The 57671-nt window shown below is 59.2% G+C and carries 30 protein-coding genes and 14 pseudogenes (2 of these 44 cut by a window edge); 24 read left to right on the forward strand and 20 right to left on the reverse strand.

The genetic code is table 11. The features are described from left to right. The 3 genes from WDM24_RS06350 to WDM24_RS06360 all read right to left on the reverse strand — a co-directional run. Positions 1-901, reverse strand: the 5' portion of a protein-coding gene (locus tag WDM24_RS06350; protein WP_173643930.1) for a type II and III secretion system protein family protein. It extends 554 nt beyond the left edge of the window; only the first 901 of its 1455 coding nucleotides appear in the window; its start codon is at positions 899-901; the stop codon falls past the left edge of the window. Between the two features lie 26 nt (positions 902-927). Continuing rightward, a complete protein-coding gene (locus WDM24_RS06355; protein ID WP_029083933.1) occupies positions 928-1617 on the reverse strand; it encodes a response regulator in 690 nt (229 codons plus the stop codon). 1926 nt (positions 1618-3543) lie between these two features. Then, positions 3544-4206, reverse strand: coding sequence for a hypothetical protein (locus WDM24_RS06360; RefSeq protein WP_338696048.1), 663 nt, complete (start codon positions 4204-4206; stop codon positions 3544-3546). Positions 4207-5385: 1179 nt separating this feature from the next. Here WDM24_RS06360 and WDM24_RS06365 point away from each other — a divergent pair. Next, positions 5386-5709, forward strand: a complete 324-nt coding sequence (locus tag WDM24_RS06365; protein ID WP_338696050.1) for a VirK family protein — start codon at positions 5386-5388, stop codon at positions 5707-5709. Between the two features lie 288 nt (positions 5710-5997). Here WDM24_RS06365 and WDM24_RS06370 read toward each other — a convergent pair whose 3' ends face one another. From WDM24_RS06370 to WDM24_RS06385, 4 genes and pseudogenes are all read right to left on the reverse strand, one after another. Further along, positions 5998-6786, reverse strand: coding sequence for an SPASM domain-containing protein (locus WDM24_RS06370; protein ID WP_338830718.1), 789 nt, complete (start codon positions 6784-6786; stop codon positions 5998-6000). 376 nt (positions 6787-7162) lie between these two features. Then, on the reverse strand, positions 7163-8026 hold the full coding sequence (gene istB, locus WDM24_RS06375; protein WP_338696054.1) for an IS21-like element helper ATPase IstB: 864 nt from the start codon (positions 8024-8026) through the stop codon (positions 7163-7165). After that, positions 8023-9540: pseudogene (istA, locus tag WDM24_RS06380) on the reverse strand (IS21 family transposase). The gene istB and the pseudogene istA overlap by 4 nt, the downstream one beginning before the upstream one ends. Positions 9541-9748: 208 nt before the next feature. Then, a pseudogene (locus WDM24_RS06385) lies at positions 9749-10776 on the reverse strand (IS5 family transposase). 347 nt (positions 10777-11123) lie between these two features. On the opposite strand from WDM24_RS06385, the gene WDM24_RS06390 reads away from it, so the two are divergent. Then, a complete protein-coding gene (locus WDM24_RS06390) occupies positions 11124-11282 on the forward strand; it encodes a hypothetical protein (RefSeq protein ID WP_173643937.1) in 159 nt (52 codons plus the stop codon). Between the two features lie 182 nt (positions 11283-11464). Here the strand turns inward: WDM24_RS06390 and WDM24_RS06395 are convergent. Then, positions 11465-12632, reverse strand: a pseudogene (locus WDM24_RS06395) (IS3 family transposase). A 966-nt stretch (positions 12633-13598) separates the two neighbouring features. Between WDM24_RS06395 and WDM24_RS06400 the strand changes: the two are divergent. After that, positions 13599-14930, forward strand: a complete 1332-nt coding sequence (locus tag WDM24_RS06400; RefSeq protein WP_338696060.1) for an MFS transporter — start codon at positions 13599-13601, stop codon at positions 14928-14930. A gap of 767 nt (positions 14931-15697) precedes the next feature. On the opposite strand, the gene WDM24_RS06405 is transcribed toward WDM24_RS06400, so the two are convergent. Further along, on the reverse strand, positions 15698-18799 hold the full coding sequence (locus WDM24_RS06405; protein WP_338696058.1) for an efflux RND transporter permease subunit: 3102 nt from the start codon (positions 18797-18799) through the stop codon (positions 15698-15700). A 1052-nt stretch (positions 18800-19851) separates the two neighbouring features. Here WDM24_RS06405 and WDM24_RS44380 point away from each other — a divergent pair. From WDM24_RS44380 to WDM24_RS06425, 7 genes and pseudogenes are all read left to right on the forward strand, one after another. Further along, positions 19852-20022, forward strand: coding sequence for a hypothetical protein (locus tag WDM24_RS44380; protein ID WP_338824913.1), 171 nt, complete (start codon positions 19852-19854; stop codon positions 20020-20022). Beyond that, positions 19994-20134, forward strand: a pseudogene (locus WDM24_RS44385) (hypothetical protein); the annotation flags it as partial. The gene WDM24_RS44380 and the pseudogene WDM24_RS44385, both read left to right, overlap by 29 nt. Before the next feature lie 291 nt (positions 20135-20425). After that, positions 20426-21190: an anthranilate synthase component I family protein gene (locus WDM24_RS44390; protein ID WP_338696056.1), complete on the forward strand. Its 765-nt coding sequence runs from the start codon at positions 20426-20428 to the stop codon at positions 21188-21190. Beyond that, positions 21187-21772, forward strand: a pseudogene (locus tag WDM24_RS06415) (anthranilate synthase component II). Before WDM24_RS44390 ends, WDM24_RS06415 begins: the two are co-directional and overlap by 4 nt. A gap of 567 nt (positions 21773-22339) precedes the next feature. Then, the gene (locus tag WDM24_RS44395) at positions 22340-22630 is read left to right on the forward strand and encodes a transposase (RefSeq protein ID WP_414645694.1); all 291 of its coding nucleotides are present in this window, start codon (positions 22340-22342) and stop codon (positions 22628-22630) included. Positions 22631-22758: 128 nt separating this feature from the next. After that, positions 22759-22836, forward strand: a pseudogene (locus WDM24_RS44400) (hypothetical protein); the annotation flags it as partial. Positions 22837-23292: 456 nt separating this feature from the next. Beyond that, positions 23293-24455 (forward strand): annotated as a pseudogene (locus tag WDM24_RS06425) (IS701 family transposase); the annotation flags it as partial. A 137-nt stretch (positions 24456-24592) separates the two neighbouring features. Here the strand turns inward: WDM24_RS06425 and WDM24_RS06430 are convergent. Beyond that, the gene (locus WDM24_RS06430; protein WP_338696062.1) at positions 24593-25558 is read right to left on the reverse strand and encodes an IS481 family transposase; all 966 of its coding nucleotides are present in this window, start codon (positions 25556-25558) and stop codon (positions 24593-24595) included. Positions 25559-25979: 421 nt separating this feature from the next. On the opposite strand from WDM24_RS06430, the gene WDM24_RS06435 reads away from it, so the two are divergent. Next, a complete protein-coding gene (locus WDM24_RS06435) occupies positions 25980-26570 on the forward strand; it encodes a hypothetical protein (protein WP_338696064.1) in 591 nt (196 codons plus the stop codon). Between the two features lie 1165 nt (positions 26571-27735). On the opposite strand, the pseudogene WDM24_RS06440 reads toward WDM24_RS06435, so the two are convergent. Beyond that, positions 27736-28703, reverse strand: a pseudogene (locus tag WDM24_RS06440) (IS481 family transposase). Positions 28704-29149: 446 nt separating this feature from the next. Next, the gene (locus tag WDM24_RS06445) at positions 29150-30391 is read right to left on the reverse strand and encodes a cytochrome P450 (RefSeq protein ID WP_338696068.1); all 1242 of its coding nucleotides are present in this window, start codon (positions 30389-30391) and stop codon (positions 29150-29152) included. Between the two features lie 503 nt (positions 30392-30894). Here WDM24_RS06445 and WDM24_RS06450 point away from each other — a divergent pair. The 5 genes and pseudogenes from WDM24_RS06450 (at position 30895) to WDM24_RS06470 (ending at position 36394) form a co-directional block, all read left to right on the forward strand. Beyond that, a pseudogene (locus tag WDM24_RS06450) lies at positions 30895-32022 on the forward strand (IS3 family transposase). A gap of 149 nt (positions 32023-32171) precedes the next feature. Continuing rightward, positions 32172-33152 (forward strand): annotated as a pseudogene (locus WDM24_RS06455) (IS3 family transposase). Between the two features lie 257 nt (positions 33153-33409). Beyond that, entirely contained in the window at positions 33410-33943 is a 534-nt protein-coding gene (locus WDM24_RS06460; protein WP_338696070.1) for a hypothetical protein, read from the forward strand. A gap of 152 nt (positions 33944-34095) precedes the next feature. After that, complete coding sequence (locus WDM24_RS06465; RefSeq protein WP_338830719.1) at positions 34096-35232, forward strand: hypothetical protein; 1137 nt, start codon at positions 34096-34098, stop codon at positions 35230-35232. Positions 35233-36190: 958 nt separating this feature from the next. Further along, positions 36191-36394 carry a TIR domain-containing protein gene (locus WDM24_RS06470; protein ID WP_338823098.1) on the forward strand — a complete coding sequence of 68 codons (204 nt, stop codon included), beginning with the start codon at positions 36191-36193 and terminating at the stop codon, positions 36392-36394. On the opposite strand, the gene WDM24_RS06475 is transcribed toward WDM24_RS06470, so the two are convergent. Both WDM24_RS06475 and WDM24_RS06480 read right to left on the reverse strand, forming a co-directional pair. After that, positions 36384-36512, reverse strand: a complete 129-nt coding sequence (locus tag WDM24_RS06475; RefSeq protein ID WP_338696076.1) for a hypothetical protein — start codon at positions 36510-36512, stop codon at positions 36384-36386. The genes WDM24_RS06470 and WDM24_RS06475 overlap by 11 nt on opposite strands. A 165-nt stretch (positions 36513-36677) precedes the next feature. Beyond that, positions 36678-37202: a Fic family protein gene (locus WDM24_RS06480; protein WP_338696078.1), complete on the reverse strand. Its 525-nt coding sequence runs from the start codon at positions 37200-37202 to the stop codon at positions 36678-36680. A gap of 377 nt (positions 37203-37579) precedes the next feature. On the opposite strand from WDM24_RS06480, the gene WDM24_RS06485 reads away from it, so the two are divergent. From WDM24_RS06485 to WDM24_RS06495, 3 genes and pseudogenes are all read left to right on the forward strand, one after another. Further along, entirely contained in the window at positions 37580-37804 is a 225-nt protein-coding gene (locus tag WDM24_RS06485; protein WP_166071942.1) for a hypothetical protein, read from the forward strand. 1206 nt (positions 37805-39010) lie between these two features. Further along, the gene (locus WDM24_RS06490) at positions 39011-39769 is read left to right on the forward strand and encodes a glucose 1-dehydrogenase (protein WP_166071941.1); all 759 of its coding nucleotides are present in this window, start codon (positions 39011-39013) and stop codon (positions 39767-39769) included. A gap of 43 nt (positions 39770-39812) precedes the next feature. Further along, a pseudogene (locus tag WDM24_RS06495) lies at positions 39813-41557 on the forward strand (oleate hydratase). 376 nt (positions 41558-41933) lie between these two features. Here the strand turns inward: WDM24_RS06495 and WDM24_RS06500 are convergent. Then, on the reverse strand, positions 41934-42335 hold the full coding sequence (locus WDM24_RS06500; RefSeq protein WP_338696081.1) for a hypothetical protein: 402 nt from the start codon (positions 42333-42335) through the stop codon (positions 41934-41936). A gap of 449 nt (positions 42336-42784) precedes the next feature. Here WDM24_RS06500 and WDM24_RS06505 point away from each other — a divergent pair, with 449 nt between their 5' ends. The 4 genes from WDM24_RS06505 (at position 42785) to WDM24_RS06520 (ending at position 47371) form a co-directional block, all read left to right on the forward strand. Continuing rightward, positions 42785-42988: a hypothetical protein gene (locus WDM24_RS06505; RefSeq protein WP_173643994.1), complete on the forward strand. Its 204-nt coding sequence runs from the start codon at positions 42785-42787 to the stop codon at positions 42986-42988. 530 nt (positions 42989-43518) lie between these two features. Further along, positions 43519-43935 carry a hypothetical protein gene (locus tag WDM24_RS06510; RefSeq protein WP_338696085.1) on the forward strand — a complete coding sequence of 139 codons (417 nt, stop codon included), beginning with the start codon at positions 43519-43521 and terminating at the stop codon, positions 43933-43935. Between the two features lie 898 nt (positions 43936-44833). Beyond that, positions 44834-46123 (forward strand): glycoside hydrolase family 28 protein, encoded by a 1290-nt coding sequence (locus WDM24_RS06515; RefSeq protein WP_338696087.1) that lies wholly within the window; start codon positions 44834-44836, stop codon positions 46121-46123. Positions 46124-46384: 261 nt separating this feature from the next. Then, positions 46385-47371, forward strand: a complete 987-nt coding sequence (locus tag WDM24_RS06520; protein WP_338696089.1) for a pectinesterase family protein — start codon at positions 46385-46387, stop codon at positions 47369-47371. Positions 47372-48840: 1469 nt separating this feature from the next. Here WDM24_RS06520 and WDM24_RS06525 read toward each other — a convergent pair. Both WDM24_RS06525 and WDM24_RS06530 read right to left on the reverse strand, forming a co-directional pair. Next, positions 48841-50337 (reverse strand): annotated as a pseudogene (locus WDM24_RS06525) (S10 family peptidase). 783 nt (positions 50338-51120) lie between these two features. Then, positions 51121-52704: a carbohydrate porin gene (locus WDM24_RS06530; RefSeq protein ID WP_338823094.1), complete on the reverse strand. Its 1584-nt coding sequence runs from the start codon at positions 52702-52704 to the stop codon at positions 51121-51123. Positions 52705-53851: 1147 nt separating this feature from the next. Here WDM24_RS06530 and WDM24_RS06535 point away from each other — a divergent pair. Continuing rightward, a complete protein-coding gene (locus WDM24_RS06535) occupies positions 53852-54361 on the forward strand; it encodes a hypothetical protein (RefSeq protein WP_224496603.1) in 510 nt (169 codons plus the stop codon). A gap of 542 nt (positions 54362-54903) precedes the next feature. Here the strand turns inward: WDM24_RS06535 and WDM24_RS06540 are convergent. The 3 genes and pseudogenes from WDM24_RS06540 to hemN form a co-directional block, all read right to left on the reverse strand. Continuing rightward, positions 54904-55115 (reverse strand): annotated as a pseudogene (locus tag WDM24_RS06540) (sarcosine oxidase subunit beta); the annotation flags it as partial. A gap of 1128 nt (positions 55116-56243) precedes the next feature. Next, positions 56244-56426 (reverse strand): annotated as a pseudogene (locus tag WDM24_RS06545) (IS630 family transposase); the annotation flags it as partial. A gap of 166 nt (positions 56427-56592) precedes the next feature. Next, positions 56593-57671, reverse strand: partial view of an oxygen-independent coproporphyrinogen III oxidase gene (gene hemN / locus WDM24_RS06550; protein WP_338830720.1) — the 3' portion only. The gene runs 256 nt beyond the window's last position; 1079 of the gene's 1335 nt are visible here — the last part of the coding sequence; its start codon lies off the right edge, out of view — the gene reads right to left on this strand; the stop codon is at positions 56593-56595.

Consider the following 57671-nt stretch of genomic DNA (forward strand, 5'->3'; position numbering starts at 1 on the left):
TGGGAAATTCGCCGCCGGCCAGGAAGCTCGCAGCTTCCCCGGACATCGCCGTCAAGTTGGGCTCAGCCAGGATTGAAGCGAGGTGCTCGCTGGCGAGCGCGTCGAGAACAGCGCTCAGGTTGATACTGCCGGCGCTAAATCCGATACCGACCGTGCCGCCGCCGCCCGCAGCGCCGGAACCTGCACTTTTTCCGGTGACAATGAAGGCGCCATTTTGGCCCGAGGCGGAGAGGTTAATATTGAGATCCTTGACGGCGCTGCGGGAGACTTCCGCCACGCGGACGCTGAGATTCACCTGCAAAGAGCCGGCGACCTGGATCTTGTTAACGACCAGCGCACCCGCACCGAGAAACTGCTCGGTCACCTTCTTGGCGGTCTCGACGACGTCTGCATTGGGCGCGGTCCCGCCAAGGATCGCTCCGCGCGGGGTATAGCTGACCTGAATCGGATAGTCGCCGACCTCGGCTCTCAGCGTGGCACGCAGATCCTCAATCGGCTGCGTGACCACAACACGCATCTCGGCGAGGGCCTCGCCGGCGTCGTTCAAGGCAAACAGGCTGGTCCGCCCAGGCTTTTTACCAAACACGAAGATCGTCGTGTTTGAGGGGGCCTGGTAATCGGCGATCGCCGGATCTGCAACAAAGATGCTGGCCGCAGGAGCGGTCAGATGAACTGTCTTGCCCTGTGAGGAGGACAGGTTGAGGGTGCCGGTCGCGCTGCCAGGCGCAGCTCGCGGCGGTTCTCCTTTGCCGTCCCGCTTTGTCTGAGCCGCGGCAGCAAATGGAAATAGCACTGCGAGCGCGCAGAGGGCGTAGCAGAGAAGCGGCAGACCGGCAAAGAGCGGCGCCGTGGAAACCATCGGCGACTTGTCAGCGCCGGCAGCATTGTTAATGACCTTCAAGGGATTGTGCTTTCAAGTTCGATCGATTAGGCGGCCGATGCCGCACTAACGAGCTCAAGGGTGTAACCAACGCCGCGCGCGGTCTTGATTCTTAAGGTTGCACCCGCCTGGCTCAAATGCGCGCGCAAGCGATAGATCCCAACTTCCAGCGCGTTGGTGGAGACCTCGTCGTCGAAGGCATACAGGCTATCTTCCAGTGACGACCGAGGCACGGTGCGGCCGGCGCGGCTCAGCAGATGCTCAAGAATGCACACTTCCCGGCGCGCAATCCTCAGTACTCGGCCGCTGACGGAGACTTGTCTTCCGATCGGGTCGAAATGCAGGTTGCCGAATGTCACGACCGGCGCCGTCATCTGCGTTGACCGTCGCAGTATAGCGCGCATGCGAGCGATGAGTTCGTCGATTGAGACGGGCTTGGCCAGGAAATCATCCGCACCCGCATTAAAGATCGCGATCCGCCGGGCGAGATCGTTCAAGTTGCTCATCATCATCGTAGGCATTGAACATCCGTCGCGCCGCAATTGCTTCAGCCAGTTCAAGCCGTCTCCATCCGGTAAAGCCGATTCGAGCAAGAGAATGTGGTAGCTGGCGCAATCCAGCGCTGCCGCCGCTTCATCCAGGGTGCGTGTCACGTCAACCGCGAACCCGCAACCGAGGAGCGCTTCCTTCACAGCGCGGGCAAAGTCCGCGTGATGATCAACCAAGAGAATTCGCATGTCATCGCCTCTCAATCATCAACGCCGAGACCTGCGTACGTTACGGGTGACCAAGAGCGTCGGCCCAACTCACAGAGGCGCACTTTGAAAAAGCCCGAAAGCGACGAAGCAGATCGTGGTGGCGCGCGAGCAAGTCGAGCCATTCACTTGTCACCGAACACAAAAAAGCGGCGGTCTGCCGTGGACTGGGAAGATCTCCGAAATCATTCACGAGGCCCAAAATAGAAGCAGCAGGCGGATGCCTAGGTGCGCTGATCGCGGCCAGGCGTGCACGCGCTGGGCCGCCTCGTTCGATATCGTTAGCGCCAGACGGCGCGATCGATACGCAAGCGCAGGAGACAGCTGGATCTGAACCGTCTAGCAAAATCGACATTTGGAAACTCCGCAACCTTGCTCAAGTCCCGCGGTCGGCACTGCTATGCTTGCGCCTATGGCGTCGCCAGGTCATGACAAAGCACGCTTTTCCGCTTGAAGAAGTTTACGCCCCGCAACCGACCGATGCTTCAGAAGCCGCGGCGCGTAACGATGCGATCGATGCTCCTACCGGCTAGCGACAGAGCCGTTCGGTAGCCGGTGATAGACATGCAGGACGCCAGCGATCCCGACTTTGAATCGCGTCCGATGTCCCGGACGCGGCATCCCCTCGACAGCAGTGCACGAGGCCGAAAAGGCGCGGCACGCGCAACGAGGCATCATCGGATTGAAGTCGTTACGCCAGCTGTCTCTCATCGCTTGGGATGAACGACGGCTGAATGACCGATGCTCGACCTTAAAGTGCCTTTGTGTCGGCACGGAGCGAGATAAGCGGGGGCCGCATTCTACGCGCCTGCTACAGTCTGCTCCGGCTAAGGCTGTGCTGATTCGTCCGTCCTGCAGGTAGGCGGCGTTGAAAAGTCGCCTTCGAAAGGAGTGGTCGACCCGCGTGACGGGGCGGAGTGGGGCTGCATTAAGCTTTAAAGATGTTCGCAATTCTTGCTACCTGTCAGGAAGTGTTCGCCCGAGTGGGGTTCTTTGTGGTGAGGCTGTCGGAAATCCTACAATCTCACGTACGGTGCGATTCAAGTGTCTTTAACGTTTGGTTTAGCGGAGTCCCGTCAAATGTGCGGGCGCCCTGGAGCGGCGTCGACACAGACGCGGCCATCTACATGCGAATCATGGTCGCTCTCACCTTCTTCAAGGTCGTATGCATTACCTTATGATGTCCAGCGTGAGCCGTAGCCGATGGCAGTGTGTTATGAGGCAGTCGTTCTCACTACGCGTCACCGCTGTCCACAGCGTCTGACCGGGCGGCTGGCTGATCGCCTCAGATGTGGCAATCAGCCAGACAAACTATGGCTAGTCGTGGGATGCTTGGACCTGCCGCGTCATTTACATCCTGGATGCAAACGCGCGATTGCCCAAGTCGAGTTGACCGGCAGGGGACTGAGAGAAGGATTGTCACACTACATTGTAGAATGCGGCCTCCCAAGATTGCTCCGCCGACTATGGGGTCTTCGCGTAAGATCGGCAAAATCGATTGTTTCGATGGAACGCATTCAGGAGACGAATGGACTCTGTCGCGATGCACCGCATGCCGCGGTTGATGCCGCTTTACTGCGCTTGGTGGTGCGATCGGTCTGACCGTCCCTTGATCGAACGCGCGTCCAGAATCAGGCTGAGACGGCCGTGAACAGAAGCCGGGCTTTCAGCGCTTCACGTCACCGGGCTCGATGACGAATGTGACCGCTAGCCATCGGATCGATGCGGGGATGCCAGATGCGCTTGGGGCGCCGCGCCAAGAACGCGTTAAAGAGCCATTCGGGCGGCTCCAGATGCCTGACCCGTTCGCAGGGCCCGTTCGAAGGCCGCATGCGGAGGCTGCTCGATACGTTGTTTGTAAAGCCTGCGCTCATGGCACATCCTCCGTTTCTTCCCTGGGGGACATGCCTAGCGTTTCAGCATGAAGGCACTTACCGACAAAGAGCGCGCAGGAGGCCGTCTAATCATTGCCATCGCGCTTGTACGGATTTGGGTCGCCGGCGGTCCGGTAGTCGTCGAGATTGCCGCCCAGAAAAGGCGCTCGGTCTCTGGGGTTGGCGTTCTGCCCAGCGCGCACATGAGGTCCACATCCGCATCGATGTTGTGCTGATCCTCAACATTCATTCCGAGCCCAATGCTGCTCAGCACGTCGTCGGGCGTCCAGACCGCGGACCTCGGTACGGTGTAGGTGTGCAGCGCGTTCGTACTTTGGGCGATCGCTCGTGCCCAGTGATCGCGCGAATCGACCAGTTTGGATGGATCCTCAACCAGCGACACGAAGGGGAATGCTGTTCGACCGCGCATATGCCATCCGGCTTGGCGCGCCCGGTCCATGGGATATCGCTCCAGAGGATCTCCCATGGAAGAATGATCCCGCGCCGTGTTGCGCACATGCGATATTGCGCTCGTGTTATCTTCCACGCGCGGCCTGCAATCGCTGTCCTGGTGCTGGAAGCGCCGCAGCGTGACATATGACGATCCTACCACGTCATCGAAAACGCGCTCCCGATCGACACCGCCGTCGAAAGCGGCGGTCGATGGCGACCACCGTGCCAATTGCTGCACAGCCAATTCGATCTCATTTCTGAGCGCATCAAGGGGGGGGCGCCTGTCAGCGTTGCGGCAAGCTGAGCGCGCGCGCCCACAAATGATGCGGCTGGATAGCGAACGGTTTGCCGGGGCTCGTTCGGCCCAGTCGAGGACGTGGAAGTTGCGGAATTTGTTGCGGTAGGAACTGAATCCGACGTTGGGGGAGTCGGATGCAGGGCATCCAGCTGCTGCTCGAAGCTTGCTTGATCAGCGGACGGTTCTGCCCTTGAGCTGGTCTGTGCGTTCGACTCATCGAGCTGCCGGGGCACCCGGTGCGGCTGCGGGAGGACATCGTGAACGCCAACCGGAGTTTCTGCAGCATTCCGCGGATCCAATATTTATTGGATGCCTTTCAAGTGCTGCTCGTTCGTGTACATTTTCGTAGATGTAGCATTCAGGAAGCTGACGGACGGGGAAATAAGCGATATCCGCTGAGGGTTGCCGGATGGATGAATTCAGTCCAGTAAGGCGAGCGGCCAGCCGAACGGAAGCCGCGCAAAGCGGTAGAGCAAAGTCGGCGCTGTTTTTCGCCGTCTGGCATTCCTGTTTGTTAAGGCCGAGATCAGACGCCCTGACTGGGCAAGGCTTATTCACGCCGCTGCGTTGGGCGCTTGTCGTCGTCGTCATTGTGAACGTATTGTTTAGGTGGCAGAGAGCCATGCAGGTATCACCGTAAACAACCTGGCAAGATGCGCCCTGGTCGAACTGTTGACCGGAAACCGCGCGCTTACACACATGTAAAGCTCATCCGCTCAATCATGTCGACCTCCGTCGGAGGAGCTTTGCCGCTCGTGGTTTCCAAGTGGCCGCGTCTTTGATGAAGTCGGTCCGGCGATGTCGCCCGAGGAGAAGCGACTTCAGCAAACCTGACCTACGAGGTTGTGACGTCGGAATAGCCGCCACAACCACTTACGCCTGTTTACGACAGATTGTTTTTGTCGCAAAGCGCGACCGCGCGTGATGCTCGAACTCGCCAAACGGCCTTGCGAGCACGAGATCCTGCAACGTTGCGCTTCTGCGATCTGTGGTTCTCACCGAGGAAAAACCTATGAAGTTTATTGGCAAAGGCCTGTCGATCCTACTGTCCTTGCTTTCGATCGCCTGCGTGAGCGCGATGGCCCGGGCCGATGAGCCCTCGCCGAAATACGTCGAGGTGCTGCCTTGCAGACGGGCGAGAGTGTGAAGCTTATACTGGATATGAGCCGCTGTACCGGCGCCGAGGGTGGAAAGGCCGGGTCGGCGACGCAGGCCGGTTTGGTCATCAATGCCTTCAGGGTGACCACCCGGAACGGCATCAGCTTCGCCAATGCGGACCAAACCGTGGACAGCTCCGGGCATGCCGTGACCGAATACATTCGTCACAGCCTCAGCCGCGAAGGTAAACTCACGGTGCGGGCCTCCAAGCTTATCATCGGGACGACCGAACTCGTGAACCAGGGCGAGTTTGTCCGCGAACTGCCTGATGGCGCGAAGTTCATCTGGTGATCGAAGCGGCGACTGCGCCGCGGCGGGGAAGCGGCGTCGCTACCTTATTCTACGGAGGTTCTTCGTATCCTGACACGATAGCTCCGTGCCGACGGCCAGAATCAGTTCTGGCCGTCTTTTGCTCCCCTCTGGCCGAGTTGCACGAATTTGCGTCAGTTCGCCCAAGCCATCGTAACGGGGGGTGCCGGTGTTCAGCAGACCTCAATAATTCGGGCGCGAAAGGCGACGCTTCGCTCCTGTCATTTCGTCGCTTACAACTCATGGCGTTGGCATTTGCTGGCCTGCTCCTCAAAAGGCGTGCCCGGCACCGGTCATGCCTCCCGACGATTGCGGTTTGGCATATTCACATCTCCTGCAAAGCAGAAAGCCGTCCATTCCGTTCATGCGATCGATGATTTCGCGAAATATCGGTGTTTCGAAGAGATCCTCGGATTCGTCTCGCAGAAAATTGCCCAGGACATGATGCCGCTCAAAATCCATGCCGCACAGACTAATGTCGCCATTCGGGAGGAGGACATTTCGATTTTGCCGTTCGCCAATGCAAGTTAGAGTGCCGACGAGAGGCCGCCGTGGTTTGATGATACTCGGATCAGTACGTCCTCGCCTGCTCGTCAGCGGCCGTAAGCGCGTTAACTGTTTGGCGGGAATGATGTCGGCGAGTTTGGGATGGACTTTGCCAAGAACGATGTATCGAATTGAGGGAATGTTCGCCTCGACCAGTCTCCGCAGGACATTGAGATAGGTCTTTCCGACAAGGCGGCTGTTCATGTAAGTGCCGTCATCGAGGACGTGCACGACGAAGCTCTTGAACTGCAGCATTTGCAAGCGTCGAACGTCACTCCTATTCATTCCGACAAGGGTCGTGAAAATGCGGATGCCATGGCCGCGTTTGTAAGCATACTCAACCATCGTCGTGCACTCCGGATGGAGCCAAGGCTCCGAGTAACCCGCAAAGCCGATATCGATAACCGCTGGTACGCGTGCCAGACATCGCTTGAGATCCTGAAGACCAAGGTGCTTCGCTTGGGACACGGGGCGTTGGCGTTCTGCGAACTTATCCTCGGACAATAGGAACATCGGACGATGCACCCTGCCGTCGTCGTAATCTGTAGTTCCCGGCGGCTGGGATTTAGCAGGTTGTTGAAGAAGTCTTTGAACGGCGCGCGATGAATGGAATGTTGTCGCCGTTGAGGAGGCAGATCTCCCCTTAGAGAGCCGTCCTCCTGCAGTTCGGCCCAGCCGTCGCCCTCGGCTCTCTCCATTTCGTCGTTTCCCTGCCAGCCGAACTCGACGGCATCGCCGTTGCAGGCTCCAGGAATGGAGCCCGTAAGGGAAGGCGAATTCGCCGCCGACCTCATTGAACAGGATGTAGGCGCTCGCCAAGGCCATGTCGTAGCCCGGTGTCTCGACGATCCGCCACCTATAACGCGACAATCCGGATGAGAGCGGCGCGTCAATCAAGATGAGACGAGGCGGCCGAGTCAGGAGATAATTGACGCTGGCCGCCGTCGAGTTCGTTGGGGGTAGTGTGAACAGGCGGCCGGCCTGGACCGCGTCTGCGATCGAGGGCAACTTTTCGACGGTAACTTTCGACGTTCATCTCGAGGATCGTGGCGTGGTGGACCAAACGATCGATGGCAGCCAACGTCATTGCCTGGTCCGGAAAGATACGCCCCCATTCGCCAAATGGCTGATTGGCCGTGATCAGCAGCGAGCGTCGTTCGTAGCGGGCGGCGATCAACTCGAACAGCACACTGGTTTCCGGCTGATCCTTGCTCACATATGTGATGTCGTCGAGGATCAGGAGGTCATAGCGATCGAGTTTGGCGATCGCGGACTCCAGCGCCAGCTCGCGCCGCGCGACCTGCAGCCGTTGCACCAGATCGGTGGTGCGCGCGAAGAGAACGCGCCAACCGTTCTCGACGAGAGCCAGGCCGATCGCCGTGCCGAGATGGGTCTTGCCGCCGCCCGGTGGACCGAACAAGAGCAAATTGGCGCCGGCCTTCAACCAGGCGTCGCCAGCGGCGAGCGCCATCGCCTGTGCCTTTGATAGCATCGGCACGCTTTCGAAGTCGAAGGTGGCGAGCGTCTTGCCGGCGGGCAAACGCGCTTCCACCATGTGTCGCTCGATCCGACGGCGGGTGCGATCAGCCGCCTCGTGCTCGGCAAGGGCGGCGAGGAAGCGGGCGGCAGGCCGCCCTTCCTTGTCCGACTGTGCGGCGAGCTTCGGCCAGATCGCCTTGACGCCCGGCAGGCGGAGCTCATTGAGAAGCAGCTCGACACGGGCGGCATCGACGGAGGTAGCGATACCGGTCATGCTGCCTCTCCCAGGTTCGAGCGGCCCGACATGACGCTGACGGAGGCGAGTTCATCGTAGACGTCGAGCGGCACCAGCTGGACGGCGACACGCGGGATCGAGGCCGCCTCGGGTCGGAAGCGGCCGCGCAGCGCGGCAAGATCGCGTCCAGATCCATCGCGATCACCTCGGCGAGTTCTGCTTCGCAGGCGCGCTCGTGAGCCAGCGCCAGAAGCTCGACCGTCACCTTGCAGGCGCGCCGGTCATCACCATGCTCCCGCAAGGTCTCGAACAGACGTTTGTAAGCTGCACGCGGGAAGAGTTGGTCGCGATAAACGAGATTGAGGAGCGCCATCGGCTTGCGCCGCAGGGCATGGATGACGTGCCGGTAATCCACAACATGACCGCCCTGGCTCTCGGACATAGGCCGACCGCGCCGCAGCGTCACGACCGGCGTGACGCCAAGGAAGCATTCGAGCCGGTCGTCGAAGATGCGCACACGCAGGCGATGGCCGATCAATCTTGAAGGCACGGTGTAGAACACGCGCCGCAGGATGAAGCCGCCTGACGACGTCACCGGGATCACTTTCTCCTCGAAGTCGGTCGTGCGGCCTTTTGGCAGCGGCGCCAAGGCCTCCTTCTCGAGCGCGATCGGCTTGGCGAGGTTGGCGTTGCGCCGGCCGACAATCTCGTCGACAAAAGCCCGGTACGCATCGAGACTGGCGAAGTCGCGCGTCCCCCGCAGCAACAGCGCATCTTCCAGTGCCCGCTTGAGATGGCCGTGCGCGCTCTCGATCGAGCCGTTCTCATGTACGATGCCCGCATTGTTGCGCGTTGGCGCCATGCCATAGTGGCCCATCAGCCCGGCGTAGCGCTGCGTCAGATCCTCCAGTGCGTCGGCGGCCAGATTGCGGAATGCTGCCGACAGGCTGTCGCTGCGATGCTCCCGCGGCACGCCGCCAAGCGCCCACAGCGCGTTCTGCAAGCCCACCGCCAGGGCGACGAAGCTTTCGCCGCCGAGCACGACATGGGCATGCTCGAAGCCGGAGAACGCCAACCGGAAGTGATAGAGCCGGTGATCGAGCGGCTCACCCGCGATGGTAATACCGAGCGCGCTCACGTCGGTGAAGTCGGACAGACCAGGCGGCCGGGCTCGTGCTGCTGGCGGAAGATCACGTCCTGTTCGGGACCGTTGAGCGCCCGCCAGGCGTTGATGCGCCGCTCCAGCGTGCGGCGGATGTTCGGGTTCAAGTCATGATGCCGTCGGCGCAGCTCGTCCAGCCGCCGATCACGCGGATGCCGGGCGCAGCCTTCAGGATCGGAACGATCTCGGCGTCCCAATACTGCCCGAGCGGATCGGACCGGCGCCGGCCCCTCGGCGTCTTCTTCTGCGATGGCGGGCGACAATCGCCCTCGATTCGATCCGCGCTTGCCTTCGAGAACCCCGCCTTGGCCGCGGCGGCCTCGGGGGACAGCGTCAGTCGGTAGGTCATGTACAGCCTCATCTGGTGGTCGGTGATGTGGAGGCCAGGCAAGGCATCGATTCCCTCTTGTCGAGACGAATCAACAGCTTGCACCAGCCGCACCCGGCCGCCGACGGGTCCAAAAACGCGACGCCGATGGGGACGGTCCTCCGGTCGGGCTGCGCCCTCCCTTCGGTCCGTCCCCATCGACGCAGTCTCACCTTGATTGTCGCTGGAGTCTCACCCTGATCGCCGCCGCGCAGCCACCTGCCCCGAATGCTCATGCCGGTGCCGCCAGAAGCTTGGGCAGCCGGATCAGATTGTAGGCCGCAAGCGCAAGGACAAAGACGGCATCCACCCGGTCGCGACCTCGCCGCTTGACCTTGGCCAAGCCAGGCCGGAAGACTTCTTCGATGCGTTTGCGGCAACGCTGGCTGATGCCGTAGTCGCTGTGACATGTGGTACGTGCGTCGATCGCCGTCTTGCGCCGCTTGCCGGTTTTACTCAGATGTCCATCAATCGCGATGTGCGGAGTAACCGATCTATCCCTCAGGTCGTGGACGAACTGCGTGACATCATAGGCCTTGTCCGCCCCCAGAGTGATCCGCTTCGCGCACCCGCGCCTGTCGATCATGGCAAGTGCAATCTCTCGTTCGGCGGTGCCTGTCGCTTGGCTCACTCCGCCCAAAACCGCTAAACCATTGCGGTTCTCCATCAGCGCATGGCCCATATAGCTCAGCTTGGCCGGCTGGCCGTCACCCTTCTTGTAAAGCCGCGCTCGGCATTGCGTCCCGGACCATCCTCGTCTTTGTCGCTGCCATCCTTCTTCCGGAAGCTCTTGATCGAGGCCCAGGCTTCGATCAGCGTACCATCCACCGAGAAGTGATCGCTCGATAGCAGGCGCTTGACCTTCGGCTGCGCCAAAAGCGCGTTCAGGAACTTGGCCGCAATCTCGCCCTCAAGCAGCCGGTCGCGGTTCTTCGAGAAGGTCGAATGGTGCCAAACCACATAGTCCACTCCAAGCCCAACAAACCAGCGGAACAGAAGATCGAACTCCATGCGTTCCATCAGATGCCGTTCCGAGCGAACGCCGTAAAACGCCTGGAGGAGCATCGCCCGAAGCAACTTCTTCGGTACGATCGAGGGGCGACCGAAGTCCGTACAGAGCTTGCCGAACTCCCCAGAAAGGTCACCCAGCGCCGCATTTGCCAAGTCCCGGATCACCCGTAGCGGATGGTCGACGCGAACCCGAGCCTCCAGGCCCACAAAACTGAAAAGCGAGCCGGTCCGGTCGTCACTTCCCCGCATCGCGCCCCCGGTTAAATCCTGGTCCCAGAGAATCACGATACGAAACGCTTCGCTACCGACTTCTTCAACAGCCTGTTAGGTCTTGTAACGCCATGAGGTGTGCTATCATTCGTCTGATCCTTTCAGGTCCCGGCGCAAGGAATTGCAAGCAGCGCGGCGTCCGCAGCGGGGCGACGCCACCAAACCGCAGCGGATGCGAAATGCTTCGCAAAGTGGCGATGCGGAACCTGCATGCGACCCGCCCAGCAGGACATCCTATTTTACTCCGATCAGGTCGGGTGCCGGACCCTCGTTTCTTGTTCGCGCGGGCGGCAACCAACGCGGCCGGTCTGAAGGATATGCATGCGATGCAGCAGGCGATCGCGCATCGCGAACTCGATGCCGATCGTTCGCTAAAACGTCCTGCCCTGCCTAAATGGCAAGTTGCTCCTCAGGATGATGGACGCTCGCAGGCTAGTCGCCGTATTGAAGTACAAATTGGCTTCTCTCGGCGGAACGGTAATTGATTTCGGCGGCGACGATCACTTTGTCAGTTGTCGCCCACGATCCTGCGGCCAACGAAGTAATGAAATGGACCCACGGAGCGGGGCCGCTTGAGCCGGTTTGTTAGTTGGAAACTGACCGCTCCTGATTACTTCCTATCACGCTGCCAGAGACACTGTCTGCTGCTGTTGCTATGGGCATGTGGTCAACGCGTCAGCGTTGTCCACCATTCCACAGCCTTCGCGGCCTGCATCCGTTCGCGCCAGACCGCCATCGGCGTGCGATAGCCGAGCGCCTGATGAAGGCGACGATCGTTGTAGAAGGCGATCCAGCTCGCGATCCCTGCCTTGGCCTCGCGGCCGTCGGCATAGCCCTTGAGATAGATGTTCCTCATGCTTGAGCGACCGCCACAGCCGCTCGATGAAGACGTTGTCCATCCAACGACCGCGGCCATCCATGGAGATCTTGATCCCTGCGCCCGCCAACGCGCCGGTGAAGGCCGCGCTGGTGAACTGGCTGCCTTGGTCGGTATTGAAAATCTCCGGCCTGCCGTACTTCGCCAGCGCCTCTTCCAGAGCCGCCACGCAGAACGAGACGTCGATCGTGTTCGATAATCGCCACGCCAGAACCGCTCGGCTCGCCCAGTCGATGATGGCGACGAGATAAAGAAAAGCCACGGCCGATGGGCAGATACGTGATGTCGGCGGCCCACACCTGGTTCGGCCGGTCGATCGTCATGTTGCGCAACAGATAAGGATAGATCTTGTGGCCCGGCGCCGGCTTCGTCGTGTTCGGCTTCGGTCCCAGCGCCGCGATGCCCATCTTGCGCATCAACCGCTGCACGCGCTTGCGATTGACCTGAAGCCCCTCAGCCTTCAGCATTGCGGTCATTCGCCGCGAGCCCAGGAACGGCCAGGCGATGAACAGCTCGTCGATCCGCCGCATCAGGGCAAGGTCGTTGTCGTTGGCCGGCCGGGGCGGCCGGTAGACCCCGGAGCGCGCGATGCCAAGCAACAGGCATTGCCAACGGATCGACAGCGCCTTGTCGGCGCGATCGAGCATTCCTCGACGGTCCGGCGTGCTCATCTTCCGGACCTCCGCGCTAAAAAATCGCGCTCGGCCGTCAGTTGTCCAATCTTGGCGTGCAGCTTCTCGATCTCGCGTTCGCGCGTTTCCTCGCTCTCGCGCCCGACACCCGCATCAAAGGCCCGCGCCGCCTGGTCCAGCAGTTGCTTCTTCCAGGCATAGATCTGGTTCGGGTGAACCTCATAGCGCTGGGCCAGATCGGCCACCGTCGCCTGCTCCCGCACGGCTTCCAGCGCAATCTTTGCCTTCAGTGCCGCGTCGATCTTGCGTCTCGTCTTCGTCGTCATCATGCCCTCCGTCTATCAAACGGAGCGGCCCTTTTCCAACTAACCTCTGGTCCCAAAATCGGGGTCCATTTCAGCGAACCGACTTTTGATTGCAGGCGTGCTTTGCCATCGAGCTTCGAGCGTGTGCGCACGCAGATGCGTGAGCGGAGCGCGACCGCTATTGGTTACAGAGGCCGCACGCCTTTGCGGCCAAAACCTGACGGCAGCGTCGCAATATGAAAGGAAGGCTATAATCCTAGGACGACATTGATGAATCCAATCCACCCACAGATGCGCGTCGCCATCGCTGATGCCTTTGACTCCACTTTTCGGGGCTCAATTCTGGCGCATCACGCTTGTCATTTGCGGCCAGCTGAGCTGCGGCTCGCCATGACCGGATATCACCGCCTGATGCCTGCGGCGGCCGGCGCGATGTCGGCCGTTTTCAAGGTGCCATCAACAATGCAAGCTCCCATTACGTTTGATCGCACGAAGATCTTATTCTGCAGGGAACAATCTCGACAAAGCATGCAGTTTCGCGCAACTACCACGCGGTGGAGCAAAGAGCCGGGCCAATCGCCTGACACTTCCGCGCACGCGCAGCCAGCTGAACGCAGCATGCACGCATGGCGGCCCTTCTGTGTGAAAGCAGGCCTTCTGTTCGGTGGCTGCCAATGTTGTCGCAAACCCGCCATCGCGCAGGACCACAACGACTGCCCGCGCCCGATGGCTGCACCGGTTTCCTTTATTCATTTTTGCGGGCGATTGCCGCGATCAGTGCAAGGCTTGAATCGGGCTGCACGAAGCAGGCATCTTTATTGCAGGCGTTACGATGGGCTTCGTCGTGACATGCTACATCCACATCTGGGAAATCGGCGCGCGACCCGGCCGCCTCAAGATAGACGGCGTGTAGGTTAGATGGAGAGCAACGCGCGCAACCTGGCTGGCCGAAGCCTTCGGCCAGATCGCGACCGAGATGGATCGGGGATGGCCAGTCAATTCGCTCCGGAGCATCGAAAGCCGATTCTCGTTGCGCCGGACGAAAGCCTGACCGGCAGCGTCGTGTTGGGCGCAACGATCGGCAATATTCTCGAATTTTACGACTTCGGGACCTATACCTTTTTCGCAATCCAGATAGGTCAGGCGTTCTTCCCGGCGAGCGACCCGTTTGCCAGCCTCATGCTGTCGCTCGGGACGTTTGGCGCGGGTTTTGTAACCAGACCGATAGGGGCCATCGTGCTCGGCTCGTACTCGGATCGGGTCGGGCGCCGGCCCGCGATGACTGCCAGCTTTGCCATGATGAGCGCCGCGATCCTCGCGTTAGCTGTTACGCCATCGTACGAGACGATAGGAATTGGCGCTCCGTTGCTGGCCATTTTCGCACGTTTGGTGCAGGGCTTCGCTCTGGGAGGTGAGGTCGGTCCGACTACTGCCTATTTGATGGAAGCGGCCCCGGCCGAAGCCCGCGGTCTTGCTGTCTCGTTTCAGCCTGCCAGCCAACAGATAGCTGCAACCGCCGGAGCGCTGGTTGGAGAAATACTCTCCCTCGCGATGACAAGTGAGGCACTGGACGCGTACGGTTGGCGGATCGCGTTCTTGCTCGGCGCCGGCACGCTGCCGTTCGGACTTTGGCTGCGGAGCGCCCTGCCGGAGACATTACACCGCCCGGAAGCTTCGGCTCCCGTCGTCGAGAGTGCGAAGAGATTGCGTGCCGTCCGCCGTATGATGAGCTTGGGACTCGTCATTTTGGCCAGTTGCACAATTTTTACCTACATCACGGAATATATGACCACCTATGCGCTGAATACCTTGCAAGTTTCTGCGCCTCTCGCCTTCGGCACCACGCTCGTCAGCAATGCAGTAGGAATTGGCGCCGCACTGCTGGGCGGTTGGCTCGCGGATCGTGCCGGACGCCGGCACATCATGATATGGCCGCAGGTCACCGCGCTGCTGATGACCTATCCGGTATTCTGGTGGATCGTAGAGAGCCGCAGTGCCATCGCACTTCTCGGAGGCCTCGGCGCGCTCACCTTCATCGGAACGGTCCCGTATAGCGCCTTCTATGTGAGCATGGCCGAAGGTTTGCCCAAGAACATCCGCGGCGGCGCCTTCGCGACGATTTACGCTTTTGCGATAGCGATCTTCGGTGGCACAGCTCAACCCATCGTCACCTGGTTGATCCACGTTACCGGGAACGCACTGGCTCCCGCCTGGTACATGCTTGTCGCTAGCGCGGCCGGATTCTGTGCCATGCTGATGATGCCCGAGACGGCACCGCCGAGAATTCAGAGCGCTGCGCATAAGCGAAGCCCGTCGTAGCGCTGGACAACGTGATCACGGGTCCCTTCCGCTCATACCGCGCTCCCCGTCAAGTCTTTGGGGAAGAAAGTAGATCGGCCCGAGAGATAGGAATTGTCTTGATGAAGCATTCGATTTTTGCAGGAGGGGCCGGTGTTGGGGCCGCGCCTTCTTGTTGGGGTCGGGTAGCCTTTCGAGTTTTTCGCTTTTTCCTACTGGATGGTCATCGGCATTGGAACAAGCGATGGGCAATCCGCGTGATGATCGCTGCAACGCGGCGGGTTTCTTGCTGCGCAGCGCTAGAGGCCCCTTGCTAGCCAGAATAAGCTGCCTGTGCCCGACCAGTATCGAATCCATAGCTATGTTAATGAGATAGGCTTCAGACGCCCAGCCAGTTCCGACCCGCTCGCCTACGGGACGCAGACTGCAGCAAACCAGCGCTCGTCTGTTCTGCCGGCAAGACAAGCCCGAGCAAATCATTCCCTTCCAGAGCCAATGAAACAAGGCGGCACCACCACTGTTCGTCATCGGGAGTGCATGAATTCTCCCAGACAGGCAAGCATGCGAGTTGCGCTGCCGTGGATGTCCGGCAATTCACTCTGGCAGAGGCCAATAGCTACCGCCCCTTTCTGATCGGTCGGCAACAATACCGAGCCTGTCGGAGCAGAGAATGACGCGGACCGCGCCACCAATTGTAGCCAACCAGCGCGATCAAGTCACCGCGGTCGGCGATCAGCGCCCCCTGCTTTAGCACCAATTCAGCGAAGCTCAATTGATTGTGAGCGTCATCACTTGGCCAAGTGGGCATCAACAGCCCCGGCGTGTTCCAACTCAGCGGTGTTCTTGACGTGGACAGCATTCGCACCGGCGCGGTGATCGGACGCAATCGCGACATAGAGCGCCGGTAGCACGAAGAGCGTGAACAACGTTCCGATGGACATGCCCGCGACGAGCACGAGCCCAATCGAGAAGCGGCTCGCGGCGCCAGCGCCCGTTGCGGTCAACAAAGGTAAGAGACCAGTGACCATCGCCGCCGTGGTCATCAAGATCGGACGAAGTCGAACGCGCGCCGCCATCTCGATAGCCGAGCGGCGGTCGAGCCTCTCCTTGAGCTGCAGCTCATTGGCAAACTCAACCATTAAGATACCGTGCTTGGAAATCAGCCCGACCAGTGTCAACAGCCCAACCTGAGTGTAGATGTTCATCGTCGACAAGCCAAAGAATAGCGGGATCAAGGCCCCGACGACCGCCATCGGAACGCTGATCATGACGATGAGGGGATCGCGCAGGCTTTCGAACTGCGCCGCAAGCACCAGAAAAATGATGATGAGTGCAAACGCAAAGGTGATGGCGAGTTGATTACCCTCGCGCACATATTGGCGAGCGTCGGCAAGGAAGTCGTGGCTAAAGCCTGCGGGCAGCATCTTTGCCTCCTCGTCCAGGTAGTCCACAGCCTGACCGATCGTGACACCAGGCATCGGTACAGCCTGGAAGGTCGCGGAGTTGAGCTGGTTGTAGTGGGTGAGCGTGTTCGGATCGGTCGCAGTCTCGATGGAAACCACGGTCGACAGCGGCAGCATCGAGCCTCTCGCAGTCTTCACATAATAGCTTCCAAGTGATTCCGGCGTCAGGCGGTTTTCGCGCGCCAGTTGCGGGATCACCTGGTAGGAGCGCCCCTGCAAGTTGAAGCGGTTCACGTAGTTGCCGCCGAGCAGGGTCGCAAGCGCGCCACCGACGTTCTCCATGGTGATGCCGAGATCGCTTGCCTTGGATCGATCCACCTTGATTTGCACCACGGGCTGATTGAACTCAAGGTCAGAGTCACTGACCGCGAACAGACCGCTCTTGCGCGCGGCATCCTTCAGCTTCAACATCTGCTCATAGACGGACTGGAAACCTAGGGTCGAACTGATCACCATTTGCACCGGCAGGCCGCCCGAACCGCCCGGAAGAGGCGGCAAACCAAAGGCAAATGCGTTGATGCCTTCGATTTTGGACAGCTCGGCCTGAACGGACCACTTGAGCGCGATCGATGATCTCTTACGCTCGTCCCAAGGCTTTAGCAACATGCCGGCCATGCCGCCCTGCGGCCCGCTGCTGCCGTTGAGCACGAAGCGCAAATCGGTCTCGGGAAACTTCTGGAACGTTTTGTCGAGCTTGGCGCCGTAATAATCGAAGTAATCGATATTGGCGTATTTCGGCGCTTTAGTCAGCGCGAATATGATGCCCTGATCCTCCTCAGGTGCAAGTTCCTTGGACGTATGCATGTAGAGAAAGCCCGCAAGGCCCAGCATGGTCAGCGCAAACAGCCCGGTAATCGGACCATAGTCGAGCGAGCGGTCGAGGTTGCGACCGTACCAGCGGGTCGTGGCGCCGAACGCGCGGTTCACAACCCTTGCAAACCGCCCCTCCTCAGAGTTCTTCAGGAAGACCGAACACATCATCGGCGACAGCGTCAACGCAATTGCGCCCGACACGATGACCGAGCCCGCCAGCGTGAACGCAAATTCGCGGAACAGCGCGCCAGTGAGGCCGCCGATAAAGCCGATTGGCGCGTACACGGCGGCCAGCGTGATCGTCATGGAGACGACGGGACCGACGATTTCGCGCGCCCCCTGGGTCGCGGCCAGCGCGGGCGGCGCACCTTGTTCCAGATGGCGATGAATATTCTCCACGACGACGATTGCATCGTCGACCACGAGACCAATCGCAAGCACCATCGCGAGAAGGGTCAGAAGATTGAATGAAAACCCCAGCGCCAGCATCATGCTGCAGACGCCAACAAGCGACAGCGGAATGGTAACTACGGGAATGATGACCGACCGAAACGAAGCCAGGAACAGGAAGATCACGACCACCACGATCAAGACGGCCTCGACCAGCGTCTTCTCCACCTCATCGATCGATGATTGAATGAACTTCGTGGAGTCGTAGGCCACTTTCATCTTCAGCGAAGGCGGCAAGTTGCGCTCCATGTCTGGAAATAGCGTCCGTACGCCTCGTACGATGTTCAGTGGATTGCCTTGAGGGCTCGCCTGCACGCCGATGAAGACCGCGTGCTCGCCGTTCATGGAGACACTGGCGTCTGCGGTCTGCGCGGCAAGCTCGACCGTCGCAATGTCCTCCATGCGCACAAATCCGCCGTCATTGGCCTTGACGATCATGCGCTTGAAGTCATCGACACCGCGCAGATCAGTGTTGGCTGTGATGTCGGAGATGGTGAGATAGCCCTTGACCTGACCGGCCGCGGCCTGGAAGTTGTTGGCGGCAATTGCAGCCGAAGCGTCCGCCGGCGACACGCCATGCCCGGTCATTTTCACAGGATCGAGCCATAGCCGCATCGCAAAACTCTGGCCGCCCAGGATGTCCGCCGCTGCGACCCCCTCTACGGTCGACATAACCGGCTGCACCACGCGTGAAAGATAGTCGGAGATCGCGCTGGCCGTCAGTTCCTCGCTGGAGAAAGCGATATACATGACAGCCGTGGTCTGACCGGCTGACTTGGTGACGACCGGATCGTTTGATTCCTTCGGAATTTGAGACTTGACCGAGTTGACCTTGGAGAGCACTTCGGTAAGCGCCTCGTTGGGATCAAAATTGAGCTTGATGTAGACCTGGATCGTCGAGCTACCGAGCACCGATGAGGACGTGATGTAGTCGACGCCCTCGGCGGACGCCACTGCCTGCTCCAGGGGGGCCGTGATGAACCCCTGGATCATGTCGGCGGAGGCACCCGGGTAGGAGGTTGTGATATTGACGACCGTGTTTGACAGCTTCGGATACTGCCGGATCGGCAGAACGGCGGCCGCGCGAAGGCCGATCAATAGGATCAGCAGACTGATGACGACTGATAACACGGGACGTTTGAGGAAAAGATCGGCAAATGCCATCGAGGCTCTCGCATTCAGGAGGGTGACGCAAATTCGCTGGCACTGGCAAGTCGCGCTCCAGTTACGGTCATCAGCGCGCTGACAGTGGCAAAGACCCGAGAAGGAAGCGGAATCGGCTGCTCTAACGGCTAGTTCCTAGGCAGAGGATCCGATCCTCCACTTCTTCATCACCATTCCTTGGATGAATCTTTGCCCTTTTGATTGCTGATCGCAAGTATGGACACACCTCTTCAGGATAAAGACCCATGTCATTCTGTGCGCAATCGGCCCGAGGTCCGACTCAGAATACGGAAGCGGGCTCACGCATTTCCATTCCGCTTCATCCTCACGCCTCAAGCAACGCCTTGCAGCAAGCGGATCAGTCGGCACTAACGGCTTCCGCGCCACTATCGAATGATCCAGCGGCGACGTCGAAAGTACAAACAACTCGACGAGTGACTCAACTCTACAAAGGCAAGCGCGCGATATAGAATGGGTTGCCAAACCTATACCAAGGTTTGTCGGCGCCTTACGCTGGCTTGAGCCGCGCGAGACTTGCGACGCGCCCCCGGGGCCAAGATGGACCGGCGCACAAATGGATTCTAGAGATACCCATGTTGGTCGCCGTGACGTCGGGCGGTTCCGGGTCGATGCGAACCTCGTCAATCTCCGGCGAATATGGGGTCGCCCGCTTGCAGGCGATAACGCTCGGGCACGATGCGACCGGATGGAAGACGGCAAAGGCGGGCGACACGCACAGCGTCGGTCCTGCTTCGAGGTATCAAGAAGCGATCCGGTGCGTGCGGCCACTTCGGAACTGCGGTTTGCCGCTGACTACGAATTGTCAGCAGATGTCTATTTCGCTGGAACGTCGGGGTTGAGCCAAGTTGATCGACGCCCCCGACGAGCTAGTCGCAGCTAAGCATGATGATGATCAGCCTCGAGGCTTTGTACGTGTTGGACGGAAATTGCGCTTGTTCGCGCCAGGACAACGATCAGAGCCGGCTTTACGGCCTGCCGATCATCGGTAACCGATAGCCCTATGCACGTCCGCGAGTTGCAGTGGATCGAGCCTGTCAAGGCGATGCCTTGCGCAGCGCCCGCAGCTTACCTTTCTCGATAGCGCGGCAGGGCATGAACTTCTCGGGCGGTACTCATATTTGACCTGCGAACCGTTTGGCACCTATTTGGTCGCCGATGGACAGGCAAGCTGGAATGCAGAGGCCGTTGCGGGCGATCCATGAGTGGTCCTGCCGAAGCCTTCTCGCCAGATACCGAGCAGCACATCGCCCCGATCTCCCGCCGTTCCAGGGTGGCGCCGCCGGCTTCCTTGCTTACGACATGAACCGGACACTGGAGCGACTGCCGGCCCGTCCCTTCCCGGCCTCCGCTTACCTCAATCAATTCTACATTTCGATGACGTGGTGGTCAGTTTCGATCAGCGCGACCAGAGGTGCTGGATCGTCTCTACGGGATGGCCGGAGTAGGAGCCCGCTCGACGAAACGAGCGTGCGCGTCGTCGCGCTGATGAGTTTGCAGCACTGCTTGCCAGGCCAGGGTTACCTCGACTCACAACCCCTAGCAGGGCGGGCCCGTGGCATTCGAACTTTAGCCGCGAAGGCTTCATGTCGGCGGTCCAACGGCGTCATGGAGTTGATTCTGGCCGGGCATATCTTTCAGGCGAACATCGCGCAATGTTTCAGTGCCACGGTGGCGCCGCTATTCGATCCACTGACCTTCTATTGCCAGCTCCGCTCATCGAACCCGGCCCCGTTTGGAGCGCTCTTGCGCTACGGAAAGCTAACGATCGCATCGAGCTCTCCGGAACGATTTCTGAAACTTGACGGACAGCAGGTCGAAACACGCCCCATCAAGGGGACAATCGCGCGTTCCGCCGACGGCGAGGAAGATCGGCGCCGCGCCAAAGTGCTCCTTGCGTCCGAAAAGGATCGCGCCGAGAACGTCATGATGGTCGACCTGCTGCGCAACGATCTGTCACGCGTCTGTACAGACAATTCGGGCGATGTCATGGCACTGTGCAACAGTGCATCACCTCGTCTCGTCAGCGGCACTCTGGCTGCGGGCCAAGACGCGGTTAGCCTGCTTCGCGCCTGCTTTCCGGGCGGCTCCGTGACTGGTGTTCCAAAGGTGCGATCGATAGAAATCATTGCGGACCTCGAGAAAGTGGCGCGAGAGGTCTATTGCGGGGCGATCGGCTTCGTTGGATTCAGTGGACAGATTGACACGAACATTGCGATTCGTACTGTGACGATCGACGGCGACCTGACTATGTTTCATGCAGGGGGCGGAATAACGGCGATGTCAACTCCTGAAGCCGAATATGAGAAGACGCTTGCCAAGGCACAGCGCCTCTTTGATGCTTTTGATTCCGAGATACCCGGTGCATCTTGATTTTCATCATCGATAATTACGATTCCTTCGTATTCAATATTGCACGTTATCTTCGCATGCTGGGTGCAGAGACAGAAGTCGTCCGAAATGACGCGATCAGCATCACCGATCTCGTTGCGCTCAAGCCGCGCGCAATCATCATTTCTCCCTGCCCCCGCACGCCAATGGAAGCCGGCATTTCCACTGCCGTCGTCCGCGAGCTTTCGGGGCGCGTCGCCATTCTTGGCATCTGTCTTGGACACCAGTGTATCGGCAGCGTTTTCGGAGGGCGCGTGGTCCGTGCCCGTTGTCCCACGCACGGGCGAGCCTCACCAATAACGCATGACGGTCGGGGATTGTTCAAGCAGCTTCAGTCTCCACTTCCTGCCGGACGCTACCACTCTCTGGCGGTCGAATTCGATGAGTCCGACGCGCCGCAGCTCATGGTGACAGCTCGTTCAAGTGAAGGCGAGATCATGGCTCTAGCACACCGGCATCAACCAACCTATCGTGCAGTTTCACCCTGAGTCAGTACTTACTCAAGAAGTTCACACGTTGTTGCTTATAAATTTTTTGCAACTGGCAGCGAGTTTCCGAGCGTGACATCGGAAGTCACGCGCGCGGTAGCTTGGCCCGCGGCAGATCATGGCACACTGCGCACTTGATCTCGCTTGCCTAACGTTGTGCGGTAAGCACCGACCAGTCGAAGATGTAACGAGAAAGCGCGAAAGAGCTCAATTGGCACGATGCGTACGCAATTTTTTCTTTTCGTTCGGTCTAAATTGAATTACTTGGGGTGCACAATACGTGGACCTCTTCGCATTGCCTCCATTCGATGAACAGGCGGACTATCCTACAGCCTGGTCTCAAAAATGCTTATTCGAGATCCGCCAAGAAGTTGGCGGTGCCTTGCGGTAGCCTTCACTACCGCTGCCCTAGTCTTACTGAGTCAGAAAGCCGCAGAGCTTTGGCGCGGGTTCTCGCGTAGCGTGAGATGATTCGTTTTTCGGCATGCGAGAGCTGAGATGAATCTTCAAGAGCAGAACAGCGAGGCGCGGTTTTCGGCGTATATGTTGAAGAACTTGTGAGCGTGATCGTGAAATGGACCCCGATTTTGGGACCAGAGGTTAGTTGGAAAAGGGCCGCTCCGTTTGATAGACGGAGGGCATGATGACGACGAAGACGAGACGCAAGATCGACGCGGCACTGAAGGCAAAGATTGCGCTGGAAGCCGTGCGGGAGCAGGCGACGGTGGCCGATCTGGCCCAGCGCTATGAGGTTCACCCGAACCAGATCTATGCCTGGAAGAAGCAACTGCTGGACCAGGCGGCGCGGGCCTTTGATGCGGGTGTCGGGCGCGAGAGCGAGGAAACGCGCGAACGCGAGATCGAGAAGCTGCACGCCAAGATTGGACAACTGACGGCCGAGCGCGATTTTTTAGCGCGGAGGTCCGGAAGATGAGCACGCCGGACCGTCGAGGAATGCTCGATCGCGCCGACAAGGCGCTGTCGATCCGTTGGCAATGCCTGTTGCTTGGCATCGCGCGCTCCGGGGTCTACCGGCCGGCCAACGACAACGACCTTGCCCTGATGCGGCGGATCGACGAGCTGTTCATCGCCTGGCCGTTCCTGGGCTCGCGGCGAATGACCGCAATGCTGAAGGCTGAGGGGCTTCAGGTCAATCGCAAGCGCGTGCAGCGGTTGATGCGCAAGATGGGCATCGCGGCGCTGGGACCGAAGCCGAACACGACGAACCCGGCGCCGGGCCACAAGATCTATCCTTATCTGCTGCGCAACATGACGATCGACCGGCCGAACCAGGTGTGGGCCGCCGACATCACGTATCTGCCCATCGGCCGTGGCTTTTCTTTATCTCGTCGCCATCATCGACTGGGCGAGCCGAGCGGTTCTGGCGTGGCGATTATCGAACACGATCGACGTCTCGTTCTGCGTGGCGGCTCTGGAAGAGGCGCTGGCGAAGTACGGCAGGCCGGAGATTTTCAATACCGACCAAGGCAGCCAGTTCACCAGCGCGGCCTTCACCGGCGCGTTGGCGGGCGCAGGGATCAAGATCTCCATGGATGGCCGCGGTCGTTGGATGGACAACGTCTTCATCGAGCGGCTGGCGGTCGCTCAAGCATGAGGACATCTATCTCAAGGGCTATGCCGACGGCCGCGAGGCCAAGGCAGGTTGTCGGTGAGGGGCGCTGGTCGGACGAGCGGGTGCTGGCCAAAGTTCGCCAGATGGTTCTGCCGGCGATCGAGCGGCATGGGCCGATCGAGGCCTGGATCTTCGACGACACGGGCTTTCCCAAGAAGGGCACGCATTCGGTGGGCGTGGCCCGGCAGTATTGCGGCCAGCTCGGCAAGCAGGACAATTGCCAGGTCGCGGTGTCGCTGTCGCTGGCCAATGCTCATGCGAGCCTGCCGGTGGCCTATCGCTTGTATTTGCCGGAGAGCTGGGCCTCTGACACTGCCCGCCGCCAGAAGGCAGGCGTGCCCGAGAAGATCGGCTTTCAGACCAAGCCGGAGATCGCGCTCGATCAGATCCGCGCGGCCTGTGCGGCGGGCTTGCCGCGCGCGTCGTGCTGATGGATGCGGGCTATGGCGCGCACATCGATCTGCGCACAGCCGTCACGGCGCTGGGGCTGCCCTACGTCGCTGGCATCCTGTCGAACACCACCGTGTGGGCGCCCCGCACCGGGCCTTTGCCGCCCAAACCTTACGTCCGGGGCCGCGGCCGGCCGACCAAACAGCTACGCCGTGATGCCAAGCACCAACCGGTCAAGGTCAAGGATTTTGCCTTAGCCTTCCGGCCAAGGCGTGGCGGACGATCACTTGGCGCGAGGGAAGCAATGTGATCCTCAAGTCGCGTTTTGCGCGGCTGCGCATTCGCATTGCCCATCGCGACTTCAACCGCAGCGAACCTTGGCCGGAAGAATGGCTGTTGATCGAATGGCCGAAGGGAGAACAGGAGCCGACAAAATACTGGCTCTCAACTCTGCCGGAGAATATTGGCTTCGCCCGTCTTGTCGATCTGGCCAAACTGCGCTGGCGCATCGAGCGCGATTATCAGGAGCTGAAGCAGGAGGTCGGGCTCGGGCACTTTGAGGGGGCGCGGCTGGCGCGGCCTCCATCATCACGCAACGCTCTGCATCGCAGCCTACGGATTCCTGATCTCCGAACGAGAGACGATTCCCCCCTCAGCACCTCGCTGCACCGCTCTCTTCTCGCAACTTGCCGTTCCCGACGGTTACAGACCCAGAGGATCCGCCATTGCGGCCTGAGCGTCACATTCCAAATTCGATCGCAACCATGCGCAGGCGGCTGGCCGACGCGATCATCAAGACCTTGCAACGATGCCCGTGTTGCCGACGCCGACAGCAAAACGTCAATCGTCGCCTACGCTTATGACGCAGTAAGACTAGGTGTTTAGTCCCGGCATTTGCTGGAGCGGATTGAGTTTGAATCGTTCTGGCTGGGAAGTCCAGGCTTTGCAGATATATTCGTAGGGCGTGAGGCCCTTCAGGGTCTTCAGCGGCCGAGCGTAGTTGTATGCGTTAATGAAGTCAGCAAGGTGTGCTTCGAGCTGATCGTGTCGATCGTAATGATAGCGTTGGACGGTCGCTTCCTTGATCGTGCGGTTCATGCGCTCGACCTGCCCATTGGTCCAGGGATGCTTGATCTTGGTCAGCCGATGTTCGATGCCATTCTCTTGGCAGCGCATATCGAACATATGTGTCACGTATCTTGCCGTCGGGCCGTCCGCGTAGCGCGGCAAGAAGGTGAACTGGATCCCATTGTCGGTGAGAACCGTATGGATCTTGTAGGGCACAGCCGCGATCAGAGCTTCGAGGAAGGCGGAGGCGGAGGTCCTTCCCGTCTTCCTGACCAGTTGCACGAAGGCGAACTTGCTGGTGCGATCGATGGCGACGTAGAGATAGAGCTTGCCTTCAGCGGTCTGGAGCTCAGCAATGTCGATGTGGAAATAGCCGATCGGATAAGCCTCGAACTTTTTCTTCGGAGGCTTACTGCCTTCGACCTCCGGCAATCGACTGATGCCGTGGCGCTGGAGACAGCGATGCAGGGATGATCGCGTCAGATGTGGGATGGTCGGCTGAAGCGCATAGAGGCAATCGTCGAGCGGCAATAGCGTATGCCGCCGGAAAGCAACAATGATCGCCTCCTCCTCGATGGAAAGCACGGTCGATTTGGCTTCCGTTGGGCCTGTCGGGAGATCGGCGACTGTCTCGCGCCCCTTCCACTTCGCGACGGTCTTTTGGTTGATCCCGTAGCGCCTGGCGAGCGCTCTCAGGCTCTCTTGACTATCTTGTATTGCTCGACGGATTGCCTCCGTCGTGGTGGCGCAGCCGTGTAAAACTTGTCCCATAGCGCATCCTTCGAATCGTGCGATAAGAATGCACCATCAAAGCTTGGGACTAAACAATCGAGTGTGGAACTTTGGAAAGCTGTTGCCTGCCATCAAAGCCGGCGGGAAGATCAAAGCCATCATCGATAATATGAAGCGGCTCGAGGCCAGACAAGCGAAGTCGAGGGAGAACCTCGCGAACGCGGCAGAGCCGCCGCCTCTCCTACATCCGATATGACGGATATCAGCGTCAGTGCCTAGGTGCGGCAGGCCACAGCATGCGAGTTGACATAGCTGCTTTCCTGGCAGCTCGTCAGCTTCTGGACAGCCGACTCTCCTACCATAGCAATCGGGTCTCTCGCCGAAGGAACTGCTGACGCTGAGCTATCCATTGGGCGGACCTGCAAGAGACCATGTTCCCAAAGGCAACAAGGAGAGCAGCATGGACTTCAACCGAATCGGCGGTGCCGGGCCGTCAAGGTCCCCAGAGGAGTACGCCTGGAATCAAGAGGATGAAGATTACCTTCGTCAGTTCCTAGATGAAGCAAGGACGAACGAGGCGGGGCCATCATCGGCTGCCCCTGAGGAAACATATGATGTCTCATGGGCGGTTCCCGAGAGATTTTCCCATGGTTCTCAACCCGCCCCGCAACGAATGATCGAGAGACTGTCCCACCACGGTCTTTTGCCGGACGCGGACCAGCCGACGATGTCCTACGAGATCCGGGGTCACCGCTATACGGCCACGCTGGACCCGACCAGCGGCACTCGTCTCATCCACAATCCTCCGGAGGACCAGAGGATGGGCGAGGGGCCGCAGGGCGTACCAGATTTCGGAGCATTCTTCCGGGAGACCTGCCGTCGCAACGTCCCGCTGCCGGAGCAGTGGGCCCCGCTGGCCCTGATCGAGAAGCTGCGCGAGGCGGGTTACATGCCTACCCCTAACCACCCAACAACCATCGCGCTCGACGGCAAGCTGCACAAAGCCGAATTAATCGAAGGAGGGTTCGTCAGACTTACGCGGCAAGGGTGAGATTGCAGACGATGACTGAACCAGCCCGTGGCTAGCGTCCTGCCTGTTACATGGTCGCCAGAGCTAAGCAACCGGGTTAGAGCGGCAATTCTTGTTGCAGGCTGCTTTGAGAATGCGAGGGTCTGAGGCTTTGAGCCTCAGAACCTCGCAATTCCGCTTTCCAAACGCCCTTCGCGGATGAAGCATGTCTCCCTATCCACGTCCGAGGAGGGATGCGCCGAAGATGTACCCAACGATGGGATCAGGCGATCTGTTCTGGGCCAGGCTGGACCGGATCAGCAAAGCGCGAATTGGTTCTGCTCGCCGGCCAGATCGATGGGATTGGATCGACAGCGAGTCGTGCCGCTTATCGCGAGAATGTTGGCCGGATTTCGCGACGCACTTCATGATCGGGCTGCTGTTGCTCAAGCGCACTTGCGGGCTCTCCCGGCAACGGCGGAACAGCTTTTTTAGTCGATCCGGAGCCCACCCGCGCGAGCAAATATGGAGGCGCCAATAGCCGACACGGCGGCGTCCAGTGGGCGATCGTCTTTATGCGCAGCGAAGCCCAGCGGTAAGCGGCAAACTGAGGCCGTTCAGGCGGCGTGGTTCCATGGCATAAGTGTCTCATCCTGTTTTGCCAGCCGTTAGTAATGTGCTTGAAGCGTAAGGGTAACCCACCCACTCCACCAGACGAGGTCTCTTTCAGTCTCTTTGCCGCTTACAGTCTCTTAGATCGGACTGAATTGTTGTGGTGAGGGAAAACGACCCGAGATATATCGATTGAGAGACCTTTGGCTGCCGCATAAGCCCCGCTCTTTGGGAATGACACGCAAGTCTGCTGCTGCAGAGGAGCGGAGCCAACGATCATGCGCCAGTCCCAACTAGATGCAGAACGTCCGTTAAAACATATTTTCTTTCTCGCGTTCGAATTGAGCAAAACCTATCTTGCGCAACGTTTTCAAAGTTGCCTCACGCTGAACTGCCGCCCATCTTACGCCTTCTCAGAATACGGTCATAGGAATAGCGCTGCGAGCGTACCAAGCGCGCCAAGCACCAGCCCGATCAGCGAACCAGCCGTCGGCACATCTCGAAAGAGCAGAAGCGTGAGACTCGGTTCCACCACTTAAACTCGCTCCCACCGAGATGGAGATGATTATCCAAATATTCTTCAGATGCATGTAGCCTAGGCTTTTAGTCCCGGCATTTGCTGGAGCGGATTGAGTTTGAATCGTTCTGGCTGGGAAGTCCAGGCTTTGCAGATATATTCGTAGGGCGTGAGGCCCTTCAGGGTCTTCAGCGGCCGAGCGTAGTTGTATGCGTTAATGAAGTCAGCAAGGTGTGCTTCGAGCTGATCGTGTCGATCGTAATGATAGCGTTGGACGGTCGCTTCCTTGATCGTGCGGTTCATGCGCTCGACCTGCCCATTGGTCCAGGGATGCTTGATCTTGGTCAGCCGATGTTCGATGCCATTCTCTTGGCAGCGCATATCGAACATATGTGTCACGTATCTTGCCGTCGGGCCGTCCGCGTAGCGCGGCAAGAAGGTGAACTGGATCCCATTGTCGGTGAGAACCGTATGGATCTTGTAGGGCACAGCCGCGATCAGAGCTTCGAGGAAGGCGGAGGCGGAGGTCCTTCCCGTCTTCCTGACCAGTTGTACGAAGGCGAACTTGCTGGTGCGATCGATGGCGACGTAGAGATAGAGCTTGCCTTCAGCGGTCTGGAGCTCAGCAATGTCGATGTGGAAATAGCCGATCGGATAAGCCTTGAACTTTTTCTTCGGAGGCTTACTGCCTTCGACCTCCGGCAATCGACTGATGCCGTGGCGCTGGAGACAGCGATGCAGGGATGATCGCGTCAGATGTGGGATGGTCGGCTGAAGCGCATAGAGGCAATCGTCGATTGCGGCAATAGCGTATGCCGCCGGAAAGCAACAATGATCGCCTCCTCCTCGATGGAAAGCACGGTCGATTTGGCTTCCGTTGGGCCTGTCGGGAGATCGGCGACTGTCTCGCGCCCCTTCCACTTCGCGACAGTCTTCTGGTTGATCCCGTAGCCCTTGGCGAGTGCTCTCAGGCTCTCTTGACTATTTTGTATTGCTCGACGGACTGCCTCCGTCGTGGTGGCGCAGCCGTGTAAAACTTGTCCCATAGCGCATCCTTCGAATCGTGCGACAAGAATGCACCATCAAAGCCCGGGACTAAACACCTAGTGCGTATCCGCAGACGAGTAGGATACCGCCGAGGGATATCAGCAGGAACATCGGCAGGAGCGCTGTCAGATGCCCGCCGCCTGCCTTTCCAAACTGCTTTGAGGCAATCAACTCCGCGATTATCGAAAGCGCTTCTCCAAGCAAAAGCGCTCCCACCGCTGCAATCTTCAATATTGAGCTCATCGTCTAACGTATCGAAGACGCTCCTTAAAGGCGCCGGCATCGCAAAGGGCTTGGCCAGGCACCAGCGCTCACGGAGCTCCGTGCCCATGAGCAGCTCCTTAGTACCGATCGACGCCGATTAGGTACCAATGGAGCAGCGAGACTGGCCAAAAAGAACGCAACCGTGATGCGGGTGTCAGCTCCCAATCCAGAGCATCACGGCCTAAGCTGCGATCCGCACGGGAAGCACGGAATAACCGTGCACAAAATTTGACGCAATCCGCTCGGGCTCGCCGACAACCTTGACCTCTAGCCCCGCATTCAACATTTCCTCCCACAGGATTCTCAGCTGCAGTTCCGCAAGATGTCGACCAACGCAACGATGGATGCCGAAACCGAACGAAAGATGCTGCCGCACGTTCTTGCGGTCGATCACGAAGCTACTCGCATTCTCGATGACCTCTTCGTCGCGGTTACCAGAGATGTACCACATGACGACCTTGTCCCCTTGCCTGATTCGTTTCCCACCCACGATGGTATCGACCACGGCGTTCCGGCGCATATGTGCGATGGGTGTCTGATATCGAATAATCTCGGACACAGCGCTCGACACCAGCTTGGGATTATTGCGTAGTTTTCGCAACTCGGAGGGATACCGGTTCATGAACAGGAGCCCCCCGGTGATCGAATTGCGCGTAGTGTCATTGCCTCCCACGATCAGCAGAATCAGATTCCCGAGAAACTCCATCGGATCCATATGGCGCGTCGCAGGAGAATGCGCCATCATGGAAATCAAGTCGAGGCGAGGCTCGGCATTGATGCGCTCATTCCAAAGACGGGTAAAATAGTCCAGGCACTCGAACAGGATTTTGCTTCGCTTGTCCCAGCTATCGACAGCATGACCTTTTTTCGGAATTGTAGCACCTATGTCCGACCAATAGGTCAAGAGCCGTCGATCCTCAAATGGAAAGTCGAATAGTGTGGCGAGCATCTGCGTCGTCAACTCAATGGAGACCATGTCCACCCAATTGAACGCATCATTGCGCGGCAAGCCGTCCAGAATCGTCCTGACCCGACAGCGAATTAAGCCTTCGAGTTTTGTCAGATTTTCCGGTGCAACTATCGGACTTACTGTATCGCGCTGCTCGCGATGTTTGGGAGGACCTATCTTGATGAAACTCTGAGTCCAGTGCTCATCAGGCACATCGACAATCGTGACTCCTCGCTCTGACGAAAATACCTTATGATTTGCATCTACCGCCAGGATATCTCGGTATTTCGTTAGGGACCAATAGGGACCATAAGGACTGTCTTGGCAGTAATGAACGGGATCCTCCCTTCGCAGCCGCTCGAAGCAGCTCCATATCCTATTATCTTGAAAACGCTTTGCTTCGCTTACGTCCAGATTGCTCAGCGGGATATTGCAAGCATCGTCGGCTCCAACGTCTGCCAATCGAGTTTCCATGACCGTCTCCGCAGATCTTGCTCGCTCGAGAACTCACGGATCCATTTAGCGATTTAAGGTTTCGAGCTGCCGTAGCGTCTTGTTGGGGGTTGTCGTTCGACACGGTATCGCAAAGTTTACGCAACCACCCCCTACCATTATTGGCAGTCAGGATCGCATTGACTCTCTAAATCAATCTGTTCCAGTGGATCGATGAGAAACTATCACTGGTAGACAGGCGTCGCGTCATGGCAGCCGCATTACTGCTCGAGCTATCGAAAAGGACGCAATGTGATCCTTCTTTGAAAACGGCTAACCCCGCCATCTTCGGCGGCTCGGGACCGCCCCCTCAATTCATTACTGAAATGGACCCCGATTTTGGGACCAGAGGTTAAGTTGGAAAAGGGCCGCTCCGTTTGATAGACGGAGGGCATGAAGAGCTGGCTCCGCAAATTCGGACAGTAGCTTGAGTGGATTTTCTGCCTGAGAGCGGCGAGGATTCTTGCCGCGAAACAGGAGCGAAGATGACGAAGAGGAGTCGCCGGACGCATTCTCCGGCATTCAAGGCAAAGGTGGCTTTGGCGGCCGTGAAGGGGGAGAAGACATTGGCCGAGCTGGCGCAACTGTTTGATGTCCATCCGAACCAGATCACGACCTGGAAGTCCCAACTCCTGGCAGGCGCCGCCGGAGTGTTTGGGCAGGACAACGGACCGGCCGAGGCGCCGGTCGATTTGAAGCGTTACATGCCAAGATCGGCGAGCTTGCGTTGGAGAACGATTTTTTGTCCGGCGCGCTCACCAAGGCGGGCCTGCTGAGCGCAAAGCGATGATCGACCGCGACCATGATCTGTCTGTCGTGCGCCAGGCGAAGGTCCTGAACCTTGCCCGCAGTACGGTTTACTATGAACCTCGGCCGGTTTCGGCCGAGGACTTGTCTTGATGCGCCGGCTCGATGAGCTGCACCTCGATTATCCCTTCGCAGGGGGGCGCATGCTGCGATCGCTGTTGCAGCGTGAGGGCATGCAGGTTGGCGGCCGCCACGTCGCGACGCTGATGAAGCGCATGGGGATCGAGGCGATCTATCGCCGTCCGAACACGAGCAAGCCCGCACCGGGCCACAAGATCTACCCGTACCTATTGCGCGGATTGAAGATCGAGCGGCCGAACCAGGTCTGGGCAATGGACATCAGCTACATTCCGATGCGACGTGGATTCGTTTACCTCGCGGCGGTCGTCGATGTGTTCAGCCGAAGGGTATTGGTCCATCGCGTATCGATCACGATGGAGACGATATTCTGCGTCGAAGCGCTCCAGGAGGCGTTGGCGAAGCACGGCAGGCCCGAGATCTTCAACACGGATCAGGGTAGCCAGTTCACCAGCCTCGACTTCACCGGCGTGCTGCTGGACGCGAACATCGCCATCAGCATGGACGGCAAGGGTGCCTGGCGCGACAACGTGTTCGTCGAGCGGCTGTGGCGCACTGTCAAATACGAGGAAGTCTATCTGCGTGCTTACGACAGCGTGCTCGAGGCGCGAGCATCGATTTCCAAATATCTGGCGTTCTACAATCGAGGACGTCCTCACTCGAGCCTTGACGAACGCACGCCCGACGAGGCTTACTTCGGCGCGCAAACGATGGTGACGGCCGCATGATCGTCGCCAACGATTTTGCTGCGGCTCTGGTCGGGCTTGCGCCCTCCCGACGCCACAGCAAAATCGTAAAGCCCCGCGTTCAGCATAACCCGGCAGGAATCCACTTAATTTTCGCGGGGCCCTGTCCAAACAACCGGGACCAGCTCTTGATGACGACGAAGACGAGACGCAAGATCGACGCGGCACTGAAGGCAAAGATTGCGCTGGAAGCCGTGCGGGAGCAGGCGACGGTGGCCGATCTGGCCCAGCGCTATGAGGTTCACCCGAACCAGATCTATGCCTGGAAGAAGCAACTGCTGGACCAGGCGGCGCGGGCCTTTGATGCGGGTGTCGGGCGCGAGAGCGAGGAAACGCGCGAACGCGAGATCGAGAAGCTGCACGCCAAGATTGGACAACTGACGGCCGAGCGCGATTTTTTAGCGCGGAGGTCCGGAAGATGAGCACGCCGGACCGTCGAGGAATGCTCGATCGCGCCGACAAGGCGCTGTCGATCCGTTGGCAATGCCTGTTGCTTGGCATCGCGCGCTCCGGGGTCTACCGGCCGCCCCGGCCGGCCAACGACAACGACCTTGCCCTGATGCGGCGGATCGACGAGCTGTTCATCGCCTGGCCGTTCCTGGGCTCGCGGCGAATGACCGCAATGCTGAAGGCTGAGGGGCTTCAGGTCAATCGCAAGCGCGTGCAGCGGTTGATGCGCAAGATGGGCATCGCGGCGCTGGGACCGAAGCCGAACACGACGAAGCCGGCGCCGGGCCACAAGATCTATCCTTATCCTGCGCAACATGACGATCGACCGGCCGAACCAGGTGTGGGTCGCCGACATCACGTATCTGCCCATCGGCCGTGACTTTCTTTATCTCGTCGCCATCATCGACTGGGCGAGCCGTGCGATTCTGGCGTGGCGGTTATCGAACACGAGCGGCTGTGGCGGTCGCTCAAGCATGAGGACATCTATCTCAAGGGCTATGCCGACGGCCGCGAGGCCAAGGCAGGGATCGCGAGCTGGATCGCCTTTCTACAACGATCGTCGCCTTCATCAGGCGCTCGGCTATCGCACGCCGATGGCGGTCTGGCGCGAACGGATGCAGGCCGCGAAGGCTGTGGAATGGTGGACAACGCTGACGCGTTGACCACATGCCCATAGCAACAGCAGCAGACAGTGTCTCTGGCAGCGTGATAGGAAGTAATCAGGAGCGGTCAGTTTCCAACTAACAAACCGGCTCAAGCGGCCCCGCTCCGCGGGTCCATTTCATCGCCCAGCGGGGCCGTTGAAACCTACGATGTCACCGATTCGAACGGCGTGCCATTCATACGGGCGCGGATATTCGGTGTCGGAGATGGCCCTTTTTGTTGTGGCCCAGGTGACGAGCAGCGCGCACTGCGGAATTTGCCGCAATGGGAAATAGATCATTCACTGGCTGCGATTCAGTATTGGGCTGAAATCATTAAGGTCATACCGGGTCAATCGCCGGCCATCGTCAACGTCGCCGGGATTGCCATTGACAACGCATGGCCTCTATCCAATCGTCACCCGATGGCGGCAACAAGGTGCAGGCGGCACTCACGAGGCGGCTCGCTGACCTACGGGGCGCTTGGCATGGTTGCGGTCGGACAGATGGGGTTTTCAGCCGAAGCATACATCCCTTCGCAATTGCCAATGACGCGAAAGATAGGTCTCGCACCCGTTATGATTCATGAGATCGCCCATCAGATGGGAATCGCCAGTACTATTGACGGCTACGAAGCATCGCCGCATTTCGCCCGAAGCGATAAATGGCTGGACGGATACCATTTGCACGATGACAATGGCAAACAAACCAAGCCGGGACAAGCGATCTATTGCTCCGGCTGCGCCAACCTGCGAGCTGACAACGTTTTCGACCTGCGCCGCGGGCTATTTCGCCGGGAAGCATATGAGTGAAGTGCTGGCCGGCGCCATGCCCGGTATTCCGGTGCAGGCGATGCATGAGGACGCGTCGCCGGATGCAGCCTTCGTCTCGCATAGCGAGCTCAAGAACAGCTTAATGAGCCACCAGCGATACCGGAATTACACATCCTTCATGGAGGCGGAGTTTGGCCGCGTTGCAGGATATCGGCTATACCATCGATCGGCGCAAGTTGTTCGGTTACTCCATCTACGGCAACGGTCAGAGTCTGATTAGCGATAACCCCTTCTTCGCTCGCAACACTGAAGGAACCGCGTATCTCCCAAATACATACAACACGGCGATGCTCGGACTGGGGCTGCATGTCTATGGCCGCGACAACACTGTGGTCCAGCGCGCCGGCCTGCTTTCGGAAGGACCAGGGGGCGCTGGCATCCGCGTCGATGGCGAAGCCAATCGGATAACATTCCCGCCGGGATCCGCGTCCATGCGGACGGCGATGTTCGCCTATGGCAAGGGTCACTCGCTTACTCAGCGTGGCGACGTGCAGGCGCTCGGCGAGCATGGCATCGCAGCAAGCTTCGACTTTGGCAACAATGCGATGGGCAATCACCGTGAATATCGTGGCTCGTTTATTCGCACGATTGGCAATAGCGCGGCCCCGATGGTGAACGAAATCGACGGTCCGCTCGTCAACACATTCGATCTGACCGGGCGCCTGGCTGGCAGTTACGCGGCGATGTACATGTCGAACAGTGGTTATGTGGGCGAGATCAACGTGATGCGTGGCGCAACGCTGTCAGGGGACATCCTGTTTGATTACGCCCAACTTGACGAGAAGGGTTCGCCGCGCCTGACCAAATTGACGTTCGGTATGACGCCTGACACGAATGGTCACACAACGGGACAGCCCGACGCAAGCTTTGCAACCCGCTATGAAGGTAACATCATTGGACGCAACAACCTGTCGCTGCAGTTGTCCGGCGGCGTCGCGTTGTTTACTGGCAATCACGAAGTGTACGACGCAACTGTCGCGCAACACGCAACCCTGTCCGGTAACGGCAGTTATCTGCTCAATACCGATGGCCGCTTCACCAATAGCGGGGCTGTCGCGCCGCTCATCGATGGTCGTGACAACAACATAACGGTGAATGGGGGCTATCTGCAAACGTCCACCGGGCGCTTGCAGCTCGCAGTGAACGATACTGGTGCGTTCAGCCGCCTCGTGGTGAACGGAAGTGCGGCGCTCGACGGTACCCTCGCGATTATGCCGCAGCGTGGCTGGTATGGCAATGATTTCAGCGTCTGGCTCTCGGGGCCATAGGTCAGGACTCAGATTGCCGTAATCAACCAGCGCCTTATCCGTGGTGTTTTTCTCCGAGAAGTCTTGGTAGCCGGTCGCTCGAGCAGGCGATGTCTGGCTCCTAGTCGGCCATTCACTCCCTGGCATTTAATCCAAACGTCTGGTCGGCTGGACAAGTTTGTTGTTTGCAGCGCCCAGTTGTCGAAGAGGTGCACCAAAGCTGAAAATTATCTCTGGATGAAAACTAGCGCCGTATTGGTCGAGGCGTCGCCAAGGCTGATTCCGGGAAAATTCGGCAAGCGCCTGTGCCTCAGTTTGAGATTGTCTGGCTTCCTACCTGCTTCTTGCACACGCGGCGCAACCCCGGACGGTCCGCTTGTCGATCCGCGTCAGCACATCCTCCCAGCCAAGCCAGAAGCCTTCGCCGCGGTAGCGACAAGCCTCTTATCAGTCCGGCAAAAAATTTTAGAACAAAAATGGCCAGAATGCGTGACAATGGTTTTCAACTTCTTAGGGACGCGTCAGGCGGGGTGAATATGCGCTTGGTAAGGTTCTGACGCTCGGCGAACGACGTGTTGATTAGGGCCAGATCCGTTGTCCAAGAGGTAGATCTTGATCCGGCCGATGCACTTGGGTGGGCTATGGCCCCCGGATGCGGCCACCGCGAAAATCTGTTCAGCATCGCCTAATCAGCATCAAAATAACATCTCGCGGCCGCAGGGAGCCTGGCTACGGTATGATATCCGGAGCAACGATTCGGCGGCCAGATCTGGCCTTGACCCCAAGTCCGCGCCGCCGTAGCGCCCCGTCCGAAAGGGCGGGGCGCTTTCCTTTTGCATACGTCCCTTGCGGGCGATTCTAGCAGAGCATCAGATGGGTAGCCGCAACTGTATACTGTCAAACAGGCCTTGGATCGTTGGTCGCGAGCGGTATTGTGGATACGGAAGCAGGCCTTCGATCGCGGGCGCGGCAGAATGTCGTGTTCGAACTCGGCTTCGTTATCGGGAAGTTGGGGGCAGCCAATGTGGCTGCGCTTATGAAGTCGACGGTGGAGAAGCCATCCGACCTTGATGGCATTGCCTATATTTCCTACGGCCCGGGCACTTCCTTGAAGACTGAGCTTGCACGCGAAATGTATCACATGAAAATCCCCTTCGATACCAAGGCTGTTCTTACAGCTTAGGTAAGCCTCGATCGTGCATCAATCTTGAAGAATGCTCGACGTGATCGATGCCGGCGATGAGGGGGTGATTGGCCGCGACCCAGGCGCGGCTAAGTAGGCTGATCAGTTTGATCTGCATCGCTAAGTCCAAGGGAGTAACTGGTGCTGCGACCGCCTGCGGCGTCTTTTGAATGCCGCTTGATTAAGTCATTAATGTCGCGCGTTGCGGTCGGCTGCGAGAGCTTGGCAATTTTTCCTACTTCGACGAAGTGAGCTTTCCCTGGAAGTCCGTCGCGCAGCCGATTTAGCATCCGTTGCTGGCGATCGCTGAGGTCGCTCGTGGCATGCTTTTCCCAGAACGCTGCCTTCTGCAAGACGCTACCGATGATCGTCTCAGCGCCGTCGAAAGCCCGACCCAGGCAACCGAGAAACCACTCGAGCCAATTGATGATGTCGAGCGTGCCACGTCGGGTTCGCTCAAGGATGTCGTAGTAGGCTTGCGCTCCTTCCGGATTTGCCTGGACATGCTGTAGAAGCGCCGCGTGCTTTGTTCGGAACGCACGAGTGCCAAATCGGCGATCGCACGCCCTATTCGTCCGGTGCCGTCCTCGAAGGAATGGATGGTCACAAACCGCAGATGCGCAAGTGCAGCCGTGATAACAGGGGCCTGGCCTTGCTCGGTGTTGAACCAGTCCAGAAACGCCTTTATCTCGGTCTGAAGCCGCTTGGCAGCCGGCGCTTCAAGGTGAACACGTTCGCGGCCGAGGGTCCCCGACACCACCTGTATTGGGCCTGCCTGTTCGGTGCGCCAGCGGATTATTCCGATCATCGTTCTATCGCCACAAGCTCGCCATGGCCAAGGCCGCTTCCAGTCGGCTTCGCGGAGTTCGAGATTCGAGGTCGCTGCTTCGCCTGCGCCGGCTGCCGACGAAGCCTTTACGGCTTCGGCCGTATCGGCCCTCGCGACCGCGTAGGTCACATATCGAAGCCCGCTGTCGTCTTTGACGACGCCAAAGTATCCGTCCTGCCGCCATCAGTTTGTCCGAATTCACGACAGGCGGACTTCACGTCCCTTGCCTGATGTGACCTCCCAACAACGGAAGGTTGCAATTGGCGGCGACCGGAGCGGTCAGTCCGTAAAATCACAGGCTCCTCTTCCATCCGTGCGGCGGATTGCGCTAGTCTGCGACCTGGAGGGAACAGGCCGTGGCGACCAGCTTTGAGCGGATCGACGCTTTCGCACGGCCTGCGATCCTGCCGCGCCTCCGCCATGTGCAGGCATGGCGCCGCGTCCGGCTGCAGCGCCTCCTATCTGATCCCAACATCGCACAGAATGATCCGGGAAGGCTCAAGTCCATCAAAGCCGCACAAAATTGCATGGCCGTCTCCGTGCGCGTCAAAGCCATCCTTACCGGGATCATCGATCGCTAGGGGCGCCGGGAGCGGCGCGGTGTCGAGTGCGCGAGCAATCACCGCATGCGCCGCCTCGTGATATGCGGTGATCTCGCGCTCTTCTAACACTTCGACCGCTTGATTTCCGGAAATTGACAGCGGGACCGTCGACCGAGATTGCTGGGCGTAGCTTTGACGCGCGCATCCGCGTGATGGCGGAGAGCTTCCGTTCTGGATGCAGCCGCGGTGTTGGCCTACTCGCTTCAAGCTTTGCCAGCGCGGCAAGTACGGTGCCGGTTGCGAGTTAGCCTTCAGACCATCTCCTCAGCGCCTCTATGGCGTTCTCCAAAGCCTTTTCATAGCATACTCTCCACGGGCGGCCTGCGGAAAAGCGCGCGGGCGGGTGGAAGGGCCACCCGCGCTAGTTTGCGCTTCGAAGAGGCTTTGCTGTCCCATGGAGGTTGCGCGAGCATATGAGCAGCCGAGCCATACATGCGTCAGCAACCAGCGTGCCAAACCATCGTACCGGCATTCCGCTTGAACAGAGACAAAACGCTGCGCTTTCAACCCGCGGTCCCCGAACAGCTGTTTGCGCCTCGATTGCAGTTCCCCACATGCATGTCATCGACCGGACACAGCTGAGCGAGCTCAGACGTGCAGGGATGCAACGGGGCCACGCAGCGCCGATGACGGTTAATCCAGGTCTTTCATCGTGTCGAAACTGGCAGCAAAACGTGCCTGCGCTGCCGATGCTTGCGGGGGCGCCACGATCGACATGAAGCCGCTGTAAATAGGGCCGGGTGCAAACATCACGACGTTCGCAAGTCGGAAAGAGAACAAAACCCACACAAAACAATGCGAACTCTGGGCCATTTTTTGGCACGAAGAATGCAGACCTTGGATATGCCCAGGGGCGCCCTCCCCTGGACATGGCCACCATCGCAGCTTGAGGCCGTGGCTGGCCACTTGAAGTTAGCGGCGCGTGATATCGACGAGGGACAGTGCCTGTGCATGACACACGCGGGCACCTGCGTCACGTCGCCGCTAACTTCTGTCCGCCGCCAACAGCGCATCAATGGTTGGTCCGCTTAGCATGGACGTGTCGATAAGAAGGCACCCGCGATTCGCACAGAGCATTCCGCACATTCTCGACACTTCGCGCGTCATAACGGATGACCCTCGCGTTCCTCTTCGACGTCTGGAAGACGCTGCACCGCCATTGATCAACGGAACGGGTCGACGACTATGGGACGTGTGAACGACAAGGTCATTCTGGTGACCGGCGGGGCTCGCGGAATGGGGGCAGCTAATGCGCGCCTGCTGGTGGCTGAGGGGGCCAGGGTCGTGATCACTGATATTCTTCATACAGAAGGAGAGGCTCTCGCGGCTCAACTTGGCAATTCGACCATCTATATGCCTCAGGACGTTACCCAGCCGAAGCAGTGGGCCGAGGCGGTCGCAAGCGCCGAAGGGCGCTTCGGCGCGCTCCACGGGCTGGTCAACAACGCCGCGATCGCCAACATAGCCCCTATTGAGCAGTTCTCGCTCGATCAGTGGAACAAGACCCTTGCCGTCAATCTAACCGGCGTATTCCTCGGGATGCAGGCAGCCCTACCGGCCATCCGGCGCGCGGGCGGAGGTTCGATCGTCAACGTCTCGTCCGTCGAGGGGCTGCGGGGCAGTGCCGGACTCCACGCCTATGTCGCTTCGAAGTTCGGCGTGCGGGGCATAACCAAGTCCGCTGCACTGGAAGCCGCGGCCTCGGGAGTTCGCATCAACTCGATCCATCCCGGCTTCATTGCCACCCCGATGACCGAGAGCTTCGAGTCCTCCCTTTTCCCCGTTCCACTCGGGCGGGCAGCCGAGCCGCAGGAAGTATCGCAGGTCGTCTTGTTCCTCCTCAGCGACGAGTCCAGCTACCTTACCGGTTCGGAGGTCGTCATCGATGGAGGTCTGACGGTCGGCGTCCCGCGCAAATGCCTGGCGCCCGAGAACCTCTTTTGATTAACCTGACTGAATGTCCAATCTAGTCGGATAGAATGTTGCGATGTACTACGGTAGCGGAAATTACGAAGCCTTTGCCCGCCCTCGCAAACCCGAAGGTGTGGACAACAAGACTGCGTGGTTCGTCGGTGCGGGCCTGGCGGCGCTTTCCTGTGCGGCCTTCCTGATCCGCGATGGCCATATGCGTGGCGACCGGATCACCATCCTCGAACGGCTGAAGATACCGGGTGGGGCTCTCGACGGTAACCAAGACCTAGGAAGGGGCTTCGTGGTCCGGGGAGGCCGCGAGATGGAGGATCATTTCGAGTGCCTATGGGACTTGTTCCGGTCGATCCCTTCGCTGGAAACTGAAGGTGCCAGCGTGCTCGACGAATTCTACTGGTTGAACAAGGATGATCCGAACTACTCGCTGCAACGGGCGACGGTGAACCAGGGACAGGACGCGCACACCGACGGCCTTTTCACTCTGAGCGAAAAGGCGGAAAAGGAATTGATCGCCGTCTTTCTTGCCTCCCGTGAGGAGATGGAGAACAGTCGTATCGACGAAGTGTTCGGGAAAGAGTTTTTCAGCAGCAATTTTTGGCTCTTTTGGCGGACGATGTTCGCCTTTGCGGAGTGGCATTCTGCCCTGGAGATGAAGCTTTATCTGGATCGGTTCATCCATCATATCGGGGGCCTGCCGGATTTCAGCGCGCTGAAGTTTACCAGGTACAATCAGTATGAATCGCTGGTTCTACCGTTGTGCAAATGGCTGTTGGAGCAGGGCGTCAACTTCCGCTACGACGTCGAAGTCACTGATGTCGATTTCGACATAAAGGCGGGATGCAAGCAGGCCACGGCTATCCACTGGCTGGAGGGCGGCGTCGCCGGCGGCATCGGCCTTGGCGCCGACGATCTTGTATTCATGACGATCGGGTCGCTCACCGAAAACTCGGACAAGGCAGACCATCACACGCCCTCCAGGCTCGACGAAGGCCCGGCGCCTGCTTGGGATCTGTGGCGGCGTATTGCGGCCAAGGACGCGGCGTTCGGCCGCCCGGATGTCTTCGGCGGCAATATTCCTGCAACCAAATGGCAATCGGCGACGATCACGACTCTAGATGCGCGCATTCCAGCCTATATCCGCAAGATCGCCAAACGCGATCCGTTCAGCGGCAAGGTCGTCACGGGAGGGATCGTCACGGCGAAGGATTCGAACTGGCTGCTCAGTTGGACTGTAAACCGTCAACCGCATTTCAAGTACCAGCCCAGTAATCAGATCGTCGTCTGGGTCTACTCACTTTTCGTCGACGAGCCTGGCGACTACGTGAACAAGCCGATGCAAGATTGCACGGGCGAGGAAATCACGCAGGAATGGTTGCATCACCTCGGCGTGCCGGTCGAGGACATACCGGACTCGCCGCGATGGCCGCAAAAACTGTGCCGGTGATGATGCCCTACGTCACCTCTCTCTTCATGCCGCGGCAGGCGGGTGATCGACCAAATGTTGTGCCCAAAGGCGCTATCAATTTTGCCTTCATCGGCCAGTTTGCTGAGTCGGCGGAGCGCGATTGCGTCTTCACGACCGAATACTCAGTGCGCACGGCGATGGAGGCCGTCTACACGCTCCTCAACGTCGAACGTGGTGCGCCAGAGGTGTTCAATTCGACCTATGATATCCGCAAGCTGCTTGCGGCAATCGGCAGACTGCGCGACGGCAAGGAAATCCGAATTCCCGGTCCGGCGTTCTTGCGCGACCTAATGCTGAAGAATATCGGCGCTACCGAACCCGGCAAGACTGCTCAGTGAGGGCTTTGTGCGTTCGCCTGTCTTGTGCAGCTGGAGAGCTCGTTCTCCACGGCCCGTACGAGTGTGAATTGCAAGGCGCAAGCCCTTCGTCGAGTGTCGAAGGCGACACACGCGAAGGCGGAACTGTTCTCGGGCCGCAATTCATAACATGGCTGGTAATGGAAGCCGCAACAATCGTGCCCGCACATAATGCTGGCGCCGACCGTCTGCTTGACACTCGCGTTCGATGTGCCACCTGAGCTCCAAATCGACCAGGTGGCTGAAGGAGGTTTTCTCAGGACGCGCCGAGATGCAGTATCCATAACGTCGCCGGTCGGGGACGTGCAGCCCCGGCTGCGGATAAAGCAGAGTGCGGTCGGGGCCTCATTTCTCAAGCTTAGTGGGTTCCTTGCCTTACCGCAGAGGATGGCGATGGTTTGAGATGATCCAATATTTTCGAGCCTTCGCTGAACGACTTCGACCAGAATCTCTCCGCGAGGTCCAGATGGCACTTCAGTAGCTCTGAGGGAGTTTTAGAGTCGGCAAGATTTCTCAGAAAGCTTGCTTGTTCGTGCAGAGAGGAAGCAGCCAAACTTAATCCATCCTTTAATGCCGCGGCGTACAGGTGCCTTGTCGATTCGATCGATTTTTGCCATTCCGGAAAAATTGACGGAATGCGTGATGCCGCTGCTGCAGGTTCTCCAGCGCCATCGGCTGCGGCGCCGGTCAGTTGGGTCAGTCCGGGCTCTGGACGTGGCCGCCGTTCGCGTTTCTCGTCTTCGGTTGTATTCGCGTTCATTCGACGTCTCCTAGCCTAAAAGAGGATTTGTAACACCTGAGTTGTTCGCTGCTCAGTTCCGATCATCAACCTTCAGAAGGTACCACACCCTCCAACATGTCATACCTACCTCTTTTGGTACGGTGTGATCGCGCCGCAAATTGCGCATTCTAGGCGCCACTTGCTGGAATGTTCACCCATCCCCGGTTCAGAGGCTGAGAATCGCGGCAACCTCGTTGAGGACGAGCGCTGACTGCGTAGATCGACGGTGCCGCCAAAGGTGGTGCGGTCGCACGTCGATGCGCTTTGCCGTGATTGCGGCTGGCATTGGCCGCCATCACGCTCGCATCCATCGCGATGGCGCGGGAACGATAACCTGCCGTTTGGGCGGGGCGGCTCACGGGTATGGCGCGGACGCTTGGTTGATGTTGGGGGCGACGCCCGGCCGTTCAATCCGAACGACGCCGTCCATGTCGATATCCTGGATTCTCGAAGTCGGGATCGAGCAGGCGAAGCCCCGTGGCGAGGTCATCAACGTCCGTCTCCCCATCCGGCTCTCGGAATCGGCCATCTGCATATTCCGTTTCGCGATTGCGCATGCATTCGGTTTGCCTGTCGCGAGCGCGCGGCGCTTTTGCCTGCCACTTTCTCCTTTGGAGCGTCACGATGTGTAGCAGGCTATACTAAAAGCTCAGTCCAGTCTCGTAAAACCGCCGCTCGACCCGCGCCGCAGGAAACTGAGGCTTTTCCGGCGAGGTGTGTTGTGGGCATGGCGAGATACTCCTTTGTCAGTGAGCTAAGAACGGTCTGAACTGGGCGCTCATCGTACCCCGTAGGTCAAGGTGCACACCGCGCAAAGATCGGCGCAGGCAGCGATGCCGTCGGCTGTGCTGCCGATCGATAGTGATGCTGTGGCTGATGAAGGGGCGCGCACAGCTTGGGTCCGCCAGGTAGGCCCATACTGGCCCGCGGCGTTGCGGCCGGAGAGCAATATCAGCTACGCTGACGCCCGAGGCCTTTCACGTCTTGAGGCAAACGGGCTCGCGCGTTGACCTTGACGCCCCGCGGCGAGGTAAATCTGGGCCGTCGCGCTCGCGGTTAGTCAATATAGTTGAGGTTAACCGCGCTATGATATTGACGTTGCGCCCCTATGCTTGATCCATTGCACCGGAAACTGCACACCCGGCCCACCGGAGAGGTGGAAGTGTCCTTCCAGCTGACCGTCCTGAAAGTGCTGGCCGGCCAATCTGCCGGGCTGGCCTCCGTTGCCGACATAAGGCACGCCGTTGAAATCCTGATGAACAGCGGCCGTGACTGGACCGATCGCATGAAGCGGCTGGCCGAACGCGCACCTGATCTGAATATCTTCGCGGCCGGGTTTGTCTTTCGCGATACTCTTGGCTGGGAAATCACGGAAGAGGGCCGGCAATTCCTCTCCGCGCTCGAAAAGGCCGTCGCCGATCAGAGCGAGCGGCCTCGATCAACCATCGATCCCCCATCCAGCGAAGTCACCGCGCAACCGGTCATGGATGCGGCAAAATCACTTATTCCTCCCCATAGTCACCGTCAAAGGTCGCGGCGTCGCCGCGGGAAAGGCGGGTCTAATCGACGTAGAGCATGACGCGGCGCAGCTTTAACTTGTCACGCGGCCTCTGGCCGAACCGCGTGCCGATATTTTGCAGCGAAGTTTCTAAGAGTGTGTCGTGTCAACTTCCTGACAGTGGTCTCAAGCTGACAATCGAACCTGCTACGCACAATTCGAGCAACTTGCTGTGAACAGTGCCTCAAGTCGTTCTGGCAAAGGTCCACCTGCGCCGGAGATCGACAGTCCGAGGCTTTGAGGATTGTAGTCATCTGCAGATCGGAGACCGTACGTAAATGACCATTGAGCCGATCGAGGATAATTTGCGGCTTGAAGAGGAATCGAGGCGACGAGACGAGATCAAAGTCAAGCTCCTTCGCGCGCGATCGGATGTGGCCAGGTACCAAGCAGAATTGACAGAGCTCGAGCAAACGCCGAAGCGTGAAGACGGCTCATCGATCTGCTCTGGGACACTTCAGCGCACGTGCGCAGGAGGTCGGAGAGCATAACGTGCGACCACGTCAATTGGAGCCTGTCTTGGATCCCGCTAACCTGCGAGCGGATGCTGGGGGCAGCGTCCGACCGAGCGACAGCTGGAAGTAGGCTGCCAACCGGGTCTTCGCAACAGGGGCTTGGCTTGGTGCAATGGCTGAGCGGTGTAGAGCGCAAGAATTCGCGCACAAGTGCAAGTGGCGAGAAGCCAAGCCACGAACGCTCACGCGCGTGACAAGTGTTGGGATCAGCCGTTTTGACCGGCTCATCTTTGTTCGCTCACAAGCAAGGTGCTGTCGCCGGGTTGCAAGGTTCACGCCTCCTCTGCGTCTTATAAATGTCATCTTGCCCATGCCAGTGAGCCGCGCTACGGCCGATCCAGCCAGCGCTCAGCTTCACACAAAGCATGCTGCAAGGATGCGGGCGGCAAAGCTCGAGGTAGTCGATGACAAAGCGTTTCCGCAACTGGGGCTTATTGTCCTTCGTTGCTTTCATGGCTTTCTGCCCTGTGGCCAAGGCGCAGGACCGCCGCATTGTTGCCGAACCTGTTGCACCTCACACGGTCTGCGACCGCCCAGTGCCGTCTGGCACAAACGATACGGCCAGGTTGCAAGACGCCATCGACCATTGCCCCGCCGGCGCGGCGGTCTATCTGGGCCGCGGCCAGTACTTCTCGGGCCCGCTCGGGATGAAATCAGGCGTCACCTTATGGATCGGACGTGGCGCCACGCTTGTTGCCATAGCCGAACCAGCTCTCTATGACAAAGGCTGGCGCCATTGTGGACGGATCGCAGGCAAGGGCGATGGTTGCCGTCCGTTCATCAGCTTTTCCGAGACGCGTGGCGGCGGCATTTATGGCGACGGTACCATCGATGGCCAGGGTGGAGCAGCGATGGCCGGCAGCACCGAAACTTGGTGGCAGTTGGCCCGCCGCGCCCAGACTGAGAGCGGCAATCAGAACGCCCCGCGTTTGATCCAGATCGATCAGGCGCAGGACATCACGTTCTATGGTGTCACGCTACGCAATGCGCCCAATTTCCACGTCGTGATGAACAGGGTCGAAGGTGCCACCTTTTGGGGGCTCACGATCGATGCGTCGGCCGAGGCCCGCAACACCGACGGCATCGACCCTGGCGCCAGCCAGGATGTGACCATCACCCGCAGCTTTATCCGCACTGGAGACGATAACGTGGCCATCAAAGCCGGCGACAATGGCCCAAGCCGTCATATCTCCATCATCGACAATTACTTCGGCTGGGGACATGGAATGTCGATCGGCAGCGAAGTGAACTCCGGCGCCAGCGACATATTGGTGCGCGACCTGACGCTGGATGGCACGACATCCGGCCTGCGCATCAAGAGCGATGTCAGTCGAGGCGGCTTGGTGGAGCGAGTGACTTATGAGAACGTGTGTCTGCGCGGCAACCGATGGCCGATCGCCTTCGATACAAAGTACAATCCACACGCACAAGGCTTCAGCATTCCAGTCTATCGCCAGATCGCTCTCCGCCATGTGCGCGGCGACAACGGTACGCTGCTGATGCGCGGTGTAGACGGCAAGCATGCACTTGACGTGACGCTGGAGGATGTTCGGTTTGCCGAGTCTGCGACTTGGCGGCTGGAAAACGCCAATGTAACCGCCGATCATTCTGAAGTGTCGCCGCCGCTGCCCGGCTGGGCGGGAGAGAGGGGGCCGGGCGGGTGGGAGCAATGTGCAAAGGCCTTCCGGAACTAGTTAATGCGTAACCACAACAACTTCGTGTCCGGCGGGTCAGGTTTCGTGTCAATGCGGTTGAGATTGAGTGGCGTTGCGCCCCGGGTCGTTTCATAGCGCTCACGTTCTTGCCAAGCTTTCCGACAAGCCTTGTCGCGGTCAGCCGCTCTGGAAATCGCGCCCGGCGGCATACTCGCTGCGTTGGCAAGGTTCGGCTGCTGTTGCGCTGCGGCTGTTTGTATCGATCATCGAGCGCGCAGCGGATCGGATGGAGAAGGTCACATGCGAATGATCGCGCTATCCGCTGCGGCTCTCGCGGAATGTTGCTCTATCTCGGCAGCCGATACTCAGTTGCTTTTTGTGTCGCACGCCGGAGAGACGGCCTATCACTCCGTGCAGGCAGCCATTGACGCACTGCCACCGCAAGGCGGGGATATCCAGATCAAGCCTGGCATCTATCGCGAAAAGGTCAAAGTCCTCAAACCTGGTGTTCATCTCAAAGGTACCGGCAAAAAGCCGGATGATACGATCATCGTGTACGGCGATGGCGCAATCAACGTGGGAGGGACAGCCCGTTCTGCGACGCTCAACGCCTCGGGCGATGACTTCCGGCTCGACAATCTGACGGTCCAAAACGACTATTCCCTCAAGGGGGACAATCCAGCTTCGCAGGCCGTGGCTCTATCGGTGACCGGCGACCGGGACGCAATCATCCATGTTCGCCTGCTTGGCGCCCAGGATACATTGTTCGCCGGTAAGGGCCCTAACGGTCGAATGTCGCGGCAGTACTTCTCTGATTGCTACATCGAGGGGCATGTCGACTTCGTTTTTGGCAATGCGAAGGCCTATTTCAGGCGCTGTGAGTTGCACGGCATCGCAAATCAAGCAGTTGTGTATACGGCGCAGAGCAAAAGAGCGCCGGGCGAGGACAGTGCCTTTGTGTTCGATCAGTGCAGGCTGACTGCCGAGCCTGGTGCGCGCTATGTTGCGCTTGGCCGCGCTTGGCGCCCCTATGCCACAGTGATCTTCCTGTCGACGAAGATCGATGCGCCGGTCATTGCGGAAGGCTGGCGCGAATGGGCCCCCGGCAAGACGGATACGTTCAGGACGGCCTACTATGCCGAATACAAATCCTCCAGCATCGGGGCCAATCCCGCAGGCCGCGAGCCTCATTCTCATCAATTGACTGACAGCGAAGCCGCGAAATGGTCGCTGAAAGCGTTCTTCGGGGGCGCGACAGATTGGCTGTCCAGCAAACCTTCAAGATAAAAATTAGACGAACGCTCGGGAAGTGGAGGGTTTTCAAACCCTTTGACCCGAGCCTCGTTGCGCTCGGGCGGCTCGTCCACAGCAACTCGCATTCGGGCAGGGGGGGCCATCGTAGCGCGCCAGATTCTTGTTGCCTCCTTTAAGAAGGAAAGCAAAGCGATCGACATTGCCGGCTGCGAATTCCTAATTCTTGTCAGCTTTCGAAAGCTGAATCCCGTATTCTCCAGAATCCAACGGCCGCCGAACGGCTGCCGCTTGCGGCCTTGTAAGGCGTGCGGATTGCGCAAGCCCTGTACCATCGCAAGGAGAACGGATGGATCCAACCGACCCCTTCTTCAATTCGGGCGCTTGAATCGAGGAGTACGCCGCGCAACAGGCGCGAGCAGGCAACGCAAGCCAGCAAAGCAACTTTGAGCGGCGGATGGAGGATTTGCAGGTTGATTCGACGGTGGGGACCCCCGCAAGCTCGCCTTCGCCGGATCGGGCTGTCGCAGAGGGCCGTGGACGGATCAGCCGAGGCGATATCGGCGGTTCGATGCGGATGCCGCCACACCTTGGTTCTAGAGGCGGCGCGCTCAGCGGTGGGCGGGCGAGCGTGGACATTCCCCGCTTTCAGCTTGAAGCTTCGCCCTAGCGCCGCAGTCCAGTTTGCGGGATGACCCGTTCAGCAGCGAACGCTACAGCTTGCCGGACTCAGACGCTGCGGTTCACGCCAAGAGCGGAAAAATCCGCGGACTGTGGTCACGCATCAGATCGGGGGCGGCAAAGCCCTTGGCGGGAGCGGGAGTAAAAAACCCTCGCGAGACGCGGGGCAGTCAGAGGTTTCTTCAACGAAGCTTCGCATTCATTACGCGAGGCAGCCGGCCGGACGCGCGGGGTCGACGCGGCGGACGAGGCGCTCATCAAAGAGTTAGCGGCAGGCAATCTCAGCGAAGGCAACATCAAAAATGCGGCGACCGACCCGCGCCATTTGAGCGAGCGCGTGCGTGAGAACGGCAGGCGCGATTGGCTCGCTTTTCGAATTCGTCTGGCGCAGGAGGCGCAGCGCTGCCAGGAACGCGGGAGAACCATCGTCAGCAGCTGGATCGCGACCGTGGATTTACGGATACCATGGACCTACCAGCCATGCCCCTGCCGTCGACGGCTTCGCCTGTCTGTCCCATCATCCACGGCACGAGGTGCGTACGGCCGGCGACGACATAGAAAAAGATGCCGATCGGCGGCAGCCTGAGGCCAATCCTCAAATCCTGACCGAAACCGCCGCGCGACAGGTAGAGCGGAAAGGTCTGGCAGACCAGAATCGAGTCCAAGCTTAGTCGACACATAAATTCCCACCCAATTGCTTGATTCACGATGATCGTAGCCGAGTCTCGCGCCGATTGAAGCCGGTGCCCGGATCTCGTTGAGAGATCATAACTATGCTCGTGCGAACGCGAGCATGCTTGTGACCTAGTTCGCGGTGGTCATGGTTACTTCATAATCGCTTCGGCCTCTGCACGAAACGCGTGGCGCGAGCCATCTCGTGAATAGAACATGTGACCGCCTGGAAAGACGACGAGTTTGACGCGCGGTGCTGAGGCAAATGGCGGCAATTGGTCGAGCACGATCTGTGATCCGAGATAAGGCGTGACGAGGTCAAACAGCCGTGCCCGACTAGCAATTGCATCTTCGGGTCCGTTGCGAGAATCTGGCGCAGCTCCGACAGCGACTCCGGAGGCCCGCGGCCGAAATCCCAAGCCTGCCCGACCGCGCCGTTGACTAGCTCATAGGAGCCGTCCGGCCGCCAGTTTAGCTTGCGCGTAAGGAGATCGACAGTGGCGCTGCTGAGAGGTGCGAGCAGCGTGTCGCTGGAGGGATCGCCGGAAAGATGGAAATCCGAGTCCGGATACGGATCGAGCCCACGCACTGAGGCGTCATAATTGCCGATTAACTTGCCGTTCTTGCGATCGAACTCACGGCGAAGCTCGGCGAGCTCAAACCGGCCCGCGAGCCTGCGACTCACCGCCTGATCGATGCCGGTCAGCGCCGCGACCTTGTCGGCCAGACGCGTGGTCGCTTCCTTGTCCGCCTTTGATGAGGTCGACCAGAAACTCTCCGCGTGCATAAGCTTCCACGTCGGCGAGATCGGCTCGCTTTACCGGACCCTCGGCTTCACGCAGGGGCGCGAGCAGGGTCGCGACATAGCTCGGCAGTGTTGCGATGTATTGCAGCAGGCAAGTGCGGGCATACTGGCCGTAGTCGAAGAGTGGCGAGACCATTATAAGGCCCTTGACGCCTATGCCCTGCCGCATCTGCAACTGGTGCACAACCTTTGGCCCGAGAATACCCCCATAGCTTTCACCCACGATGAATTTCGGCGACAACAGCCGGTCATGCTTTTCGAGCCAGCGGCGGACCACCAGCGCGAGCGCGTTGACGTCGCCGTCAACGGAAAAGAGCCGCTTGCGCACATCATCGCCGGTCCCCACGAAACGGCTATAGCTTGTGCCCACGGGGTCGAGAAACACCAAATCGGTGAAATCTAGCCAAGTCTCCGCGTTTGGCCTCACCTCCGGAAAAGTGGATGGCGTGACCTCGTCAGCATTGATCGGTAGCCGCCACGGTCCGGCATTGCCAACTGCAGCCTGGCCGATGATGAGCCCGGTCCGCCGTTGAAGAAGAACGTTACCGGGCGCGTGCCGCGATCGGCGCCGTCAAGCTGATAGGACGTATAGGCGATGTCGGCCTCCGGTTCACCCTTCTCGTCGAACAGGCGGATGGAGCCGCCCGTCGCGATGAAAGAGAGCGTCCGCCCAGGGAGATCAAGCGTTTGCCTGGTGCTGGAGTCCGGCGGCAGGCGATGCTGCTCGGCCGCCGACGGCGTACTTCGGCGCTTGGCCGGCGTGTTCGCCGGGGGCGCCCTTCTGGCCGGCCGGCGTCGTGGCATTGGCGCGCGGTGGCAGATCGTCTGCCCGCACGCTCCCCATGATCCCGCAAGCAAACAGGATCAACGCAAGAGAGGTGCTGCGCAGTGCGGTCGACGACATAGAGGTTCTCCTGTGCAAGGCTTGCTCTGTTGGTGCGCGAGGCGTGTCTGTCAAAAACGATCTAGTCACTAGCTCATGCGGGGGAACAACAAACCTACCAGAGTCAGCAGTTGCCACCGTCGGCGGGTGCAGAATGCCCGACCATCGCCAATCGCCCGGTTGGCGGTTCGACCCCTGATCAGCTCAACGCGCTCGGCCTTCACGGCATGGCCAACGCCCTTCGTCGACATCGCCAAGCTGCGGCAGCAGGCCGCCGTCGAGGACATCGACTATCGCACTCCGCGCGGTCTGGACCGCAGCCTTCTGGCAATGCTGGTCGAAGGCGGCTGGACCGCCCACCACACCAACCTGCCGATCTGCGGCCCCCCGGCGTCGAGAGCCTGCGGCGAACCCGCAAGCCCGGCCGAAAGGCCTGAGCGAGTGGCTCCGTGGACATGCCGCCGCGCGTGGACAACGCGAAGGGCGTTGCCCACCTGCCCACAGCAGGAGCAGCAAAAAAACCAAATCCTTCGAGCCGCGATTCTAGATTGACCTCGCGGCTTCGCCGATACCACAAACCAAACAGCCAGAACGCCTCGCGCCCCGGGCGATGGGCGAGATCATCTCGGAATCCTGGGCGAGATCAAATCGGTACAGCCAGGCGAAATCATCGGAATCGCAATCGAGAAGTTCGCTGTCGCATGCTCCATGAAAAGGTAGGAGCAAAACGAGGCTTGCGATGATCTAGAAGAATATCAACGTAGACACCAATAGGTCGAGGGCGTGCTCCGTTTGGGGCGTGTGTGTGATGCTCGTCGGGTTATGGATGTATGACAGGCCGATGCTCGCATATATTCCGGGCGCGAGATACGCAGTGTATGTTCCCGTGATTGCTGTTGTATCGCGATGCACGAGCTCGCCCTTGGCCAAAGCAGCATCCACCGCAAACTTGCTCCAGACGGTGTTGGTGGCAACGAGAGCCATCAGATCACTGGGCCGACTATCAAAAGGTCCCTTCGCATAAAGGCGAAGCTCGTAGTACTGGCTGATTCTGTTGAGGTCGGGCGGTGCTCCCATGAGAGAGAATCCGCCATAGATACCACGAGATGGTGCCCCCTGGACGTCACTCTGCCAGAGCTGCCGGTCCGCGGCGATGTAGTGAAAACTATTGCCGCTATGCCTTTGCCGGTCCGGGTCCGCTACATTCTTGTAGCGGCTGTTGCTGAAACCAGCGCCTGCCCGCAACCACGTGTCAGGCACACCGGGAGCCGCCTTACTCTTGTAGCCAATCTCGTCGATGAAAAGAATGCCCGCGTTTGCTGTGCTCCAGTTCACGCCGCTGGGATTCTCGGTTACATGCGCATAGGGTCCATCTGGACTGATTGAGCGCTGCACGGAGACTTTGTTGTACCAGCGATCATCGAAATTGTACTTCAGGTTGAGGGCGGGGGTCGGCGCCGCGTTGGTGCTCATCCCTGCTTGGAAAAGGGCGAACATGTTTGATCCTGAAATTCCTCCGAACAATGTGCCGGTGAATTCGTTCTGATTTCTAAGATAGCCAAACTTGAGTTCGAGTGTCCTGTCGAGGAAAGTTTGGTAGTAAGCGAGCGTGTTGAGTCCTACTCGATCAGGCCCCGGGCGCTTCCATGTCCAGTATTGCTGCTCGGCCCCCACGGCAATTTGACCATCAGCAATACCGAAGCGGCTGAGATCGTAGGTGACGATCATGAAGTTCGCCGTGGCAAATGTCGGATTCTGTCCCATATAGAGCTGGTTTGCGAAGCTGCTTCTGGCTGCATTCGGCAGCTGGTTGTCTGCAAAGCTGTTGTGCGTCCAGCCGATATACCCGATGCCGATGTCCGCCAGCGCCGATCTGGCGCCGCCCTTGTCCTGATCTATCGTATCGGAAGGCCCAGGTATGGCGAGCCACAACCCCTTTTCTCGTAGATTGTCGAAACGCGCGAAAGGGTCGATCGCCGCTTGTGTTCTCGTCTGGGTAGCCCGATCGGCACCGCCGCTCTTTTTGAGAGGCATGCTGGGACCATTTGCCGGCGCCGCGGCACGGGGTCCGGATGCCTTACTGATCAAGCGGATGGAGAGCCTTGTCTTCCGATCGGGAGCGGTGCTGCGGCTTCTTTTGGTGACCTGATCTGCAGTATCTCTGTTGAGATCAAGCTCGTTAGCGGCTTTTGCCAGAACTGAATTGCCGACCAGACAAGCCGCCAGCGGAAGTGCGACAACCCGGCCCCGTCGCTTCGAGCTGTATGCAAGTGCCGCCGTAGCCGAAGATGTTCGAGACGTTATCGCCGAAACAATGCGATCGCGCATAATGTACTTCGCGTCCCTATCTGCGAGCCGTGAATGGATCGAGCTTCGGCCTGATTGCCCGAGAAGCGGACTTCCCAGCCTTTGGAGTCTGAAGGCTATGGTGACCTCTAAAAGCAAAAGGTGTCGTATGTCCCCAGCGGGACCGGCTTTAACCGTCCCGAACCTCGTCACCCGGGGAGGGCGAGGCTGATCTGGCCTGCACGTAGCTTGTGCATCATGCGTGGCGCCGAGCGCGAGCGGCGTGCTGGCTCGATGAGGTGATGATGACGAACGAGCTTCAGCTGTCCTTGCCAGCAAGACATCGCGAGCGACCGTGCTCCGTGATGCCGCAGAGGAGTCTTATGGTGCCGAACATCGTGCTTGAAGACGTCATTCTCGACGAAATGGTAGTCACCGAAAAGCAACCCCGCCGGTGACGAGGGCAGGCATCATGAAGCTTTGTTGGCATCTCGGTCACCGAAAGACGAGGCAATCGACGGGCACGAGGTCTGGAAAATGTTGCCGTCTGTGCCCCCGGCGATCGTGGCAGAGTGTTCTGCGAGCTGGCGCAGGAGAACGGAGAAAATAGCATTAGAGCAGCTTTAATCGCTGCCGCAGGGCAGTTGGCGAATCCGTCAGCTCCATTAGCGCGGCCAGATCTATGGTGCATTCCAAGTTCCTTGACAAATGACCCGTGGGGCGTTCGATGGCCACGCTTGCCAGCTGTCCATCGTCTCGATCAACCTGCCGAGATTGGTAGTTGCAATGGCTGCCGGTCCAATGGCATGGCGCCCAGTGCTGAGGTGGCTAGCTGGCAGGGCTGAGTTTCCGTCGCAACGCACTCCGGCGAGTTGGCGCGGTTCGTATTCGGCCGCAGCAGGGTGAGAAAATCTGCAAGGATCTTGTGAATCGTGAGAAAATGGTGCCCCGTTGCTCGCAAAGACGCGAAGCAGTACGCCGCTGCCGACGGTAGGATGCAGGAGATCCCCGCTAGGGGGGCTTTTGCGCTGAAAAAGAGCCCACATTGGAGCCGAAGGGCAAACAATCGGAGGTTGCGAAGAATGATGGTGCCCGGGGGGCGCGGGCGGCTGCAGCCCGTCAGCATCGCAGGCTATTGCAGCAACGAGCGGCCTATTGGGTCGGGGAAGTCGCGCGTGGAACCATGGAGATGACAGATCAAGCTGCCGCCTCGGACTTGCGGCCGCTCTTGCACAGCTCGTTAGGGCGCATTCGCTGGGGTTTGATGTTTCTTGTTGTCTTCGTCGGCCTGGGTGCGGCGGCAGCCCATTTTGCATCGAGCCTCGCAGAGTTCGTCGAAACGCCTGCCGCTGGGCAAGTCGGTTCAACGATGGTTCTGTCACCGGAGGACAGGGCATCCCTGACCGAGACACAGGGGGCGCAGCAGAAGCTGAGCGATGACATCGCAGAGCTCACCCGCCACATCGATGCCCAGCGGGGCGACCTCCAAGCGATCTTGGATCAGCTCACAACACTGACTTCGCGAATCGACACCTTGCAGATTCCGGCGCCTGGTCCATCTGCTCCTTCCGCTGCTACTTTGCCGCCAGACAAAGCGGTCTTGAGCTCCGTCAAGAAACGCATCGGACGCTCAAAACCACAGGGTCCTGTTTCGGTCGGAGGCGCGCCTTTGATCGCAGGACCGATCGGCGAGCGCTGACACCACAGACCGGTCGCCTCCGTATCGCTGTCTCACCGCCTCGCCACCGCCGGGGCGGGGCCCGCGCCGAGCGCCGCGTCAAGCTGGCTCGCGCCGCCTCGACCCAAACCGGATATGGATTGGCCCCGTCCATCACATGTCTCGTCAGTGCAGCCGGATCTTCGCGATCACAGCGAGAAGATCCGCTACGGACGGCCTCCGCCGTAAGTCCGAACCGAAACGCCTGTCGATCTGAATGATGGGCCCGAGCAACGCCGAACCTGGACTATCCTAGTGGCTCTGCACAGTGATTTTGACTGGTTAGCACCGTGGGGGTCCAACGGACTTTCAGCGGAAGCTTAAGAGCGCTAAGGATGCCGGGGTCATCTAACGGGCCAGGCAACTCGCAGGGCAGCCCGTCGCCGCCGGGGCGCGGACGCGTCTCCCGCGGGCTCGCGTGAATCTTCCGTATAGAGAGTCTGCGTTGCACGACGATCCTGGCCTTGCGCGCGACCCATCGCAGCACAGCCTGTCGGTGGAGGTCACCGCTGCGTCTGGGTCCAAAGGTTCGCATCGACGCCGTGTAGCCGCATGGCTTTGCGCGCCGCGTATAAGCGTCGCGCTGAGCGTCGGAATGGAAGCGATCCAACGCGCCACGCTGAGACCATGGCGTTTAAGTTGAAGTCCTGCTCCCAGTTCATGGCTCATAGAAGGGATTGTTGCCGGGCAGTAGGTAGTTCGAGCGAGCAATCGTCGCGTTACGACCAACATTGCCTACGATGTCAAGTCGCTATCCCTGGACGGAGCGGCCGTCGCGAGTCCATCGGGAGCCATTGTCCGTCGCAAGAAGGTTCTACGACTAAATTCTTCAGACAATTGAAGCGTCTCCGCACTGAGCGAGTATGCCGCGCGGTTGGCACAATCGCCAAGATCGGGGATTTCGGGTCAGTTGGTCGCACACTTGTCAGAGAGACGCGAGCTCACGACGAACATCAGTTGGCGATCGTGACAGCGGTGATCGCTCACCATCCCCCGCGTAGCGCTCATGGCTCATCAAGACGTCGAGGGGAGCCTCAGAGGGCTGGTAGGTCAAATTTGGCTTGAAGCTGACGTAAGGTCATATTGTAGCGTCGCCAGCGAAACATGACCAAAGCAGGCTCGATCCGATAATGCAATTTAGATTTACAGACTTCAACGACGTGCGCGCCGCAAACAGAGCATATAGCAAGGCTTCGGGAGTAGGTTATCATCGCAGTAGACTGCGCGGGACGCCACATCTCGAGCAGCAGGCAGCTTCAGCTCTTGACATATGGACTTGGTGTCTATCGCCTCAAGAGAGGATCAATTACATCCGAAAACATCGTTCCCAATTCCGGTTTGACAGCTACGGCCAGATGATCGGTGTCGTCCGCGGTCGTTGCTTCAGTGGTTACGCATCCGAGCTCATCAAATGGCGAAATCGATTCAGGGCCAACACGTGGCGTGCTGCCGTGTTGTTTTGCGCTGGGACTTGGGCAATCCTCATTTATGCTGTCCTCCGAATGCTAGATATTGTTCGCAATTGACTGGAGTTCCCATAGTAAGGCCGTTCACCGCCGCGTGTTTGAAAGTCTTTAGTATGCGTATGAACGGTTGCAAGCTGACTCGTGTCTGCAGCCGTAGTTCGGACTCGTCCCATCTTCGGCGCGTTACGGATTTGGTTCACGTGCAATCGGATAGTCATGAGATTGCCGCCCACGAACAGGGCCCCGTCTCGGTTGGTCGTCGGATGATCCAATCTTGGTCCGAAACCCCTGCCGGAGCTAATCTGACCGCCGGACCCAACTTATCAAAATCACTGTGCAGAGCCACTAGGCGAGCGTGATATCCGGCTTCGCTGTCACCGCCTCCAGAATCAATTGCGAATGCGCTTCGATTTGCGGTCACCGCCCTGGCGTTTAGGAGCGATGTCGCCGACTTCCTTGAGGCGACCGCGCCGGCGGATCGCGCTGACACCAAAGCGCTCGGCAGCCTGTCGACAGGACATGCCACCGTCAATCGCTGCTACCACCCTTTGGCGAAGATCAACCGAAAACGCCCTGGCCATACATGCTGGCCTCCCTCGCCAGCATGTGGCTTGAATCTGACTCGCGCCGTTTTGGGAATCCCACCCGATTCGGTCCGGTCGGAAAATGCTCTAGTATGACCGTACGGGCCGCGGCCCGCGACCTCATTTGATGCTTCAAGAACTGTGCGCATATGGGTGGTCTTCGTTAATATGGTGCGCGGTCGAGATAAGCGTCGAATGCCGCAGCAACGGCGCGGATGACAAAACGGTGCTCCTGCTTGACGCGGAGGATACCCTTCTCGATCTCCACTATCCCGTCCTCGGTGAGCATCTCCAAGCGATCAGCTGAAACAAGAAAAGCTACCGGATCAAATCCGTGCTTGACGCAGATTGCTGGAACATCGGCCTGTAAGTCGCACATCGCGCGTTCGATGATTTCGGCCCGAAGCCGATCTTCCTCGGTGAGACGGTAGCCCTTTGAAGTCGGGAAGCAGCCAGCTTTGATATGCTGATGATAGGAAGCGGTTGCGAGCTCATTCTGGACGTAGCCGTCAGGAAGGCGGCCAATGGCGGACGGACCGAAGCCGATCACGGTTTGACAGGTATCAGCCGAATAACCCAGGGAGTTGCGGCAAAGGCGACCGGCCTTCTGCGCCAGCGCGAGCTCGTCGGATGGCAAGGCGAAATGGTCGAGCCCAATTTGTCGGTAGCCCGCCGCGACCAGAGTTTCAGCCACCGCCGCGGCTTGCTCGGCGCGAGCGACATTGTCTGGCAGCGCCGCCTCATCGATCTGGCGCTGACGTTTCATATAGGAGGAAACATGGGCGTAGCCGAAAACCGCAAGCCGGTCCGGCCGCATAGCTACCGCGATTCTGGCGGAGTCAACGCAGGACTGCACCGACTGGTGTGGCAATCCGAACAGGAGGTCGAAGTTGATGCGGCTTATTCCATGCTGGCGCAGACTTTCGACGGCAAGAGCTATCTGTGTCTCGCTCTGGACGCGGTTCACTGCCCGCTGCACCAGGGGATCAAAACTTTGCGCGCCAATGCTGGCGCGGCTGACGCCGGCTGAGCCTAATGTTTCGGCCATCTCGGTCGTGAACGTTCTGGGATCGATCTCGACGGCAACGGTGGTCGACTTGCTGAATGTGAAGCAGTCGCGCAGGAGCTCCATCAGGCCCAAGAAGTCGGCAGGCGAGATGATGGTCGGCGTCCCGCCGCCGAAATGCACGTCGCTGACGGACAAGGCGCGGGGCGCCTGCGCTGCGACCAAATCAATCTCCT

The sequence above is a fragment of the Bradyrhizobium sp. 27S5 genome, assembly GCF_037217225.1.
Taxonomy (GTDB): domain Bacteria; phylum Pseudomonadota; class Alphaproteobacteria; order Rhizobiales; family Xanthobacteraceae; genus Bradyrhizobium; species Bradyrhizobium septentrionale.

What these genes read in the sequence shown, in the direction of transcription:
- WDM24_RS06355 (WP_029083933.1), bottom strand. Translation starts at nt 1,617, where the DNA reads ATGCGAATTCTCTTGGTTGATCATCACGCGGACTTTGCCCGCGCTGTG.
- WDM24_RS06370 (WP_338830718.1), bottom strand. Translation starts at nt 6,786, where the DNA reads ATGTTCCTATTGTCCGAGGATAAGTTCGCAGAACGCCAACGCCCCGTG.
- istB (WP_338696054.1), bottom strand. Translation starts at nt 8,026, where the DNA reads ATGACCGGTATCGCTACCTCCGTCGATGCCGCCCGTGTCGAGCTGCTT.
- WDM24_RS06390 (WP_173643937.1), top strand. Translation starts at nt 11,124, where the DNA reads ATGCAGCAGGCGATCGCGCATCGCGAACTCGATGCCGATCGTTCGCTA.
- WDM24_RS06400 (WP_338696060.1), top strand. Translation starts at nt 13,599, where the DNA reads ATGGCCAGTCAATTCGCTCCGGAGCATCGAAAGCCGATTCTCGTTGCG.
- WDM24_RS06405 (WP_338696058.1), bottom strand. Translation starts at nt 18,799, where the DNA reads ATGGCATTTGCCGATCTTTTCCTCAAACGTCCCGTGTTATCAGTCGTC.
- WDM24_RS44390 (WP_338696056.1), top strand. Translation starts at nt 20,426, where the DNA reads ATGGAGTTGATTCTGGCCGGGCATATCTTTCAGGCGAACATCGCGCAA.
- WDM24_RS44395 (WP_414645694.1), top strand. Translation starts at nt 22,340, where the DNA reads ATGACGACGAAGACGAGACGCAAGATCGACGCGGCACTGAAGGCAAAG.
- WDM24_RS06430 (WP_338696062.1), bottom strand. Translation starts at nt 25,558, where the DNA reads ATGGGACAAGTTTTACACGGCTGCGCCACCACGACGGAGGCAATCCGT.
- WDM24_RS06435 (WP_338696064.1), top strand. Translation starts at nt 25,980, where the DNA reads ATGGACTTCAACCGAATCGGCGGTGCCGGGCCGTCAAGGTCCCCAGAG.
- WDM24_RS06445 (WP_338696068.1), bottom strand. Translation starts at nt 30,391, where the DNA reads ATGGAAACTCGATTGGCAGACGTTGGAGCCGACGATGCTTGCAATATC.
- WDM24_RS06475 (WP_338696076.1), bottom strand. Translation starts at nt 36,512, where the DNA reads ATGCAGATCAAACTGATCAGCCTACTTAGCCGCGCCTGGGTCGCGGCC.
- WDM24_RS06480 (WP_338696078.1), bottom strand. Translation starts at nt 37,202, where the DNA reads ATGATCGGAATAATCCGCTGGCGCACCGAACAGGCAGGCCCAATACAG.
- WDM24_RS06490 (WP_166071941.1), top strand. Translation starts at nt 39,011, where the DNA reads ATGGGACGTGTGAACGACAAGGTCATTCTGGTGACCGGCGGGGCTCGC.
- WDM24_RS06500 (WP_338696081.1), bottom strand. Translation starts at nt 42,335, where the DNA reads ATGAACGCGAATACAACCGAAGACGAGAAACGCGAACGGCGGCCACGT.
- WDM24_RS06505 (WP_173643994.1), top strand. Translation starts at nt 42,785, where the DNA reads ATGTCGATATCCTGGATTCTCGAAGTCGGGATCGAGCAGGCGAAGCCC.
- WDM24_RS06515 (WP_338696087.1), top strand. Translation starts at nt 44,834, where the DNA reads ATGACAAAGCGTTTCCGCAACTGGGGCTTATTGTCCTTCGTTGCTTTC.
- WDM24_RS06520 (WP_338696089.1), top strand. Translation starts at nt 46,385, where the DNA reads ATGCGAATGATCGCGCTATCCGCTGCGGCTCTCGCGGAATGTTGCTCT.
- WDM24_RS06530 (WP_338823094.1), bottom strand. Translation starts at nt 52,704, where the DNA reads ATGCGCGATCGCATTGTTTCGGCGATAACGTCTCGAACATCTTCGGCT.
- WDM24_RS06535 (WP_224496603.1), top strand. Translation starts at nt 53,852, where the DNA reads ATGACAGATCAAGCTGCCGCCTCGGACTTGCGGCCGCTCTTGCACAGC.